53 protein-coding genes and 1 other RNA gene (1 of these 54 running past the window's edge) are annotated in these 57671 nt (G+C 59.5%); 36 read left to right on the forward strand and 18 right to left on the reverse strand.

What is annotated here, in order from left to right; all coding sequences use genetic code 11:
• A partial coding sequence (locus AACY49_RS23970; RefSeq protein ID WP_339526833.1) for a M10 family metallopeptidase C-terminal domain-containing protein occupies window positions 1–1410 on the reverse strand: 1410 nt, incomplete at its 3' end.
• Between the two features lie 78 nt (window positions 1411–1488).
• On the opposite strand from AACY49_RS23970, the gene AACY49_RS23975 reads away from it, so the two are divergent.
• Both AACY49_RS23975 and AACY49_RS23980 read left to right on the forward strand, forming a co-directional pair.
• Window positions 1489–2133: an MBL fold metallo-hydrolase gene (locus tag AACY49_RS23975; RefSeq protein WP_339526835.1), complete on the forward strand. Its 645-nt coding sequence runs from the start codon at window positions 1489–1491 to the stop codon at window positions 2131–2133.
• A gap of 117 nt (window positions 2134–2250) precedes the next feature.
• Entirely contained in the window at window positions 2251–2976 is a 726-nt protein-coding gene (locus tag AACY49_RS23980; protein WP_258699131.1) for an OmpA family protein, read from the forward strand.
• Between the two features lie 252 nt (window positions 2977–3228).
• Here the strand turns inward: AACY49_RS23980 and AACY49_RS23985 are convergent, their stop codons facing one another.
• The gene (locus AACY49_RS23985) at window positions 3229–3663 is read right to left on the reverse strand and encodes a YhcB family protein (protein ID WP_258699132.1); all 435 of its coding nucleotides are present in this window, start codon (window positions 3661–3663) and stop codon (window positions 3229–3231) included.
• 144 nt (window positions 3664–3807) lie between these two features.
• Between AACY49_RS23985 and AACY49_RS23990 the strand changes: the two genes are divergently transcribed.
• The 3 genes from AACY49_RS23990 (at window position 3808) to zapE (ending at window position 7002) form a co-directional block, all read left to right on the forward strand.
• The gene (locus tag AACY49_RS23990) at window positions 3808–4437 is read left to right on the forward strand and encodes an alpha/beta hydrolase (protein ID WP_339526839.1); all 630 of its coding nucleotides are present in this window, start codon (window positions 3808–3810) and stop codon (window positions 4435–4437) included.
• 24 nt (window positions 4438–4461) lie between these two features.
• Window positions 4462–5817 carry a tryptophan--tRNA ligase gene (locus AACY49_RS23995; protein WP_339526841.1) on the forward strand — a complete coding sequence of 452 codons (1356 nt, stop codon included), beginning with the start codon at window positions 4462–4464 and terminating at the stop codon, window positions 5815–5817.
• 90 nt (window positions 5818–5907) lie between these two features.
• Window positions 5908–7002: a cell division protein ZapE gene (gene zapE, locus AACY49_RS24000; protein WP_258699135.1), complete on the forward strand. Its 1095-nt coding sequence runs from the start codon at window positions 5908–5910 to the stop codon at window positions 7000–7002.
• 193 nt (window positions 7003–7195) lie between these two features.
• On the opposite strand, the gene AACY49_RS24005 is transcribed toward zapE, so the two are convergent.
• Window positions 7196–8092 (reverse strand): GlxA family transcriptional regulator, encoded by an 897-nt coding sequence (locus AACY49_RS24005; RefSeq protein WP_339526889.1) that lies wholly within the window; start codon window positions 8090–8092, stop codon window positions 7196–7198.
• A gap of 243 nt (window positions 8093–8335) precedes the next feature.
• Here AACY49_RS24005 and AACY49_RS24010 point away from each other — a divergent pair, with 243 nt between their 5' ends.
• On the forward strand, window positions 8336–9472 hold the full coding sequence (locus tag AACY49_RS24010) for an acyl-CoA dehydrogenase family protein (RefSeq protein ID WP_339526843.1): 1137 nt from the start codon (window positions 8336–8338) through the stop codon (window positions 9470–9472).
• Between the two features lie 103 nt (window positions 9473–9575).
• Here the strand turns inward: AACY49_RS24010 and AACY49_RS24015 are convergent, their stop codons facing one another.
• Window positions 9576–10616: an NADP(H)-dependent aldo-keto reductase gene (locus AACY49_RS24015; RefSeq protein WP_320393349.1), complete on the reverse strand. Its 1041-nt coding sequence runs from the start codon at window positions 10614–10616 to the stop codon at window positions 9576–9578.
• 245 nt (window positions 10617–10861) lie between these two features.
• Here AACY49_RS24015 and rplM point away from each other — a divergent pair, with 245 nt between their 5' ends.
• The 7 genes from rplM (at window position 10862) to AACY49_RS24050 (ending at window position 15745) form a co-directional block, all read left to right on the forward strand.
• Window positions 10862–11290, forward strand: a complete 429-nt coding sequence (rplM, locus tag AACY49_RS24020) for a 50S ribosomal protein L13 (RefSeq protein WP_007905295.1) — start codon at window positions 10862–10864, stop codon at window positions 11288–11290.
• 14 nt (window positions 11291–11304) lie between these two features.
• Entirely contained in the window at window positions 11305–11697 is a 393-nt protein-coding gene (gene rpsI / locus AACY49_RS24025; protein WP_003205364.1) for a 30S ribosomal protein S9, read from the forward strand.
• Between the two features lie 267 nt (window positions 11698–11964).
• Window positions 11965–12558 (forward strand): ubiquinol-cytochrome c reductase iron-sulfur subunit, encoded by a 594-nt coding sequence (petA, locus tag AACY49_RS24030; protein WP_258699138.1) that lies wholly within the window; start codon window positions 11965–11967, stop codon window positions 12556–12558.
• Window positions 12558–13769: a cytochrome b gene (locus tag AACY49_RS24035; RefSeq protein WP_258699139.1), complete on the forward strand. Its 1212-nt coding sequence runs from the start codon at window positions 12558–12560 to the stop codon at window positions 13767–13769. The genes petA and AACY49_RS24035 overlap by 1 nt, the downstream gene beginning before the upstream one ends.
• Window positions 13769–14551 carry a cytochrome c1 gene (locus AACY49_RS24040; RefSeq protein ID WP_258699140.1) on the forward strand — a complete coding sequence of 261 codons (783 nt, stop codon included), beginning with the start codon at window positions 13769–13771 and terminating at the stop codon, window positions 14549–14551. The genes AACY49_RS24035 and AACY49_RS24040 overlap by 1 nt, the downstream gene beginning before the upstream one ends.
• A gap of 149 nt (window positions 14552–14700) precedes the next feature.
• Window positions 14701–15318: a glutathione S-transferase N-terminal domain-containing protein gene (locus tag AACY49_RS24045; protein WP_007905304.1), complete on the forward strand. Its 618-nt coding sequence runs from the start codon at window positions 14701–14703 to the stop codon at window positions 15316–15318.
• A 16-nt stretch (window positions 15319–15334) separates the two neighbouring features.
• Window positions 15335–15745, forward strand: a complete 411-nt coding sequence (locus tag AACY49_RS24050; RefSeq protein WP_258699141.1) for a ClpXP protease specificity-enhancing factor — start codon at window positions 15335–15337, stop codon at window positions 15743–15745.
• Between the two features lie 108 nt (window positions 15746–15853).
• On the opposite strand, the gene AACY49_RS24055 is transcribed toward AACY49_RS24050, so the two are convergent.
• The 4 genes from AACY49_RS24055 to AACY49_RS24070 form a co-directional block, all read right to left on the reverse strand.
• Window positions 15854–16432, reverse strand: coding sequence for a BON domain-containing protein (locus AACY49_RS24055; RefSeq protein WP_007904376.1), 579 nt, complete (start codon window positions 16430–16432; stop codon window positions 15854–15856).
• Window positions 16429–17022 carry a phosphoheptose isomerase gene (locus AACY49_RS24060; RefSeq protein ID WP_007904374.1) on the reverse strand — a complete coding sequence of 198 codons (594 nt, stop codon included), beginning with the start codon at window positions 17020–17022 and terminating at the stop codon, window positions 16429–16431. Before AACY49_RS24060 ends, AACY49_RS24055 begins: the two co-directional genes overlap by 4 nt.
• A gap of 104 nt (window positions 17023–17126) precedes the next feature.
• Complete coding sequence (locus AACY49_RS24065; RefSeq protein WP_258699142.1) at window positions 17127–17489, reverse strand: YraN family protein; 363 nt, start codon at window positions 17487–17489, stop codon at window positions 17127–17129.
• Window positions 17489–19321, reverse strand: a complete 1833-nt coding sequence (locus tag AACY49_RS24070) for a penicillin-binding protein activator (protein WP_339526848.1) — start codon at window positions 19319–19321, stop codon at window positions 17489–17491. The genes AACY49_RS24065 and AACY49_RS24070 overlap by 1 nt, the downstream gene beginning before the upstream one ends.
• 210 nt (window positions 19322–19531) lie before the next feature.
• On the opposite strand from AACY49_RS24070, the gene rsmI reads away from it, so the two are divergent.
• The 18 genes from rsmI (at window position 19532) to lpxC (ending at window position 38986) form a co-directional block, all read left to right on the forward strand.
• Window positions 19532–20404: a 16S rRNA (cytidine(1402)-2'-O)-methyltransferase gene (gene rsmI, locus AACY49_RS24075; protein WP_339526850.1), complete on the forward strand. Its 873-nt coding sequence runs from the start codon at window positions 19532–19534 to the stop codon at window positions 20402–20404.
• A gap of 74 nt (window positions 20405–20478) precedes the next feature.
• Window positions 20479–20832, forward strand: an RNA gene (gene rnpB / locus AACY49_RS24080) — RNase P RNA component class A.
• Between the two features lie 354 nt (window positions 20833–21186).
• Window positions 21187–21642 (forward strand): division/cell wall cluster transcriptional repressor MraZ, encoded by a 456-nt coding sequence (gene mraZ, locus AACY49_RS24085; protein WP_003205355.1) that lies wholly within the window; start codon window positions 21187–21189, stop codon window positions 21640–21642.
• Complete coding sequence (gene rsmH / locus AACY49_RS24090) at window positions 21639–22586, forward strand: 16S rRNA (cytosine(1402)-N(4))-methyltransferase RsmH (RefSeq protein WP_408980562.1); 948 nt, start codon at window positions 21639–21641, stop codon at window positions 22584–22586. Before mraZ ends, rsmH begins: the two co-directional genes overlap by 4 nt.
• A complete protein-coding gene (gene ftsL, locus AACY49_RS24095; RefSeq protein WP_003205353.1) occupies window positions 22583–22876 on the forward strand; it encodes a cell division protein FtsL in 294 nt (97 codons plus the stop codon). Before rsmH ends, ftsL begins: the two co-directional genes overlap by 4 nt.
• Window positions 22876–24615: a peptidoglycan D,D-transpeptidase FtsI family protein gene (locus tag AACY49_RS24100; RefSeq protein WP_187326384.1), complete on the forward strand. Its 1740-nt coding sequence runs from the start codon at window positions 22876–22878 to the stop codon at window positions 24613–24615. Before ftsL ends, AACY49_RS24100 begins: the two co-directional genes overlap by 1 nt.
• Window positions 24615–26078 (forward strand): UDP-N-acetylmuramoyl-L-alanyl-D-glutamate--2,6-diaminopimelate ligase, encoded by a 1464-nt coding sequence (locus tag AACY49_RS24105; protein ID WP_339526853.1) that lies wholly within the window; start codon window positions 24615–24617, stop codon window positions 26076–26078. Before AACY49_RS24100 ends, AACY49_RS24105 begins: the two co-directional genes overlap by 1 nt.
• Window positions 26071–27438, forward strand: a complete 1368-nt coding sequence (locus AACY49_RS24110) for a UDP-N-acetylmuramoyl-tripeptide--D-alanyl-D-alanine ligase (protein WP_258699145.1) — start codon at window positions 26071–26073, stop codon at window positions 27436–27438. The genes AACY49_RS24105 and AACY49_RS24110 overlap by 8 nt, the downstream gene beginning before the upstream one ends.
• Window positions 27438–28520: a phospho-N-acetylmuramoyl-pentapeptide-transferase gene (mraY, locus tag AACY49_RS24115; protein ID WP_007939841.1), complete on the forward strand. Its 1083-nt coding sequence runs from the start codon at window positions 27438–27440 to the stop codon at window positions 28518–28520. The genes AACY49_RS24110 and mraY overlap by 1 nt, the downstream gene beginning before the upstream one ends.
• Window positions 28521–28525: 5 nt before the next feature.
• Window positions 28526–29872: a UDP-N-acetylmuramoyl-L-alanine--D-glutamate ligase gene (gene murD / locus AACY49_RS24120; protein WP_339526856.1), complete on the forward strand. Its 1347-nt coding sequence runs from the start codon at window positions 28526–28528 to the stop codon at window positions 29870–29872.
• Window positions 29869–31086: a putative lipid II flippase FtsW gene (ftsW, locus tag AACY49_RS24125; protein WP_408980563.1), complete on the forward strand. Its 1218-nt coding sequence runs from the start codon at window positions 29869–29871 to the stop codon at window positions 31084–31086. Before murD ends, ftsW begins: the two co-directional genes overlap by 4 nt.
• On the forward strand, window positions 31076–32146 hold the full coding sequence (murG, locus tag AACY49_RS24130) for an undecaprenyldiphospho-muramoylpentapeptide beta-N-acetylglucosaminyltransferase (RefSeq protein ID WP_320393355.1): 1071 nt from the start codon (window positions 31076–31078) through the stop codon (window positions 32144–32146). Before ftsW ends, murG begins: the two co-directional genes overlap by 11 nt.
• A complete protein-coding gene (murC, locus tag AACY49_RS24135) occupies window positions 32139–33599 on the forward strand; it encodes a UDP-N-acetylmuramate--L-alanine ligase (protein WP_258699148.1) in 1461 nt (486 codons plus the stop codon). The genes murG and murC overlap by 8 nt, the downstream gene beginning before the upstream one ends.
• The gene (locus AACY49_RS24140; protein WP_258699149.1) at window positions 33596–34552 is read left to right on the forward strand and encodes a D-alanine--D-alanine ligase; all 957 of its coding nucleotides are present in this window, start codon (window positions 33596–33598) and stop codon (window positions 34550–34552) included. Before murC ends, AACY49_RS24140 begins: the two co-directional genes overlap by 4 nt.
• Before the next feature lie 4 nt (window positions 34553–34556).
• On the forward strand, window positions 34557–35426 hold the full coding sequence (locus AACY49_RS24145; protein WP_258699150.1) for a cell division protein FtsQ/DivIB: 870 nt from the start codon (window positions 34557–34559) through the stop codon (window positions 35424–35426).
• Window positions 35427–35441: 15 nt separating this feature from the next.
• Window positions 35442–36701, forward strand: a complete 1260-nt coding sequence (ftsA, locus tag AACY49_RS24150) for a cell division protein FtsA (RefSeq protein ID WP_258699151.1) — start codon at window positions 35442–35444, stop codon at window positions 36699–36701.
• A 67-nt stretch (window positions 36702–36768) separates the two neighbouring features.
• A complete protein-coding gene (gene ftsZ / locus AACY49_RS24155; protein WP_007904318.1) occupies window positions 36769–37962 on the forward strand; it encodes a cell division protein FtsZ in 1194 nt (397 codons plus the stop codon).
• 112 nt (window positions 37963–38074) lie between these two features.
• On the forward strand, window positions 38075–38986 hold the full coding sequence (lpxC, locus tag AACY49_RS24160) for a UDP-3-O-acyl-N-acetylglucosamine deacetylase (protein ID WP_007939852.1): 912 nt from the start codon (window positions 38075–38077) through the stop codon (window positions 38984–38986).
• Between the two features lie 105 nt (window positions 38987–39091).
• On the opposite strand, the gene AACY49_RS24165 is transcribed toward lpxC, so the two are convergent.
• The 5 genes from AACY49_RS24165 to AACY49_RS24185 form a co-directional block, all read right to left on the reverse strand.
• The gene (locus AACY49_RS24165) at window positions 39092–40594 is read right to left on the reverse strand and encodes a diguanylate cyclase (protein ID WP_339526860.1); all 1503 of its coding nucleotides are present in this window, start codon (window positions 40592–40594) and stop codon (window positions 39092–39094) included.
• Window positions 40595–40842: 248 nt separating this feature from the next.
• Window positions 40843–42207 carry a heavy metal sensor histidine kinase gene (locus AACY49_RS24170; RefSeq protein ID WP_339526862.1) on the reverse strand — a complete coding sequence of 455 codons (1365 nt, stop codon included), beginning with the start codon at window positions 42205–42207 and terminating at the stop codon, window positions 40843–40845.
• Complete coding sequence (locus AACY49_RS24175) at window positions 42197–42874, reverse strand: heavy metal response regulator transcription factor (protein ID WP_007943491.1); 678 nt, start codon at window positions 42872–42874, stop codon at window positions 42197–42199. Before AACY49_RS24175 ends, AACY49_RS24170 begins: the two co-directional genes overlap by 11 nt.
• A 9-nt stretch (window positions 42875–42883) precedes the next feature.
• Window positions 42884–45991, reverse strand: coding sequence for a multidrug efflux RND transporter permease subunit (locus AACY49_RS24180; protein ID WP_339526864.1), 3108 nt, complete (start codon window positions 45989–45991; stop codon window positions 42884–42886).
• Complete coding sequence (locus tag AACY49_RS24185) at window positions 45988–47148, reverse strand: efflux RND transporter periplasmic adaptor subunit (protein ID WP_320393360.1); 1161 nt, start codon at window positions 47146–47148, stop codon at window positions 45988–45990. The genes AACY49_RS24180 and AACY49_RS24185 overlap by 4 nt, the downstream gene beginning before the upstream one ends.
• A 315-nt stretch (window positions 47149–47463) precedes the next feature.
• Here AACY49_RS24185 and AACY49_RS24190 point away from each other — a divergent pair, with 315 nt between their 5' ends.
• Window positions 47464–47721 carry a hypothetical protein gene (locus AACY49_RS24190; protein WP_258699157.1) on the forward strand — a complete coding sequence of 86 codons (258 nt, stop codon included), beginning with the start codon at window positions 47464–47466 and terminating at the stop codon, window positions 47719–47721.
• Window positions 47722–47875: 154 nt separating this feature from the next.
• Here the strand turns inward: AACY49_RS24190 and AACY49_RS24195 are convergent, their stop codons facing one another.
• From AACY49_RS24195 to norR, 5 genes are all read right to left on the reverse strand, one after another.
• The gene (locus AACY49_RS24195) at window positions 47876–48625 is read right to left on the reverse strand and encodes a YkgJ family cysteine cluster protein (RefSeq protein WP_339526866.1); all 750 of its coding nucleotides are present in this window, start codon (window positions 48623–48625) and stop codon (window positions 47876–47878) included.
• A gap of 83 nt (window positions 48626–48708) precedes the next feature.
• Window positions 48709–49035: a hypothetical protein gene (locus tag AACY49_RS24200; protein ID WP_339526867.1), complete on the reverse strand. Its 327-nt coding sequence runs from the start codon at window positions 49033–49035 to the stop codon at window positions 48709–48711.
• A gap of 176 nt (window positions 49036–49211) precedes the next feature.
• Window positions 49212–49670 carry a GNAT family N-acetyltransferase gene (locus AACY49_RS24205; RefSeq protein WP_320394481.1) on the reverse strand — a complete coding sequence of 153 codons (459 nt, stop codon included), beginning with the start codon at window positions 49668–49670 and terminating at the stop codon, window positions 49212–49214.
• A 27-nt stretch (window positions 49671–49697) separates the two neighbouring features.
• Window positions 49698–50600: a chemotaxis protein CheV gene (locus AACY49_RS24210; protein WP_258699160.1), complete on the reverse strand. Its 903-nt coding sequence runs from the start codon at window positions 50598–50600 to the stop codon at window positions 49698–49700.
• A 192-nt stretch (window positions 50601–50792) separates the two neighbouring features.
• Complete coding sequence (norR, locus tag AACY49_RS24215; protein WP_339526869.1) at window positions 50793–52346, reverse strand: nitric oxide reductase transcriptional regulator NorR; 1554 nt, start codon at window positions 52344–52346, stop codon at window positions 50793–50795.
• Window positions 52347–52493: 147 nt separating this feature from the next.
• Between norR and hmpA the strand changes: the two genes are divergently transcribed.
• From hmpA to cyoB, 4 genes are all read left to right on the forward strand, one after another.
• The gene (hmpA, locus tag AACY49_RS24220; protein WP_339526871.1) at window positions 52494–53675 is read left to right on the forward strand and encodes an NO-inducible flavohemoprotein; all 1182 of its coding nucleotides are present in this window, start codon (window positions 52494–52496) and stop codon (window positions 53673–53675) included.
• A 270-nt stretch (window positions 53676–53945) separates the two neighbouring features.
• Complete coding sequence (locus AACY49_RS24225) at window positions 53946–54455, forward strand: disulfide bond formation protein B (RefSeq protein ID WP_258699163.1); 510 nt, start codon at window positions 53946–53948, stop codon at window positions 54453–54455.
• A gap of 830 nt (window positions 54456–55285) precedes the next feature.
• Window positions 55286–56230 (forward strand): ubiquinol oxidase subunit II, encoded by a 945-nt coding sequence (gene cyoA / locus AACY49_RS24230; protein WP_258699164.1) that lies wholly within the window; start codon window positions 55286–55288, stop codon window positions 56228–56230.
• Between the two features lie 3 nt (window positions 56231–56233).
• On the forward strand, window positions 56234–57671 hold the 5' portion of the coding sequence (cyoB, locus tag AACY49_RS24235) for a cytochrome o ubiquinol oxidase subunit I (protein ID WP_339526873.1). 593 nt of this gene lie beyond the right edge of the window; the window shows 1438 of its 2031 coding nt (coding positions 1–1438); it begins with the start codon at window positions 56234–56236; its stop codon lies off the right edge, out of view.

The following is a 57671-nucleotide window of genomic DNA, read 5'->3' on the forward strand; positions in this document are numbered from 1 at the left end:
GTCGACGATGTAGGTGTCGTTGCCGCTGCCACCGATCATCAGGTCGGCACCGGTTCCGCCATCCAGAACGTTGCTGCCGCTGTTGCCGATCAGACGGTTGCCCAGGGCGTTACCGGTGGCGTCGAGGCTGTCGCTGCCGGTGAGGGTCAGGTTCTCCAGATTGCTAGTGCTGCCCAGGGTGTAGCTGATCGACGACATGACTGTGTCGATTTCGCTCAGCGAGGTGCTGGTTTCCACCACCACGTCACCCACGTTATCCACAACGTAAACGTCGTTGCCTGCACCGCCAATCATGAGGTCTTGGCCGGCACCGCCATTGAGAACGTTACCCAGTGCATTACCTGTCAGGTCATCGTCAAAAACCGAACCAGTGGCATTTTCGATTTTGGTGCCATAGGCGATCGCCAGCCCGTCATTGATCAGTTCCAGGTTTGCTAAGTCGACGAATGCCTTGCCGATATTGCTGAACGTGCCCTCATTCAGGTTCAGGCTGACGGCCGCCAGCTGGTTGCTGGCATCGATCGTATCGTTTCCGCCGGCATCCCAGATGGTTTCGAACACTGATTGATCTGGTGCCCAGCGATAGACGTTATTGCCGGTTTGCCAAAGCATGTTGGCGCCGTACATCTTCTGGATAGCGAGAATATCCAGCAGCATCGGTGTCGTCGGCTGATAGGAATACGCATTGTTGTAACTCATGACCGTGAAATGCAAATCGTCGAGCGCAGGATTGATCACCGTGCTGTTGGATGGGCTTGCCTCGAATGGATGCTTGAGGCCCAGGGCATGACCGATTTCATGCACAAACGTCATAAAGTCGTAGGTGCCTTTGACGGGCGTCGGATCATCCGTGTTCGGTCCGATCCAGACATCTCCGCCCAGTGGTGTGTCATCTGGGGAGTAGGCCCAGGCAGCGGCGTCGTCGTCCAAATCCCAATAGCCGCCGAAACGCAAGTCGCCGGCGCTGCTGATATTGTCACTGACCTGGGTGAATTTGACATTGGCCACGGCGCTCCACGCGCCAAGCGCCCCAGTCACGGCGTTTTGTTGGGCTGATGTCAGGGCGAAACTGTTCAGGAACTCTTTTTCGGTGCTGTACTTGGCGGAGAAGTACGATTGGCCTGGATTGACGAAACTATAGGTCAAGCGCGTTGCGAAGAAGTCGCCGCCCCAGTCAGGACTCAGCCATTGGGTGCCATAGATCAGACTGTCGATCTTTGAGTCACCAGTCAGAAAAGAAGGCCGAGTTAATACGTAACCAAGAGGAGACGACATCTGAATATCCTGAATGGGTTTGCGACCGTCCTGAATGTGGCCGCTACAAGGAGGCGATTTTGTATCAGAAATAGCGCCAATTGATATCACCTGGCCATTATTTTTTGTAATTGGCGTCAAATAACTGGCATGCAAGCTGTATCGGCGTCTCACGTTGAACCTGAAGAAAAAGTTGACTGGTATTCTGCTCAAATCGACTCGTCAGGACTCTCTATGAATGCCTCAATTCCCGCGCTGATCCGCGAAACCTTCCCCGTCGGCCCTTTGCAGTGCAACTGCACAATCATCGGCGACCCCATTACCAAAAAGGCCATCGTCGTCGACCCTGGCGGCAATCACGAACTGATCCTCGCTCGCCTCGACGCGTTGGGCTTGAAGGTGGTCAGCATCATCCACACCCACGCGCACCTCGATCATTTCCTGGCCTCCGGTCAGTTGAAGGAGAAAACTGGCGCAACGCTGCACCTGCATAAGGAAGATCAATTCCTCTGGGACAATCTGGAGATGCAGTGCCAGATGTTCGGCGTGCCCTACACCCCGGTGCCATCGCCGGATCGCTGGTTGGCCGACGATGAAGAGCTGGCTTGCGGTTGTGGCGTGGCGTTGCACACACCGGGTCATACGCCCGGTTCCATGAGCTTCTGGTTTTCAGAGGCTAAGCTGCTGATTGCCGGTGACACGTTGTTTCGTCGCGGGGTAGGGCGTACGGATTTGTGGGGTGGCGATCAGGCGACCCTCGTGCGTTCGATCAAGCAACGGTTGTATACCCTCGACGAAGAGGCAACCGTGGTGGCCGGGCATGGCCCGGACACCTGTCTGGGCGATGAAATGCGCGGCAACCCCTTTGTGCGAGCCTGATGCTGCAGTTGTGAAAGGCACGACGGAATTTTTGGCGTTGCCCATGATCCAACGCCCGCATAGGTTCATTGCTTAAGTCCGTTGCACCACAGAATGCAAAAAAGTAGGAGCTCCTCCATGTTCACCTCGCGTCGTTTGATTGTTGTCGCTACTGCGGTGGCTCTGTTGTCTGGTTGTGCATCGCCGAACCCTTATGACAACCAGGGTCAGGCTGATGGTGGCTCCACGGGCATGAGCAAAACCGCCAAATACGGTGGCCTCGGCGCCCTGGCCGGTGCGCTGGCCGGTGCTGCCATCAGTCACGATAACCGTGGCAAGGGTGCGCTGATTGGTGCCGCCGTGGTGGGGGCTTCCGCCGCCGGTTACGGTTACTACGCCGACCAGCAGGAGAAAAAACTGCGGGCCAGCATGGCCAACACTGGGGTTGAAGTGCAGCGTCAGGGCGATCAGATCAAGCTGATCATGCCGGGCAACATCACGTTCGCCACCGATTCGGCGAACATCGCGTCGAGCTTCTACCAGCCGCTGAATAATCTGGCGGGCTCGCTCAAGGAGTTCAACCAGAACCAGATCGAGATCGTCGGCTACACCGACAGCACCGGCAGCCGTCAGCACAACATGGACTTGTCCCAGCGTCGCGCCCAGAGCGTGGCGACGTACCTGACCTCCCAGGGTGTCAGCGGCACCAACCTGTCGGCGCGTGGTGCCGGGCCGGATAATCCGATTGCCAGTAACGGCGATGTCAATGGCCGGGCACAGAACCGCCGCGTCGAGGTCAACCTGAAGGCGATTCCAGGTCAGGAATATCAGCAGCAGGGCCAGCCTGTTCAGCAGTATCAGTAACAGCCTGACTGAATCCCAGGCGTACAAAAAACCGCCCGATCCTCAACAGATCGAGCGGTTTTTTGTTGTCTGCTCAGGCCCTATCGCGAGCAGGCTCGCTCCCACATTAGACCGAGTTGCTGGATCGGTACGCGGTCATATGTGGGAGCGAGCCTGCTCGCGATGAGGCCCGCGCTGGCAAAAGCCATCAGAAACAAAAAAGCCCTCGGACAATCGCTTGTCCGAGGGCTTTTTGTGTCGCGCGAAACCTGATTACTTCTTCAGGCCGTAATGCTCATCGAGCATGCCCGGCGCGTTCGGGGCTTTGGGGGCGTAGTCGCGAGGCGGCTCCTGATCGCGCGGTGGCGTCAGGCGCTCCCGTGGAGCCTGCGCCGCGTCGGCGTGCAGGGCAGCCAGCAAGCGTTGGCGAGTCTGCTCGTCCAGGGCCAGACGGTTGGCACCCTCGGTGAGATGATCCTGCACTTCCTGATAGCTTTGAGTCAGTTTCTTGACCAGTGTTGCAGTGCTGTTGAAGTGGGTGACCACTTCGTTCTGGTAACTGTCAAAACGTTCCTGAATATCATCCAGCTGACGTTGCGTGCGGTTAGGCGCGGCATTCGGCACCAGGCGAGCGATCAGGAATCCAATGGCGACACCCACAACCAGGGCAAGAGTCGGCAACAACCAAACTAAGAGCGAGTGTTCCACGAGTCCTTCCTCTATAAACGGCTTTGCTTTACGTTAACGGCTCGAACCTGCGCTGTATACCGCGATTCACTCGCAATAGATTGGCACAGACAATTGGCTAGACGAGTCGACCCGATTCGAGGTCACGGAGTTCCTTCCTTGCTTATGCGCGAAACCCCTGTAGTGATTGATGGCCCGGTCGGCCAACTCGAAGCACTTTACCTGGACAACGACCAGGCCCGCGGCCTGGCGCTGATCTGCCACCCGAACCCGGTGCAGGGCGGCACCATGCTCAACAAGGTCGTCTCGACCTTGCAGCGCACCGCGCGCGACGCCGGTTTGATTACCTTGCGTTTCAACTACCGTGGCGTCGGCGCCAGTGAAGGCGCACACGACATGGGCACCGGCGAAGTCGACGATGCCCAGTCGGTGGCCGAGTGGCTGCGGGCCAAACATCCAGAAATACCTTTGACCCTGTTCGGTTTCTCCTTCGGCGGTTTTGTGGCAGCAAGTCTCGGCGGGCGTCTGGAAGCCGGGGGCGAGCAGCTCAAGCATCTGTTCATGGTCGCGCCTGCCGTCATGCGCCTGGGCGATCAGGATCAACTGCCGCACCAAGGTGCATTGACCCTGATCCAGCCGGAAACCGACGAAGTCATCGATCCGCAGCTCGTTTACGACTGGTCCGACGCACTCGATCGCCCCCATGAGCTGCTGAAAGTGGCAGAATGCGGACACTTTTTTCATGGCAAGCTGACCGATCTCAAGGATCTGATCCTGCCGCGTCTTTCGAATTGATTGCAGTCTGACAAGCGATTACCCATGACGACTCGTACCCGTATCCTCACCGGCATCACCACCACCGGCACGCCGCATCTGGGCAACTACGCCGGCGCCATCCGTCCGGCGATCGTTGCCAGCCGTGACAGCAATGCCGATTCGTTCTACTTCCTGGCCGACTACCACGCCCTGATCAAATGCGATGACCCGCTGCGCATCCAGCGCTCGCGTCTGGAAATCGCCGCGACCTGGCTGGCCGGTGGCCTGGACGTGGACCGCGTGACCTTCTATCGCCAGTCCGACATCCCGGAAATCCCTGAACTGACCTGGCTGCTGACCTGCGTGGCCGCCAAGGGCCTGCTCAACCGCGCCCACGCCTACAAGGCGTCGGTGGACAAGAACGTCGAGACCGGCGAAGACCCGGATGCGGGCATCACCATGGGCTTGTACAGCTACCCGGTGTTGATGGCTGCGGACATCCTGATGTTCAACGCTCACAAGGTGCCGGTCGGCCGTGACCAGATCCAGCACGTGGAAATGGCCCGGGACATCGGCCAGCGCTTCAACCACTTGTTCGGTCAGGGCAAAGAGTTCTTCACCATGCCTGAAGCGTTGATCGAGGAGAGCGTGGCCACCTTGCCGGGCCTCGACGGTCGCAAGATGTCGAAGAGCTACGACAACACCATTCCGTTGTTCAGCAGCGCCAAAGAAATGAAGGACGCGATTTCGCGGATCGTGACCGACTCCCGGGCTCCGGGCGAAGCGAAGGATCCGGATAACTCGCACCTGTTCACCCTGTTCCAGGCGTTCGCCACCCCGGCGCAGGCCGACGAATTCCGCAGCGAACTGTTGCAGGGCCTGGGTTGGGGCGAGGCGAAGAATCGCCTGTTCCAGCTGCTGGACAACGAATTGGGCGAGTCTCGTGATCGCTATTACAAGCTGATCGAGCGTCCGGCGGACCTGGAAGACATTCTGCAGATCGGCGCCAAAAAGGCCCGTGCCGTGGCCACGCCGTTCCTCAACGAACTGCGTGAAGCGGTCGGCCTGCGTTCTTTCGTTGCCCAGACCCAAGTCGCGACTGCCACCAAGAAGAAAGCCGCCAAAGCCGCGCGTTTTGTCAGCTTCCGTGAAGACGATGGCAGTTTCCGCTTCCGTCTGCTGGCGGCCGATGGTGAGCAACTGCTGTTGTCGCGCCACTTCGCCGACGGCAAAACCGCAGGGCAAGTGACCAAGCAGCTGCAATCCGGTCAGCCGCTGGACGTGCGCAGCGAAGACCTGAACTTCAGTGTCTGGCTGGAAGGCGAGTGTGTTGCCGACAGCCCGGCCTTCGCCGACAGCGCTGTTCGCGATGCTGCCATCGACGCGTTGCGGGTTGCGCTGACCCCGGTTCAGGAATAATCAACGGCCCGGTCCGACCAAGGGCCGATTGCCATTCCCACGGGCCGTCGCTACAGTGACGGCCCGTTTTTGTTGCCTTGCTAACGAATTATGACGCCCCTAGAACGATATCAAGCTGATCTGAAACGCCCGGAATTCTTCCATGACGCCGCGCAGGAAACCGCCGTGCGCCATTTGCAGCGTCTGTACGACGATCTGGTCGCGGCCTCGCAGAACAAACCGGGCCTGCTCGGCAAACTGTTTGGCAAGAAAGACCAGATGCCGGTCAAGGGCCTGTACTTCTGGGGCGGCGTTGGTCGCGGCAAGACTTACCTGGTCGACACCTTTTTCGAAGCCTTGCCGTTCAAGGAAAAGACTCGCACTCACTTCCACCGCTTCATGAAGCGCGTGCACGAAGAGATGAAGACCCTGGGCGGCGAGAAAAACCCGCTGACTATCATCGCCAAGCGCTTCTCCGACGAGTCGCGAGTGATTTGTTTCGATGAGTTCTTCGTCTCCGACATCACCGACGCCATGATCCTTGGCACGTTGATGGAAGAACTGTTCAAGAACGGCGTGACCCTGGTCGCGACCTCGAACATTGTGCCGGATGGTCTGTACAAGGACGGCTTGCAACGTGCGCGCTTCCTGCCGGCCATTGCGCTGATCAAGCAGAACACCGAGATCGTCAACGTCGACAGTGGCGTCGATTACCGTCTGCGTCACCTCGAGCAAGCGGAGCTGTTCCACTTCCCGCTGGATGCAGCCGCCCAGGAAAGTCTGCGCAAGAGCTTCCGCGCTTTGACGCCGGAATGTACCGCAGCCATCGAGAACGATGTGCTGGTGATCGAGAACCGTGAAATCCGTGCCGTGCGCACCTGCGATGACGTGGCCTGGTTCGACTTCCGCGAACTCTGTGACGGCCCGCGCAGCCAGAACGATTACATCGAGCTGGGCAAGATTTTCCACGCCGTGTTGCTCAGTGATGTCGAGCAGATGAGCGTCACCACCGACGACATCGCCCGACGCTTTATCAACATGGTCGACGAGTTCTACGACCGCAACGTGAAGCTGATCATTTCTGCCGAAGTCGAGCTCAAAGACCTCTATACCGGCGGTCGTTTGAACTTCGAGTTCCAGCGCACCCTCAGCCGCCTGCTGGAAATGCAGTCGCATGAGTTTCTGTCCAGGGCGCACAAGCCGTAGGGCGGTTCGGCAAATAAAAAAGAGCCTGCATATGCAGGCTCTTTTTTGTGCGCTGTAGAAACTGTCTGGCTCACCAAGCCCCCTGTGGGAGCGAGCCTGCTCGCGATTGCGGTCTGTCAGTCACCTCTTTTTTGGATGTGAGGCCGTCATCGCGAGCAGGCTCGCTCCCACAGTTGATTGTTGTTCTCTAGGGCTATGCCGCCTGCTGAAACTGCTGCCGATACTGGTTCGGCGACAACTCCGTGTGCTGGCGGAACAGCCGGGCGAAGAAGCTCGCGTCGTCGTAACCGACTTCATAACTGATGGTCTTGATGCTCTTGCGGCTGGCGGACAACAAGCCCTTGGCGGTTTCGATGCGCAGGCGTTGCAGGTAATGCAATGGTTTGTCGCCGGTGGCGGTCTGGAAGCGGCGCATGAAGTTGCGGATGCTCATGCCGTGTTCGCGGGCCACGTCTTCGAAGCGGAATTTGTCGGCGAAGTGTTCTTCGAGCCAATGCTGGATCTGCAGGATGATCACGTCCTGGTGCAGTTTCTGCCCGCCGAAACCGATCCGTCCCGGCGCGTAGCTGCGCTGCACTTCATAAAGAATGTCACGGGCAACGGCCTGGGCCACGTTGGCACCGCAAAAGCGCTCGATCAGGTAAATGTAGAGGTCGCAGGCCGAAGTGGTGCCGCCGGCGCAATACAGGTTGTCGGCGTCGGTCAGGTGCTTGTCCTGATTGAGTTGAACCTGTGGGAAGCGTTCGGCGAAGGCATTGAAGAATCGCCAGTACGTGGTCGCTTCCTTGCCATTGAGCAGCCCGGCTTCGGCGAGCCAGAACACCCCCGTGGCTTCGCCGCACAGCACTGCCCCGCGGGCGTGTTGTTCGCGCAGCCACGGCAGCACCTGTGGATAACGTTTGCAGAGCGTGTCGAAATCGTCCCAGAAGGCGGGAAGGATAATGACGTCAGTATTTTCCAGGCCGCCGTCCACCGGCATGATCACATCGCTGAAGCTGTTCACCGGTTTGCCGTCGGGGCTGACCAGCCGGGTTTCAAACGCCGGTGTCAGGCCGTGGCCCAGTTGTTTGCCATAGCGCAGGCTGGCCAGATGGAAGAAATCCTTGGCTTGCATGAGGGTGGAGGCGAAAACCCGATCGATGGCCAGGATACTGACACGCCGCAAGGGCTTGGAGACTTGGTTAGACATAATTCAACTTTATTCTTATAGGGGAAAGTGGTCACCAGACGGCTGGATCGTCTTATTTTTTGTCGGGTGTGTCCAGTGTCCTGTATCGGAAGCGAGGCATAGTCTCTGAAGGTCAATTCCGTCTAACAAAACGACAGGTGCCCCATGATCCCCAGAACCTTGTTCAGTCCCGAGCACGAACTTTTTCGCGACAGCGTGCGAACGTTCCTCGAAAAAGAGGCCGTGCCGTTCCATGGGCACTGGGAAAAACAAGGCTATATCGAGCGCAATCTCTGGAATAAGGCAGGGGAGGCGGGGATGCTTTGCTCCCATCTGCCGGAAGAATACGGCGGGCTGGGGGTGGACTTTCTCTACAGCGCGGTGGTGATCGAGGAGGTCGGCCGTCTGGGGTTGACCGGGATCGGCTTTTCTCTTCATTCGGACATTGTTGCGCCTTACATCCTGCATTACGGCAGTGAAGCGCTGAAACACAAATACCTGCCCAAACTGGTGTCTGGCGAGATGGTGACGGCCATTGCCATGACCGAGCCCGGTGCGGGTTCCGACCTGCAAGGGGTGAAAACCACTGCGGTGCTGGACGGCGACGAATATGTGATCAACGGTTCGAAGACCTTCATCACCAACGGCTTTCTGGCTGACCTGGTAATCGTCGTGGCCAAGACCGATCCGAAGGCTGGGGCGAAGGGCACCAGTTTATTTCTGGTGGAGGCCAACACTCCGGGCTTCGCCAAAGGCAAACGTCTGGAAAAAGTCGGCATGAAGGCTCAGGACACCTCGGAGCTGTTTTTTCAGGATGTGCGTGTGCCGAAGGAAAACCTGCTGGGCCAGGCCGGGATGGGCTTCGCTTACCTGATGCAGGAATTGCCCCAGGAGCGTCTGACAGTCGCGGTGGGCGGCTTGGCGTCAGCCGAAGCGGCGTTGCAATGGACGCTGGATTACACCCGTGAGCGCAAGGCCTTCGGCAAGGCCATCGCCGATTTCCAGAACACCCGCTTCAAACTGGCTGAAATGGCGACCGAGATCCAGATCGGCCGGGTCTTCGTCGATCGCTGTCTGGAACTGCATCTGCAAGGCAAGCTCGACGTGCCGACAGCGGCGATGGCCAAGTACTGGGGCACCGACCTGCAATGCAAGGTGCTCGACGAGTGCGTGCAATTGCATGGCGGTTACGGGTTCATGTGGGAATACCCGATCGCCCGGGCGTGGGCGGATGCGCGGGTGCAGCGGATTTATGCCGGGACCAACGAAATCATGAAGGAGATTATTGCGCGGTCGCTGTAATTTGCGGTGACTGGGCGGACGCCATCGCGGGCAAGCCACGCTCCCACAGGTTTGTGATTTCCTGTGGGAGCGTGGCTTGCCCGCGATTGGATCTAAAGATCAATCAAGGCGCAGGATTCGGCTGATCCTGGTGAATCGCCTCGATCCCCTCAATCACTTCATCGGACAGTTTCAGATCGAAGCTGGCAATGTTGCTGTCCAGTTGCTCAAGCGTGGTGGCGCCAATGATGTTGCTGGTCACGAACGGCTGCTGCGTGACGAACGCCAGCGCCATCTGCGCCGGATCCAGGCCGTGTTCACGGGCCAGCGCCACATAACGGCTGCACGCTGCCTCCGATTGCGGGTTGAAGTAGCGACTGAAGCGGCTGTAGAGGCTCAGGCGACCTTTGGGTGGGCGCGCGCCACCTTCGTACTTGCCCGACAGGAAGCCGAACGCCAGCGGCGAGTAGGCGAGCAAGCCGCACTGTTCGCGGATGGCGATTTCCGCCAGGCCGACTTCGAAGCTGCGATTGAGCAGGTTGTAGGGGTTCTGGATCGATACGGCGCGCGGCCAGCCACGGGCTTCGGCGAGGGCGAGGAAACGCATGGTTCCCCACGGGGTTTCGTTGGACAGGCCGATGTGGCGGATCTTGCCGGCCTTGACCTGCTCGTCCAGCGCTTCGAGCGTGTCTTCGAGCGGGGTGAGGTTGACTTCGCTCTTGTGCTTGTAGCCCAGTTGCCCGAAGAAATTGGTGCTGCGTTCCGGCCAGTGCAACTGATAGAGGTCGATGTAATCGGTCTGCAAGCGCTTGAGGCTGGCGTCCACGGCTTCGACGATATGCTCGCGATTGTGCTTGAGGTTTTTGTCGCGGATGTAGTCGATGGTGTTGCCGGGGCCGGCGATCTTGCTCGCCAGGATCCAGTCGGCCCGATCGCCGCGACTTTTGAAGTAGTTGCCGATGTAGCGCTCGGTGGTGGCGTAGGTTTCGGCTTTGGGCGGCACCGGGTACATCTCGGCGGTGTCGATGAAATTGATCCCGGCGCCCTTGGCGCGTTCGATCTGGGCGAAGGCTTCAGCCTCGCTGTTTTGCTCGCCCCAGGTCATGGTGCCGAGGCAGATTGCACTCACGTTCAGATCGGTACGTCCTAGCTGGCGATAGTCCATCGGGTGCTCCTTGGGCAAAACAATCATAAAAGCAGGTTGAAATATTTTTCGCAATCTGCATAATTGCGCACCTCTTTCTGCAGTGGAAGTGATGCGCCGCCGCCGAAGAATCTTGCCGTTGAACGGACGCGCCGACCCGAGCCCCCGAAAGCGTCTGTATCCGGCTGCCTTTGACTTGTCAAAGTACGCACTATTCAGTAAGATCCGCCGTCTAATTTACAGGGCGGCCCCTGAGGCTATAAAGAATGAAAACTTTTACTGCTAAACCGGAAACAGTACAGCGCGACTGGTTTGTCGTCGACGCTGCAGGTCAGACCCTGGGTCGTCTGGCCACCGAAATCGCGAGCCGTCTGCGTGGCAAGCATAAAGCTGAGTACACTCCTCACGTTGACACCGGCGATTACATCGTCGTTATCAATGCCGAGCAGATTCGTGTAACCGGTGCTAAAACCACCGACAAAATCTACTACTCCCACTCCGGTTTCCCGGGCGGCATCAAGTCGATCAACTTCGAAAAGCTGATCGCTAAAGCCCCTGAGCGCGTGATCGAGACCGCGGTCAAAGGCATGCTGCCTAAGAACCCGCTGGGTCGCGACATGTATCGTAAGCTGAAAGTCTATGCGGGCGCTGTACACCCTCATACTGCTCAGCAGCCCCAAGAACTGAAGTTTTAACGGAATAGTTCATTATGTCGGCGACTCAAAATTACGGCACTGGCCGTCGCAAGACCGCAACCGCACGCGTTTTCCTGCGTCCGGGCACTGGTAACATCTCCATCAACAACCGTTCGCTGGATAATTTCTTCGGCCGCGAAACTGCCCGCATGGTAGTTCGTCAGCCGCTGGAATTGACTGAGACTGTCGAGAAGTTCGACATCTACGTCACCGTGATCGGCGGTGGTGTAAGTGGTCAAGCTGGCGCGATCCGCCACGGTATCACTCGCGCTCTGATGGACTACGACGAAACTCTGCGCGGTGCTCTGCGCAAAGCCGGCTTCGTAACCCGCGATGCACGTGAAGTTGAACGTAAGAAAGTCGGTCTGCGTAAAGCGCGTAAGCGTCCGCAGTACTCGAAGCGTTAATTCGCTTTCACGTTCAAAAAGAACGCCCAGTTTCCTTGCGAAGCTGGGCGTTTTTTTATGGGTGCGATTTATCAGAGAATTGCGCTGTGACAACTTGCCACATCCGCAGAGGCCCTATACTGCAAGGCTTGGCAGTGGAGCCTCTGGGTAATTACCTTGTCAGAATTGGGGCTTTTCATTACCATTCGGCAAAATTTTTATAAGTTCAGATTTTTACTTAGTAGACGCCTGATTTAACAGGCCACAAAGCTGATGGGAGAGGACTGAATGAGCAATGACGGCGTGAATGCAGGCCGGCGTCGCTTCTTGGTAGCAGCCACATCCGTGGTGGGTGCTGCAGGAGCGGTGGGGGCTGCGGTCCCGTTCGTGGGGTCATGGTTTCCCAGTGCCAAGGCGAAAGCCGCAGGTGCACCGGTGAAAGTGAATGTCAGCAAAATTGAGCCAGGTCAGCAAATGATTGCTGAGTGGCGCGGTCAGCCGGTGTTCATCGTCCGCCGTACCGAGGAAATCCTGGGGAATCTGAAAAAGATCGAGGGCCAGTTGTCTGACCCCGCCTCCAAGAACTCTACGCAACCGACCTATGTTGACCCGCAGACGCGTTCGATCAAGCCAGAAGTCCTGCTGCTGATCGGTATCTGCACACACCTGGGTTGCTCACCGACCTTCCGTCCGGAAGTGGCTCCTGCGGACCTGGGCAAGGATTGGGTCGGGGGTTATTTCTGCCCTTGCCACGGTTCTCACTACGATCTGGCTGGCCGCGTCTACAAGTCGCAACCCGCGCCTTTGAATCTGCCAGTTCCCCCGCATTCCTATGAGACCGATGACATCATTGTCATTGGCGTCGATACGGAGAAAGCGTGATGAGCAAGTTCATGGATTGGGTTGATGCGCGCTTCCCCGCGACCAAAATGTGGGAAGACCATCTCAGCAAGTACTACGCCCCGAAGAACTTCAACTTCTTCTACTTCTTTGGCTCCCTGGCACTGCTCGTTCTGGTCAACCAGATCGTTACCGGTGTCTGGCTGACCATGAGCTACACCCCGTCGGCGGAAGAAGCGTTTGCCTCCGTCGAATACATCATGCGCGACGTCGAGTACGGCTCGATCCTGCGCCTGCTGCACTCCACCGGCGCTTCGGCGTTCTTCATCGTGGTTTACCTGCACATGTTCCGTGGCCTGCTCTACGGTTCGTACCAGAAACCACGTGAGCTGGTGTGGGTGTTCGGCATGCTGATTTACCTGGCGCTGATGGCTGAAGCCTTCATGGGTTACCTGCTGCCATGGGGTCAGATGTCCTACTGGGGCGCCCAGGTGATCATCTCGCTGTTCGGTGCGATTCCAGTCATCGGTAACGACCTGACCCAGTGGATCCGTGGTGACTACCTGATTTCCGGTATTACCCTGAACCGCTTCTTCGCCCTGCATGTGGTTGCCCTGCCGATCGTGATCCTCGGTCTGGTGGTGCTGCACGTTCTGGCGCTGCACGAAGTCGGTTCGAACAACCCTGACGGCGTGGACATCAAGAAACACAAAGACGAAAACGGCGTACCGCTGGACGGCATTGCCTTCCACCCGTATTACACCGTGAAAGATATCGTCGGCGTGGTGGTGTTCCTGTTCATCTTCTGCGCCATCGTGTTTTTCTTCCCGGAAATGGGCGGGTACTTCCTCGAGAAGCCGAACTTTGAAGTGGCGAACGCCTTCAAGACCCCTGAGCACATCGCTCCGGTCTGGTACTTCACGCCGTTCTACGCGATTCTGCGGGCGGTTCCGGACAAGCTCCTGGGTGTTGTTGCCATGGGTGCTTCGATTGCCTTGCTGTTCGTCCTGCCCTGGCTTGACCGTAGCCCGGTCAAGTCCATGCGCTACAAGGGTTGGCTGAGCAAGATCTGGCTCTGGGTGTTCTGCATCTCCTTCGTGATTCTTGGCTGGCTGGGCGTCATGGCGCCTACCCCGGAACGTACGTTGCTGTCGCAGGTTTGTACCTTCCTGTACTTCGCCTACTTCATTCTGATGCCGTTCTACACCAGGCTCGAGAAGACCAAACCGGTTCCGGAAAGGGTGACTGGCTGATGAAAAAGCTATTTGCTGTACTGATTCTTGCGGCGATGCCTGCACTGTCTTTTGCGGCCGAGCACGGTGGTCCAGAGCTGGAAAAGGTCGACATCGACGTTTCCGACAAGGCTGCCATGCAGGACGGCGCGCGTACGTTCGCCAACTACTGCATGGGTTGCCACAGCGCCAAGTTCCAGCGTTACGAGCGTGTCGCCGATGACCTGGGCATTCCTCATGAGCTGATGCTCGAGAAGCTGGTGTTCACCGGCGCCAAGATCGGCGACCACATGAACATCGGCATGCAGCCAGCTGACGCCAAGACCTGGTTCGGTGCAGCGCCGCCGGACCTGACGCTGGTGGCTCGCGTTCGTGGCACGGACTGGCTCTATGGCTACCTGCGTTCGTTCTATGAAGACCCGTCGCGTCCATGGGGCGTGAACAACAAAGTGTTCCCGAACGTCGGCATGCCTAACGTTCTGGTCGGCCTGCAGGGTCGTCAGGTGGTAGGCTGTAAACAAGTTCAAATCGTCGAAGACGGCAAGAAGCAATACGATCCGCTGACCGGCACCGCTTTGACTCATGAAGCTTGCGATCAACTGACGGTATTGCCGAAAACCGGCGCGCTGAACGAAGAGCAGTTCGATGAGAAGGTCAAGAATCTGGTGACTTTCCTGGCCTACTCGGCCAACCCGGTGAAGCTGCAGCATCAGCGCATCGGTACCTATGTGTTGCTGTACCTGGCGTTCTTCTTCGTATTCGCTTACTTGCTCAAGCGTGAATACTGGAAAGACGTCCATTGATAAAGCTGTAAGCCATTGCTGTTAATCGCGCGCGCCCAAGGGCGTCTCCAAGGTGTAACGAGTCTGGTGAGCCAGGCGTTACGGGAGGCGCCCTCTGGGCGCGTGTGTTTTTCCGTTTTCGATAATTTCAACAAGCGAGGAGGACCGCCATGGGCGTGACCAATCGGTTGGCCTGTTACTCCGACCCCGCCGACCACTATTCCCACCGAGTGCGCATCGTACTTGCAGAGAAGGGTGTCAGCGCCGAGATCATTTACGTGGAAGCTGGTCGCCAGCCGCCTAAACTGATCGAAGTGAACCCTTACGGAAGCCTGCCCACCCTGGTCGATCGTGACCTGGCATTGTGGGAGTCGACCGTGGTGATGGAGTATCTGGATGAGCGTTACCCGCACCCGCCGTTACTGCCGGTTTATCCCGTGGCGCGTGCCAACAGCCGTCTGCTGATTCATCGTATTCAGCGTGACTGGTGTGGCCTGGTGGATCTGATTCTGGATTCGCGGACCAAGGAGGCAGCCCGTGTCGTGGCTCGTAAAGAGCTGCGCGAAAGCCTGACAGGCGTGTCGCCGTTGTTCGCCGACAAGCCGTTTTTCCTCAGTGAGGAACAAAGTCTGGTGGATTGCTGCCTATTGCCAATACTCTGGCGATTGCCGATTTTGGGTATAGAACTGCCGCGGCCTGCCAAGCCGCTGCTTGATTACATGGAGCGCTCGTTTGCGCGTGAGGCATTCCAGGCGAGTCTGTCTGGTGTCGAGCGCGATATGCGCTAAGGCTTAAGGAGCCGCTATGAACTCCAGTCGACCTTATCTGGTCCGCGCGCTCTACGAGTGGATTGTGGACAACGATTGCACCCCGCACATGCTGGTCAATTCCGAGTATCCGTCGGTGCAGGTGCCTCAAGGGTTTGCCAGTGAGGGGCAGATTGTCCTGAACGTATCCCCGGCGGCCGTGCGTCATTTGCACATGGACAACGAGGCGGTCAGCTTCGAAGGGCGCTTCGGTGGCGTGCCACACACCCTGTACGTGCCTATCGCGTCGATCCTGGGCATTTATGCTCGGGAGAACGGTCAGGGCATGGTGTTCGATCTGGAATCGCCTCTGGAAGACGAGGAAGAGATCGAGCCGGATGATGTTCCGCCACCCGACAGTGAGCCGCCGCGTCCCAGCGGTCGACCGAGTTTGAAGGTGGTGAAGTAATAAAAAAGGCGATCCGAATGGATCGCCTTTTTTATTACGTAGGAGCTGCCGAAGGTTGCTCCTACAGGGGGCGATGGCGATCTCGAGGATGCCATCGCCGGGCAAGTATCAGTCGATGTACTCAAACAACTTCACAATCTTCTGCACGCCGGAAACGCCTTGTACCAGATTGGTCGCCTGCGCCGCTTCCTGCTTGGTCAGCAGGCCCAGCAGGTAGACGATACCGTTTTCAGTCACGACCTTGATGCGCGAGCCGGGGATAGAGGCATCGGTGAGCATCTGGGTCTTGATCTTGGTGGTCAGCCAGGTGTCGTTCTGACGTGCCAGCAGTGAGGACGGTTGCAGCACTTGCAGTTCGTTGTGCACTTTCTTTACACGCTGAACGGAGGCGGCAACCTGTTCGGCCTTGGCCTTGAGGTCGGCGCGAGGGGTTTGCCCGGCCAGCAGCACCACACCGTTGAAGCTGGTGACGACGATGTGCGAGTCGTTGTCCAGGGCTGGATCAGCCTTGGCGATGTTCACACCGACCTTGGTGTCGATCAGGGAGTCGTCGATTTTGCTGCCGAAGGTGCGGGTGCCGCGGTCATCGTCGATTGGCGCTTCACGGCTGGCGTTAACCACCGAGGTGCAGCCACTGATGCCGAGGCACAGGGTCAAGGCCAGAAGGCCTAGGCGATTAGGGGTCATTCTTCACTCCCGAACAGTTGGCTGTCGATCAAGTCGCAAAGGCAATGGATCGCCAGCAGGTGGACTTCCTGAATACGTGCAGTGACGTTGGCCGGTACGCGAATCTCGACGTCCTCGGGCAATAGCAATGACGCCATGCCGCCGCCATCACGACCCGTCAATGCTACGACAATCATTTCACGATCATGTGCGGCCTGGATCGCTTGAATTATGTTTGCCGAGTTGCCGCTGGTGGAAATCGCCAGCAATACGTCACCCGGCTGGCCGAGGGCGCGAATCTGTTTGGAGAAGATTTCGTTGTAGCTGTAGTCGTTGGCGATCGAGGTGATCGTCGAGCTGTCGGTGGTCAGCGCGATGGCCGGCAGGCTCGGGCGCTCGCGTTCGAAGCGGTTGAGCAATTCGGACGAGAAGTGCTGTGCGTCACCGGCAGAACCGCCGTTGCCGCAGGAGAGCATTTTGCCCTCGTTGAGCAGGGCGTTGACCATGACCTGGCTGGCTTGCTCGATGTGCGGTGCAAGTACGTCCATCGCCTGTTGCTTGGTGTCGATACTGGCCTGAAAAAGCTGGCGAATTCGCGATTGCATGTCCATCTGTGTGACCTTAATTAGCGCGGCTACTCGGCACATGAATGTGCAGCCCGCAAAGCAAAGAGCAAAAGTGTTGGGTAAAGGTGTCCGGTTCGGGGCGCAAGCGATCAGCTGTCGAAGGCATTCTGCAACCAGTTCAATTGATCAAGGCTGCTGTCGATGGCAACCACGTCGAAACGGCAGGGGGAATTGGCCCAACGCGACTCGCGCTGAAGAAAATACTGCGCGGCGAAAATCAGTTTCTGCCGTTTGCGCCCATCGATGCTATCGAGTGCGCCACCCCATTGGGTGTTTTTTCTGTAGCGGACTTCGACGAATACTACTGTATCGCCATCAAGCATGACCAGATCAAGCTCGCCGCGTTTACACAACCAGTTCTGCGCCAGCAGGCGCAGACCCTGTTGCTGAAGATGCTCGAGCGCATGACGCTCGGCATCTTTACCGCTTTGCTGGCGTGACCTGTCGGGCATTAGCGCGAGGTGTCCGGCAGGCGTTGAACCTGACCGTTGACGAACTCTGCCCATGGCAACTGGCGCTCGACCCGTTGATTCTGAGTCATGCCCAGGCTACCCGATTGGCCTTCGATGCGACTGTCCGGCAAGGCCTTGAGTTGCCCCAGACGCGGTGCCAGGCGATAAGCGTCGACGCCCATCGCGTACAGACGACCCAGGCTGCCGCCGGCTTGTGGCCATTGTGCGGTGACCTGTTTACGCAGCGGGTCGTTGGCATCCAGCAGCCATGGGGTTTCGCAGAAGCGAATACCGTTCATGTCGTTGTACTGGTTCTGGTCGCCGCTGGCGCTGAACACGTGGGAGGTGGCGTAAACCGGCACATCGCCCGCGTACTGGAAGTTCAGGGTCGGTTTGATCTGTTGAGCCTGTTGCGGTGTCGCGGCCAGGAAGATGAACTCGATGTCCTGACGACGCGAAGGCTGGGCGGCTACCTGCGAGCCAACGGTGCTTTGCAGGCTCTTGGCGCGGCCTTCGCTCTGGCGCAGCTGGAACATGTCGGCAATCTGCTGTGCCAGTTGCACCGGTTGGTCGACACGCTCGGTAGCGACGATGCTGCCACCGTTGGCTTGCCAATCCTGGCTGAATGCCCTGAGTACGCGATTGCCCCATTCGCCTTTCGGCACCATGATGGCGGCGCGATGCAGGCCATCGGCGCGCGCACGGCGAGATACTTCGCGGGCTTCGTCTTCAGCGGCAAGACCGAACTGGAACAGTTGGGCCGGACCTTGTTCGCCCTCGCTGTAGTTCAGCGCCAGGGTGGTGATCGGCAATTGCGGGCGAGTGCTGAGCTGTTTGACCAGCGGCTTCTCCAGTGGGCCGATGACCAGTTGCACGCCATCGGCCTGGGCTTTGCGATAGAAATCGTCCAGCGACATCCGCGGCGGCACAGTGGTCATTATCGAACTGTCATAAAATACGATGGCTGGCGGATTCTGCCCGGCTTGTTGCGCCTGGTAGTGAGCAGCCACGATACCTTCACGCAGTGCCTTGCTGGCAGCCGCCAGCGGGCCATCTGCTTGAGGCAGCAGCACGGCAATTTTGCTCAAAGGCTGGCTAGCCAGTTCCTTGAGCTTGGTCAGTGGCAGCGGCAGTTGGAGAGCGGCCGGGTGCTTTGGATTCTGTTCGCGCCAGTTGTCGATCGCGGCTTGCTGCTGTTCCAGGGTGCCAGCCGTTTTCACCGCCTGCGCCAGGCTCATCCAGCCGCCGAGGTCGTCATCGGTGGTCGGCTGCAATTGATCGGTCGGCAGCGAAGCGATCAGGGTCCAGATCGCTTCGTGGTTCTTGCTGGCGGCTTCACCTTCAAGCATTGGGGCAATGAAGATGCGCTCCCGTGCGGCGGGGAGGGTCTGGCCGTCGGCTTCAAGGGCGCGGGCATGCACGGTGCCGGTGCGAACCTGTTGTTCGACCGGCAGTTCGCCCAGGCGTTGCAGGCTCGGATGGCTCAGGAAGGTCAGCGCCGCTTTGGGCTGATTGCGGACCATGGCCAGTTCAGCCGCCAGGGTACTGGCGAAGACCTGTTGGCCAGGCTTGAGTTGTTCCATCGGTACTTGTTGCAGGATTTGCGCGGATCGGCCGGCATTGCCCTGACGATAAGCCAGGTCTGCCGCACTCAAGCGCAGCAAGGCTGCCTTGTCCGGCGTTTTGCTTTGAGCAGCCTGTTCGAGCAGTTGCTCGATACTGGCATCCGGGGTCCGTGGAAGTTCGCCAAGGCTGGAGGAGGGCGAGCTGGCGCAAGCCGCCAGCAAGGCAGCGAGGCAGAGGGCAGAGAACAGCCGCAGGCAAGCGATCATGTAAGTGTTCCTGATACTCGATCAAATTAGCGTGGAATTGTACCCAAGCGCTGGCCGGGACGCGATGTTACTGGCGTGAATCGATCAATTTAGCTCGTGCAAATGTTGCTGCACTGCACAAAAGGCTGGAAAACCGAGGGTTGCTCGCAGGTATCACGAATGTCGCTACGCGCTACAATAGCGGCTTTTACCGATCATGAGGTGTGCGCTTTGACTGCTCCAGGTGCTTTGAATTCCGCTGCTGGCTCGCTTTATGTGGTGGCGACGCCCATCGGCAACCTGGATGACATCAGTGCGCGTGCGCTGAAGATCCTGCGCGAGGTCGCCTTGATTGCTGCCGAAGACACTCGCCACTCCCAGCGATTGATGCAGCATTTCGGCATACCCACGCCGCTGGCGGCCTGTCATGAACACAACGAGCGGGATGAAGGTAGCCGTTTTATCACCCGTCTGCTGGCGGGCGATGATGTGGCGTTGATCTCCGACGCCGGGACGCCGCTGATTTCCGATCCGGGTTATCACCTGGTGCGTCAGGCCCGTGCCGCGGGGATCAATGTGGTGCCGGTTCCGGGCGCCTGTGCGCTGATCGCGGCACTCTCGGCGGCGGGGCTGCCGTCCGACCGTTTCATCTTCGAAGGGTTTCTGCCGGCCAAGGCTGTCGGTCGGCGCGCTCGTCTGGAACTCATAAAAGAAGAGCCGCGCACGCTGATTTTCTATGAAGCCCCGCACCGGATCCTTGAATGCCTGCAAGACATGGAGCTGGTATTTGGCGCCGAGCGTCCGGCGTTGCTGGCGCGCGAACTGACCAAGACCTTCGAAACCCTTAAAGGTTTGCCGCTGGCCGAGTTGCGTGAGTTCGTCGAGTCGGACAGCAACCAGCAGCGCGGAGAGTGCGTAGTGCTGGTCGCCGGCTGGTCTGCACCCGAAACCGAGGACGCTGTCAGCAGTGAAGCAATGCGTATTCTCAACTTGCTGCTCGAAGAGATGCCGCTCAAGCGTGCCGCGGCATTGGCGGCGCAAATTACCGGCGAACGCAAGAATGTGCTCTATCAGGTCGCGCTGGATAAGCAAAAGGGCGAGTAAAACCGATGCGCAGCGCCGGGCAGAGGCTTTTAGCGCTTGTTCTTCGGCCGCTCTGCCGTTAACCTTCGCGGTGGAGAGTCGATCGGACAGTCGCTGCCCTCTATGAAAATTAGGGGGGGGAGGAAAGTCCGGGCTCCATAGGGCGAAGTGCCAGGTAATGCCTGGGAGGCGTGAGCCTACGGAAAGTGCCACAGAAAATAACCGCCTAAGCGCTTCGGCGCCGGTAAGGGTGAAAAGGTGCGGTAAGAGCGCACCGCACGTCTGGCAACAGTTCGTGGCTAGGTAAACCCCACTTGGAGCAAGACCAAATAGGGTCCCAAGGCGTGGCCCGCGCTGGGACCGGGTAGGTTGCTAAAGATGTCCAGTGATGGCCATCGTAGACGAATGACTGTTCAAGACAGAACCCGGCTTACAGATCGACTCTCCACCTTTTTTCTTCTCTGCTTCAATCATTGGCAACGATGTGCGTAATGGCAATTTCCCTCCCTGCTGAATCAATGGCAGAAGCGCTTTTGTAATACCGAAAAAATCTTACTCTTAACAAACCACTTTAACTTCTGAACGCAGCCTTCTGTGCTGATTCAAGTTATTGAGCGAATTCATCCGTCAGATTCTCGTTATCTCTCCTTTTGCGCACCTAAATCTCCGTTCTGTAAGGCTTTTCCTTCTATCCGCGCCTTGACGGTGTGGTGGGCGCATTCCTATAGTGTGCGCAAGTGGCGGAAAGTGGCATGAAGTGGGTTTTTTGAGCGCAAAACGCTAATATTTGGAGAAACGCTGACGTGTTTCGCGGAGCTAACGCTATCAGTCTCGATGCAAAGGGCCGTCTCGCCATGCCGAGCCGGTACCGTGACGAGCTCGTTTCGCGTAGTTCCGGTCAATTAATCGTCACCATTGATGCCGTTGATCCGTGTTTGTGTGTTTATCCCCTCGATGAGTGGGAAATTATTGAAACCAAACTGCGCGCACTGCCTTCGCTTCGCGAAGAAAACCGCCGCCTGCAACGTTTACTGATTGGTAACGCCGTCGACCTCGAGCTCGATGGCAGTGGTCGTTTTCTGGTTCCGCCGCGTCTTCGCGAATATGCCAAGTTGGATAAGCGCGCGATGTTGGTAGGCCAACTGAACAAGTTCCAATTGTGGGACGAGGATGCCTGGAACGCGGTTTCTGCCGCTGACCTGGCTGCTATTCAACAACCGGGCGCCATGCCTGATGAACTGCGTGATTTGATCCTGTGACTATTGATAGCGGCTTTAACCACATCACCGTACTGCTTGACGAAGCTGTCGAGGCTCTCGCCGTACGTCCTGATGGCTGCTATCTGGACGGTACGTTCGGTCGCGGTGGGCACAGCCGGTTGATCCTCAGCAAGCTCGGTCCCGATGGTCGGTTGCTCGGATTCGACAAAGATCCTCAAGCGATTGCCACCGGGCAAACGCTAGCGGCCGAAGACGGCCGCTTTGTCGTTGTGCAGCGCAGCTTTGCCGAGCTCGGTTCGGAAGTCGCCGAACGCGGTCTGGCCGGCAAGGTCAGCGGCATTCTGCTTGACCTCGGCGTGTCTTCGCCGCAGCTCGACGACCCGGAGCGCGGCTTCAGTTTCCTCAACGACGGTCCGTTGGACATGCGCATGGACCCGTCACGCGGGATCAGCGCCGCCGAGTTCGTCAATACCGCGCCGGTGGAAGAAATCGCCCGGGTATTCAAGGAATACGGCGAAGAGCGTTTCTCCGGCCGCATGGCGCGTGCCGTGGCCGAGCGTCGCGACATCAAGCCGTTCGAGCGCACCGCCGACCTGGCTGAAGTTTTGAAAGTCGCCAACCCTGCCTGGGAAAAGGGCAAGAACCCGGCCACCCGTGCGTTCCAGGGACTGCGTATTCACGTCAACAACGAACTGGGCGATCTGGAAACCGGCCTCGAAGCCGCGCTGGAGTGCCTGGAAGTGGGCGGCCGTCTGGTTGTCATCAGCTTCCACTCGCTGGAAGACCGCATCGTCAAACTGTTCATGCGCAAGCTGGTGAAAGGCGAAGCCGACAACCTGCCGCGCAACCTGCCGGTCCGTCACGTCGCTTTCGAACCGATCATCAAAATTCATGGCAAAGCGCAGTCCGCCTCCGAGGCCGAACTCAAAGCCAACCCACGTTCCCGTAGCGCCGTCATGCGCGTCGCGGAGAAACTGCGGTGAGCAAGCTTTTCGCCAAACCACTTCCCGGCGGAAGCTTTTTCATGCTGCTGCTATTTATCGGCGTGCTCGTGTCGGCCATCGGCGTGTCCTATAGCGCGCACTGGAACCGTCAGCTGTTGAATTCGCTGTACAACGAATTGAGCGTGCGCGACAAGGCGCAGGCCGAGTGGGGCCGGCTGATTCTTGAGCAGAGCACCTGGACCGCCCATAGCCGTATCGAAGTCCTGGCCACCGAGCAACTGAAGATGCGCATTCCCGGCGCCGCTGAAGTGCAGATGGTGGCGCCATGATGAAACTCGAAGGCGCGCTCTTCCCATGGCGGTTCCGTCTGGTGGTGGGGTTGCTCGGCATCATGGTGGCGGCGATTGCCTGGCGCATCATCGATCTGCAAGTGGTTGACCGTGCCTTCCTTAAAGGTCAGGGCGATGCGCGCAGTGTTCGTCATATTCCGATTCCGGCTCACCGTGGTCTGATCACCGACCGTAACGGCGAGCCGTTGGCCGTGAGTACCCCGGTCACCACCCTGTGGGCCAACGCCAAGGAAATGCAAACGGCCAAAGAGAAGTGGCCGGCACTGGCGGCTGCCTTGGGGCAGGACCCGAAAGCCCTGGCCGAACGTCTCGAAGCCCAGGCCAACAAAGAATTCATTTATCTGGTGCGCGGGCTGACCCCCGAGCAAGGCCAGGCTGTGCTCGATCTGAAAGTGCCGGGCGTTTATGGCATCGAAGAGTTTCGGCGTTTCTACCCGGCCGGCGAAGTCACTGCCCACATGGTCGGCTTTACCGACATCGATGACCACGGACGCGAAGGCGTCGAGCTGGCCTACGACGAATGGCTGGCCGGCGTGCCCGGCAAGCGACAGGTGATCAAGGACCGGCGCGGCCGGCTGATCAAAGATGTCCAGGTCACCAAAAACGCCAAGGCCGGCAAGCCCTTGGCGTTGTCCATTGACCTGCGTCTGCAATACCTGGCCAACCGTGAACTGCGCAACGCGATCATCGAGAATGGCGCCAAGGCCGGCAGCCTGGTGATCATGGACGTGAAGACCGGCGAGATCCTGGCCATGGTCAACCAGCCGACCTACAACCCGAACAACCGTCGCAACCTGCAGCCGGCGATGATGCGTAACCGCGCGATGATCGACGTGTTCGAGCCGGGTTCGACCATGAAAGCGATTTCCATGAGCGCCGCGATTGAAACCGGGCGCTGGAAGCCGACCGATACTGTCGAGGTGTATCCAGGCACCTTGCAGATTGGTAAGTACACCATCAAGGACGTATCCAAGAGTGAAGGCCCGGTACTCGACCTGACCGGTATCCTGATCAATTCCAGTAACGTCGGCATGAGTAAGGTCGCGTTCGATATCGGCGGCGAAACGATTTTCCGCCTGGCGCAGAAAGTCGGCCTCGGTCAGGACACCGGCCTGGGCTTCCCGGGCGAGCGCGTCGGCAACCTGCCGAACTACCGCGAATGGCGCAAGGCTGAAACCGCGACGCTGTCCTATGGCTACGGTATTTCCGTGACCGCGATTCAGTTGGTCCACGCCTTCTCGGCCCTGGCCAACAACGGTCGTCTCGCGCCGCTGACCCTGATCAAAACCGACAAGGCGCCGCAAACCACTCAGGTGTTGCCGGAAGCGGTCGCGAAAACCATGCAAACCATGCTGCAACAAGTGATCGAAGCCCCGCGCGGTGTATTCCGTGCGCAGGTGCCGGCGTATCACGTGGGTGGCAAGTCGGGTACTGCGCGTAAAACGTCGGTCGGAACCAAAGGCTACGCCGAGAACTCCTACCGCTCGCTGTTCGCCGGTTTTGGCCCGATGAGCGATCCGCGTTACGCGATCGTGGTGGTGATCGATGAGCCGACCAAGGCCGGTTACTTCGGTGGTCTGGTATCGGCGCCGGTGTTCAGCAAAGTGATGTCCGGGACTCTGCGCCTGATGAACGTCACCCCGGACAACCTGCCAGCCACTCAACAAGCGAACGCCGCACCGGTTGTTCCGCTGAAAGCTAATGGAGGGCGCGGCTGATGTCGCTGAGCCTGAACAAGATTTTTGCCCATGCCGGCCATGATCTATTGATCCGCGAATTGGCGCTGGACAGCCGCAACGTGCGGGCAGGCGATTTGTTCCTTGCGGTCCCTGGCGGCAAGTTTGACGGGCGTACGCACATTGCCGACGCCTTGCAGCGTGGCGCTGCCGCCGTGGCTTATGAAGTCGAAGGCGCGACCGTGCTGCCGATTACCGACGTGCCGTTGATTCCGGTCAAAGGCCTGGCGGCGCAACTGTCGGATATCGCCGGGCGCTTTTATGGCGACCCGAGCCGTCATTTGAACCTGATCGGCGTGACCGGCACCAACGGTAAAACCAGCGTGACCCAATTGGTCGCGCAAGCGCTCGACCTGCTCGGTCAACACTGCGGCATTGTCGGTACCCTGGGCTCCGGTTTCTACGGCGCACTGGAAAGCGGCCTGCACACCACGCCGAACCCGATTGCGATGCAAGCGACCCTCGCTGACCTGAAAAAGGCCGGCGCCAAAGCCGTGGCCATGGAAGTTTCTTCTCATGGGCTGGATCAGGGCCGCGTGACGGCGTTGGCCTTCGATGTGGCGGTAATGACCAACCTGTCGCGCGATCATCTGGATTACCACGGCACCATGCAGGCCTATGGCGAAACCAAGGCCAAATTGTTTGCCTGGGATGATCTGAAGTGCCGGGTGGTCAACCTCGACGACGATTTCGGTCGGCAACTGGCTGCCGATAAAGGCGAGTCGCGGCTGATCACCTACAGCCTGGAGGACTCCAGCGCCTACCTGTATTGCCGCGAAGCGCAGTTCGACGATGAAGGCGTGCGCGCCACGTTGGTCACGCCGCAAGGTGAGCACCATTTGCGCAGCACCTTGCTCGGTCGTTTCAACCTGAGCAACGTGTTGGCCGCAGTCGGCGCCTTGCTCGGTCTGGATTATGCGCTGGACGAAATCCTCAAAGTGCTGCCGAAGCTCGAAGGTCCGGCCGGGCGCATGCAGCGTCTGGGTGGCGGTACTCAGCCATTGGTGGTGGTCGATTACGCCCACACGCCGGATGCGCTGGAAAAAGTCTTGACGGCCCTGCGTCCTCACGCCAAAGGCCGGTTGCTGTGCCTGTTCGGTTGCGGCGGCGATCGCGATCGCGGCAAGCGTCCGTTGATGGCGGAAGTGGTCGAGCGTCTGGCCGATGGCGTACTGGTCACCGATGACAATCCGCGCACCGAAGACCCCTCCGTGATTTTCGACGACATCCGCGCCGGTTTCACCGCTGTGGATAAAGTCACCTTCGTCGCCGGCCGTGGCCAGGCGATTGCCCAGTTGATCGCCAGCGCTTCGGCGGATGACGTGATTGTCCTGGCCGGTAAAGGTCATGAGGATTATCAGGAAATCAACGGCGAGCGCCACGCTTTCTCCGATCTGGTCGAGGCCGATCATGCCCTGACCGCGTGGGAGGTGGCCCATGCTTAAAGCCTTGAAACTGAGCGAACTGACTGGCGCGCTGAATGCCCGCCTGATCTCCAGCGACGCCAGCTTCGACGGCGTCAGCATCGACAGCCGCGCGATCAAGCCGGGACAACTGTTTGTTGCTCTGGCCGGGCCGCGTTTCGATGGTCATGACTACCTGAATGACGTCGCCGCCAAAGGCGCCGTGGGGGCCTTGGTCGAGCGCGAAGTTGCCGACAGCGCGCTGCCGCAACTGCTGGTCAAGGACACCCGCCAGGCCCTCGGCCAATTGGGCGCGATCAACCGTGCTGCGTTCACTCAACCGGTCGCGGCCATTACCGGTTCCAGCGGCAAGACCACGGTCAAGGAAATGCTGGCGAGCATCCTGCGCACGCGCGGTCCGGTGCTGGCGACCCGTGGCAACCTGAACAATGACCTCGGCGCTCCGCTGACCTTGCTCGAACTGGCGCCTGAGCACACCGCGGCAGTGATCGAACTCGGCGCTTCGCGCATCGGCGAAATCGCTTACACCGTCGCCATGACCAAGCCCCACGTGGCCATCATCAACAACGCCGGGACCGCCCATGTTGGCGAGTTCGGCGGGCCGGAAAAAATCGTTGAAGCCAAGGGCGAGATTCTCGAAGGGCTGGATGCCGATGGCGTCGCCGTGCTGAATCTCGACGACAAGGCCTTCGATATCTGGAAGACCCGTGCCGCCGGTCGCAAAGTGCTGACCTTTGCCTTGAGCAACGTCAACGCCGACTTCCATGCCAGCGATCTGGACCGCGACGCCCGCGGTTGCCCGGCGTTCAACCTGCACAGCCCTGAAGGTGTGGAACGGGTTCAACTGAACCTGCTCGGCACCCACAACGTCGCCAATGCCATGGCCGCCGCTGCCGCCGCCCATGCCTTGGGCGTATCGCTGTTCGGCATCGCCACCGGCCTTGGCGCGGTGCAACCGGTCAAGGGGCGCACTGTCGCGCAACTGGCGACCAACGGCATGCGTGTTATCGACGATACGTACAACGCAAACCCCACCTCAATGTGTGCCGCCGTTGATATACTCGCCGGCTTTTCCGGTCGCACCGTTTTGGTGCTTGGAGATATTGGCGAGTTGGGCGCGTGGGCGGAGCAGGGTCACCACGATGTGGGCGAGTACGCCCGCGGCAAGGTTTGCGCGCTTTACGCCGTCGGGCCAATGATGGCTCACGCCGTGAACGCTTTCGGCGAGCAGGCCTTTCACTTCAGCACACAGGCTGAACTGATCAAGGCCCTGGAAGCCGAGCAGGACACAAACACCACCTTTTTGATCAAGGGCTCGCGCAGCGCGGCGATGGAAAACATCGTTGCCGCTTTGTGCGGGACCAGTCTGGAGAAACATTAATGCTGCTGCTGCTAGCGGAGTATCTGCAACAGTTCTACAAAGGCTTCGCGGTCTTTCAGTACCTGACCCTGCGCGGGATCCTCGGTGTGCTGACCGCGCTGGTCTTGTCGCTGTGCTATGGCCCGTGGATGATCCGCACTCTGCAGAACCGTCAGATCGGTCAATCCGTTCGCAACGATGGCCCGCAATCGCACCTGTCGAAGTCGGGCACCCCGACCATGGGCGGCGCGTTGATTCTTTCCTCCATTGGCGTCAGCACCTTGCTCTGGGCCGACCTGGCCAATCGTTACGTTTGGGTCGTGTTGTTGGTGACTCTGCTGTTCGGCGCCATCGGCTGGGTTGACGATTACCGCAAAGTCATCGAGAAAAACTCCCGTGGCCTGCCGAGCCGCTGGAAGTATTTCTGGCAGTCGGTGTTCGGCCTGGGCGCGGCGATCTTCCTTTACATGACTGCCGCGACGCCGGTGGAAACCACCCTGATCCTGCCGATGCTCAAGGACTACAGCATTCCGCTGGGCGCAGGCTTCATCGTCCTGACCTATTTCGTGATTGTCGGTTCGAGCAACGCGGTCAACCTGACCGACGGCCTCGACGGTCTGGCGATCATGCCCACCGTGATGGTTGGCGGTGGCCTGGGGATCTTCTGCTACCTGTCGGGTAACGTGAAGTTCGCCGAATACTTGCTGATTCCTTACGTACCGGGCGCGGGTGAGCTGATTGTGTTCTGCGGTGCGTTGATCGGTGCGGGCCTGGGGTTCCTCTGGTTCAACACCTATCCGGCACAAGTCTTCATGGGCGACGTCGGCGCGCTGGCGCTGGGCGCGGCCCTTGGCACCATCGCGGTGATCGTCCGTCAGGAAATCGTCCTGTTCATCATGGGCGGTGTGTTCGTGATGGAAACCCTGTCAGTCGTCATTCAGGTTGCCTCCTTTAAGCTGACCGGTCGCCGTGTGTTCCGCATGGCGCCGATTCACCACCACTTTGAACTCAAGGGCTGGCCCGAGCCGCGCGTGATCGTCCGTTTCTGGATCATCACCGTGATTCTCGTGTTGATCGGCCTTGCCACCCTGAAGCTGAGGTAGAACGAGTGTCTCTGATCGCTTCTGACCACTTCCGCATCGTTGTCGGCCTCGGCAAGAGCGGCATGTCCCTGGTTCGCTTCCTGGCGAACCGGGGCGTGTCGTTTGCTGTCGCCGATACGCGGGAAAATCCACCGGAACTGGCCACGCTCAAGCGTGACTATCCGCACGTGGAAGTGCGTTGTGGCGAGCTGGACGTCGAATTCCTGTGCCGTGCCGACGAGCTCTACGTGAGCCCCGGCCTGGCGCTGGCGACCCCGGCCCTGCAGGCTGCCGCCGCCCGTGGCGTGAAATTGTCCGGCGACATCGAGCTGTTCGCGCGCAACGCGAAAGCGCCGATTGTCGCCATCAGCGGTTCCAATGCGAAAAGCACTGTTACCACCCTGGTCGGCGAGATGGCCGCTGCGGCCGGCAAGCGTGTCGCTGTCGGCGGTAATCTCGGTACGCCAGCGCTGGACTTGCTCAGCGATGACGTCGAGTTGTACGTGATGGAACTGTCGAGCTTCCAGCTCGAAACCACCGATCAACTCAACGCCGAAGTGGCGACCGTGCTCAACATCAGCGAAGACCACATGGACCGCTACAGCGGTCTGCCGGCCTATCACCTGGCCAAGCACCGGATCTTCCGGGGCGCCAGGCAGTTTGTGGTCAACCGTCAAGACGCCCTGAGCCGTCCGTTGATGGGTGAAGGCCAACCGTGCTGGACCTTCGGTCTGAACAAGCCCGATTTCAAAGCCTTTGGTATCCGGGAAGAGGGCGGCGAGAAATACCTGGCCTTCGAATTCCAGAACCTGATGCCGGTGCGCGAGTTGAAAGTTCGTGGCGCGCATAACCAGTCCAACGCGCTGGCGGCATTGGCGCTCGGCCACGCCGTCGGCCTGCCGTTCGAGGCCATGCTTTCGGCCCTGCGCAATTTCGCCGGGCTCGAGCATCGCTGCCAATGGGTGCGTGACCTGGACGGCGTAGGCTATTACAACGATTCCAAAGCCACCAACGTCGGCGCCGCTCTAGCCGCTATCGAAGGCCTGGGCGCGGACATTGGCGGCAAGCTCGTACTGATCGCCGGTGGCGATGGCAAGGGTGCCGAGTTCAAGGATATGCGTGACCCGGTGGCGGCCAACTGCCGCGCCGTCATTTTGATGGGGCGTGATTCCGACAAGATCGGTGAGGCCATTGGCGATGCCGTACCACTGATTCGCGTGGGTTCGCTGGTTGAAGCCGTCGAGCAATGCCGCGCCGTCGCAGAAAAGGGCGACGCGGTGCTGCTGTCGCCGGCCTGCGCCAGTTTCGACATGTTCAAGAACTACGAAGATCGTGGTCACCAGTTCGTCCGCGCCGTGGAGGATCTGGCATGAGCTTGAGAAACATCATCAAGCCGTACCCGTCGCCGATCATCACCGGGCGCGGTATCGACCTCGACTTCCCGATGCTCGCCGGCTGCCTGGCATTGATCGGCCTCGGGCTGGTCATGATTGCATCGGCCTCGACCGAAGTGGCGGCGGTGCAGTCGGGCAGTGCCCTGTATTACATGATTCGCCACCTTATCTACATTGTGCTGGGCCTGGGTGCCTGCATCGTCACGATGATGATTCCGATCGCCACCTGGCAACGCCTGGGCTGGCTGATGCTGATTGGTGCGTTCGGTTTGCTGGTGATGGTGATCATCCCGGGGATCGGCCGTGAAGTGAACGGTTCGATGCGCTGGATCGGCTTCAGTTTCTTCAACGTTCAGCCTTCCGAGATCGCCAAGGTGTTCGTGGTGATCTACCTCGCCGGTTATTTGGTGCGTCGCCAGAAAGAAGTGCGTGAAAGCTGGATGGGCTTCTTCAAGCCGTTCATCGTTCTGCTGCCGATGGCGGGGCTGTTGCTGATGGAGCCGGACTTCGGTGCCACCGTCGTGATGATGGGGGCCGCAGCGGCGATGCTGTTCCTCGGCGGGGTCGGGCTGTTCCGTTTTTCCTTGATGGTTGTCCTGGCGGTCGCGGCGGTGGTGCTGTTGATTCAAGTGCAGCCGTATCGAATGGCGCGCCTGACCAACTTTGCGGATCCGTGGGCCGACCAGTTCGGTGCTGGCTATCAGTTGTCTCAGGCGTTGATCGCGTTTGGTCGCGGCGAATGGCTGGGCGTTGGCCTGGGCAACAGCGTGCAGAAACAGTTCTACCTGCCGGAAGCCCACACCGACTTCGTGTTCTCGGTCCTGGCCGAAGAGCTGGGTGCCGTGGGTTCTTTGTGCACGGTAGCGTTGTTCGTCTTTGTTTGTATTCGTGGCATGTACATCGGTTATTGGGCAGAGAAGGCCAAGCAATTCTTCGCCGCCTACATCGCGTACGGCCTGTCGTTCCTGTGGATCGGCCAGTTCCTGATCAACATCGGGGTGAACGTCGGCCTGTTGCCAACCAAAGGTCTGACCCTGCCGTTCCTCAGTTATGGCGGCAGTTCGTTGGTGATCTGCGGTGCGTGTCTCGGCTTGTTATTGCGCATCGAGTGGGAGAGTCGAACCCACCTGGGCAGCGAAGAGATGGAATTCCATGAGAGCGACTTCGCCGAGGAGCCGAGCCATGGGCGCTAATGTATTGATCATGGCCGGCGGTACCGGAGGGCACGTGTTCCCGGCACTGGCCTGTGCTCGCGAATTCCAGGCCCGTGGTTATACCGTGCACTGGCTCGGCACGCCCCGCGGGATCGAAAACGATCTGGTGCCAGCGGCCGGTCTTGAGCTGCATCGGATCAACGCCAGCGGTTTGCGCGGCAAGGGCAAATTGTCCCTGCTCAAGGCGCCGTTCATGTTGTTCAAGTCGATCTGGCAGGCCCGGGCGATCATTCGCCAGCTACGGCCCGTCTGTGCGGTCGGCTTTGGTGGTTATGTGACCGGCCCCGGTGGCGTTGCAGCCAGACTGGCCGGCGTGCCGGTCATCGTTCACGAGCAGAACGCCGTGGCCGGTACCGCCAATCGGTTGCTGGTGCCGTTGGCCGCCCGAGTCTGTGAAGCGTTCCCCGACACCTTTACCCTGTCGGACAGCCGTCGGACCACCGGTAACCCGGTGCGCACCGAGCTGTTCCTCGAAACACCGCGACCTGCCCTGGCCGGTCGCAAGGCACGTTTGCTGATCCTGGGTGGAAGCCTGGGCGCAGAGCCGTTGAACAAGTTGCTGCCTGAAGCCTTGTCGCAAGTCGCCCCCGACCTGCGCCCGGACGTGTTTCATCAGGCCGGCAAAAACCACGATGAAGTGACTGCAGAGCGCTATCGCGCGGCTGGCGTCGAGGCGCAAGTGCAGCCTTTCATCAAAGACATGGCCCACGCCTATGGCTGGGCCGACCTGGTGGTGTGCCGCGCAGGCGCGCTGACCATCAGTGAACTGGCGGCCGCCGGTCTGCCCTCGATGCTGGTGCCTTTGCCCCACGCGATCGACGATCACCAGACCCGCAACGCCGATTATTTGGCCCGTGAAGGCGCTGCCTTCCTGATGCCGCAAAGAACGACTGGCGCAGCGGACCTTGCCGCTCGCCTGACAGAGGTCTTGATGCAACCGCAACGACTCAACGACATGGCCACCGCGGCACGCCGCCTGGCCAAACCCGATGCCACCCGTAACGTGGTCGATACCTGCCTGGAGGTGGCCCATGGTTGAGAACAAGAAAGCCATGCCCCAACCGGAAATGCGCCGCATCCGTCGCATCCACTTCGTCGGTATCGGCGGCGTGGGCATGTGCGGGATCGCCGAAGTGTTGTTGAACCTGGGCTATGAAGTGTCCGGTTCCGACCTGAAAGCTTCGCCGGTGACCGAGCGTCTCGAATCCTTCGGTGCCCACATCTATATCGGCCACCGTGCCGAGAACGCCGCGAACGCCGATGTGCTGGTCACCTCCAGCGCCGTGAACACCTCCAACCCGGAAGTCGCCACGGCCCTGGAACGCCGGATTCCGGTGGTGCCGCGTGCCGAGATGCTGGCCGAGCTGATGCGCTACCGCCACGGCATTGCCGTCGCCGGTACCCATGGCAAAACTACCACCACCAGCCTGATCGCTTCGGTGTTCGCCGCCGGTGGCCTGGACCCGACGTTCGTGATCGGTGGCCGTCTGAATGCGGCGGGCACCAATGCCCAGCTCGGCACCAGCCGTTACCTGATCGCCGAAGCCGACGAAAGCGACGCCAGTTTCCTGCACTTGCAGCCGCTGGTGGCCGTGGTCACCAACATCGACGCCGACCACATGGCGACCTACGACGGTGACTTCAACAAACTGAAGAAAACCTTCGTCGAGTTCCTGCACAACCTGCCGTTCTACGGTCTGGCGGTGGTGTGCCTCGATGATCCGGTGGTGCGTGAAATTCTGCCATTGGTGAAGCGCCCGACGGTCACTTACGGTTTCGGCGAAGACGCCGACGTGCGTGCCATCAATGTGCGTCAGCAGGGCATGCAGACCTTCTTCACCGTGCTGCGCCCAGACCGCGAGCCGCTGGATGTCTCGGTGAACATGCCGGGTAACCACAACGTGCTGAACGCGTTGGCGACCATTTGCATCGCCACCGACGAAGGCGTCAGCGATGAAGCCATCGTCCAGGGCCTGTCCGGGTTCCAGGGTGTTGGCCGGCGCTTCCAGGTGTACGGCGAACTGCCGGTCGAAGGTGGCAACGTGATGCTGGTGGACGACTACGGTCACCACCCGACCGAAGTCGCGGCCGTGATCAAGGCCGTGCGCGGCGGCTGGCCGGAGCGCCGTCTGGTGATGGTCTACCAGCCGCACCGTTACAGCCGCACCCGAGACCTGTACGACGATTTCGTCAATGTGCTGGCCGACGCCAACGTGCTGCTGCTGATGGAAGTCTATCCGGCCGGTGAAGAGCCGATTCCGGGCGCCGACAGCCGCAAGCTGTGCAACAGCATTCGCCAGCGCGGTCAGCTCGACCCGATCTACATCGAGCGCGGCATCGACCTCGCGCCGATCGTCAAGCCGCTGCTGCGTGCCGGCGACATTCTGCTGTGCCAGGGCGCCGGTGATATCGGCGGCCTTGCACCCAAACTGTTGAACAGTCCGTTGTTCGCCGGGGCCGTTGCTGCGCCGGTAGAGGGGAAGTTGAAATGACTGCTGCTTACGCCAACCTCGTCTCCACTGTCGCGCCGAAAGATTTCGGTCGCGTTGCCGTGCTGTTTGGCGGCAAGAGTGCCGAGCGTGAAGTGTCCCTGAAATCGGGTAACGCGGTGCTCGAAGCACTGCAAAGCGCCGGCGTGGACGCGTTCGGTATTGACGTGGGCGATGACCTGCTGCAGCGCCTGCTGAACGAAAAAATCGACCGCGCCTTCATCATCCTCCACGGTCGTGGCGGTGAAGACGGCAGCATGCAGGGCCTGCTCGAATGCGCAGGGATTCCGTACACCGGCAGCGGCATTCTGGCCTCGGCCCTGGCCATGGACAAACTGCGCACCAAGCAAGTCTGGCACAGCCTCGGCATTCCGACGCCACGCCACGCGGTGCTGAGCTGCGAGGCCGATTGTATTTCGGCGGCCAAGGAACTGGGCTTCCCGTTGATCGTCAAACCGGCCCATGAAGGTTCCAGTATCGGGATGGCCAAAGTGACGTCCGCGCCCGAGTTGATCGAGGCGTGGAAAGCGGCCAGTACCTACGATTCGCAAGTGTTGGTCGAGCAATGGATTCACGGTCCGGAGTTCACCATCGCCACCCTGCGTGACCAGGTGCTGCCACCGATTGCCCTGGGCACGACGCACAGTTTCTACGACTACGACGCCAAGTACGTGGCCTCCGATACCCAGTACCGGATTCCGTGTGGCCTGGACAGCGACAAAGAAAAAGAACTCATGGACCTCACGGCCAAAGCCTGTGAGGCGCTGGGTATCGCCGGTTGGGGCAGGGCAGACGTGATGCAGGACGCCGACGGGCAGTTCTGGTTCCTGGAAGTCAACACCGCACCGGGCATGACCGATCACAGTCTGGTGCCGATGGCGGCCCGGGCTGCCGGCCTGGATTTCCAGCAACTGGTTCTGGCGATTCTGGCCGCAAGCATTGAGCCGCGAGGGTAAGACCATGCAAGGCGCACAGCTGAGACATCAGCCCTCCGCACCGCCCGGCCGCAAGCCGGTGCCGCGGGGTGCCAGCCGAATGGTGGCCAAAGAGCCGATGTCCGCGCGCCTGCCGAAAGCCAACTTTGGTTTTCTGAAAAGTCTGTTCTGGCCCGTGCTGCTGGTGGCGTTGGGGTTCGGTACTTACGAAGGCGCGCAGCGTTTGCTGCCGTACGCCGACCGGCCGATCACCAAGATCGCGGTGCAGGGCGACCTGAGTTACATCAGCCAGCAAGCGGTGCAGCAGCGGATCGCCCCCTACGTGGCGTCGAGCTTCTTCACCATTGACCTGGAGAGCATGCGTACCGAGCTTGAACAGATGCCATGGATTGCCCACGCCGAAGTGCGCAGGGTATGGCCGGATCAAGTAGTGATTCGCCTGGAAGAACAACTGCCGGTGGCCCGCTGGGGCGATGAGTCGCTGTTGAACAACCAGGGGCAGGCGTTCACCCCGCGCGAGCTGGCGAACTACGAACACTTGCCACAGTTGTTCGGCCCGCAGCGGGCCCAGCAGCAAGTGATGCAGCAATACCAGGTGCTGAGCCAGATGCTCAGGCCATTGGGTTTCTCGATTGCACGCCTGGAGTTGCGTGAACGAGGCAGCTGGTTCCTGACCACCGGTGCCGGAAGCGCGGGTCCGGGAATCGAACTGCTGCTGGGACGCGGCAACCTGGTGGAAAAGATGCGCCGCTTCATTGCCATCTATGACAAGACGCTCAAAGAACAGATTACGAACATTGCGCGCATCGATCTGCGCTACGCCAACGGCCTCGCCGTTGGCTGGCGGGAACCTGTAGCGCCCACGACAGCCCAACCCGCTGTCGCGAAGAATTAAGAAGAGGCAGGACCCATGGCAAACGTGCAAAGCGGCAAAATGATCGTCGGTCTCGATATCGGTACCTCCAAGGTGGTGGCGCTGGTAGGCGAGGTCGCGGACGATGGCACGCTCGAAATCGTCGGGATCGGTACCCATCCGTCCCGCGGCCTGAAAAAAGGCGTAGTGGTGAACATCGAGTCCACCGTCCAGTCGATCCAGCGCGCTATCGAAGAAGCGCAGCTGATGGCCGGTTGCCGGATCCACTCGGCGTTCGTCGGCGTGGCCGGCAATCACATCCGCAGCCTGAACTCCCACGGTATCGTGGCGATCCGTGATCGCGAAGTCAGCTCCGCCGACCTTGAGCGCGTCCTCGACGCCGCGCAGGCCGTGGCAATCCCTGCTGACCAGCGCGTGCTGCACACCCTGCCGCAGGATTATGTGATCGATAACCAGGAAGGCGTTCGCGAGCCACTGGGCATGTCCGGCGTGCGTCTGGAAGCCAAGGTTCACGTGGTCACCTGTGCCGTCAACGCCGCGCAGAACATTGAAAAATGCGTGCGTCGCTGCGGCCTGGAAATCGACGACATCATTCTCGAACAGCTGGCGTCCGCGTATTCGGTCCTGACCGACGACGAGAAAGAGCTGGGCGTGTGCCTGGTGGACATCGGCGGCGGCACCACCGACATCGCGATCTTCACCGAAGGCGCGATCCGTCACACCGCGGTGATCCCGATTGCCGGCGATCAGGTGACCAACGACATCGCCATGGCGTTGCGCACCCCGACCCAATACGCCGAAGAAATCAAGATTCGCTACGCCTGCGCCCTGGCCAAACTGGCCGGCGCCGGTGAAACCATCAAGGTGCCGAGTGTTGGCGACCGTCCACCGCGCGAGCTGTCCCGTCAGGCCCTGGCCGAAGTGGTCGAGCCGCGTTACGACGAGCTGTTCACCCTGATCCAGGCTGAATTGCGTCGCAGCGGCTACGAAGACCTGATCCCGGCCGGCATCGTGCTGACCGGCGGTACGTCGAAGATGGAAGGCGCGGTTGAACTGGCCGAGGAGATCTTCCACATGCCGGTTCGCCTGGGCGTGCCCCATGGCGTCAAGGGCCTGGACGACGTGGTCCGCAACCCGATCTATTCCACCGGCGTTGGCCTGTTGATGTACGGCCTGCAGAAGCAGTCCGACGGGATTTCGTTCTCGGGCATCGGCAGCCGCGACAGCTACAGCAATGAAGAACCGAAAGCCGCTCTGCTCGATCGCATCAAGAGCTGGGTGCAAGGCAATTTCTAAAGCTTTACCGCAACACCGCTTCAAACAGCAGTAGGCGAAAAAACTAGAGAATGTAAGGAGAGGGAAAATGTTCGAACTCGTAGACAACATCCCCGCAAGCCCGGTAATTAAAGTTATCGGTGTTGGCGGTGGCGGCGGCAATGCTGTCAATCACATGGTCAAGAGCAACATTGAAGGCGTTGAGTTCATCTGCGCCAACACTGATGCCCAGGCGCTGAAAAGTATCGGCGCGCGGACCATCCTGCAACTGGGTACCGGCGTGACCAAAGGTCTGGGCGCTGGCGCCAACCCTGAAGTGGGTCGTCAGGCCGCTCTGGAAGACCGTGAGCGCATTGCCGAAGTCCTGCAGGGCACCAACATGGTGTTCATCACCACTGGCATGGGCGGTGGTACCGGTACCGGTGCTGCGCCAATCATTGCTGAAGTGGCCAAGGAAATGGGGATTCTCACCGTTGCGGTGGTGACCCGTCCGTTCCCGTTCGAAGGTCGCAAGCGCATGCAGATCGCCGACGAAGGTATTCGTCTGCTGTCCGAAAGCGTTGACTCGTTGATCACCATTCCCAACGAGAAGTTGCTGACCATCCTGGGTAAAGACGCAAGCCTCTTGTCGGCTTTCGCCAAGGCCGACGATGTATTGGCCGGTGCCGTTCGCGGTATCTCCGACATCATCAAGCGTCCGGGCATGATCAACGTCGACTTTGCCGACGTGCGTACCGTGATGAGCGAAATGGGCATGGCAATGATGGGCACTGGCTGCGCCAGCGGTCCGAACCGTGCACGCGAAGCCACCGAAGCGGCCATTCGCAACCCGTTGCTCGAAGACGTGAACCTGCAAGGTGCACGCGGCATCCTGGTGAACATCACCGCCGGTCCTGACCTGTCCCTGGGTGAGTACTCCGACGTGGGTAGCATCATCGAAGCCTTCGCTTCCGAGCACGCGATGGTCAAGGTCGGTACCGTTATCGATCCGGACATGCGCGACGAGTTGCATGTGACTGTTGTTGCCACGGGTCTTGGCGCTAAAATCGAGAAGCCTGTGAAGGTCATCGACAATACCGTTCACACCTCGATGGCTTCCCAGCCACAACAACAAGCCCCTGTTCGTCAGGAACAGCCTGCGGTGAACTACCGTGACCTGGACCGTCCGACCGTCATGCGCAACCAGGCTCAGGCCGGTGCTGCGACTGCCGCGAAGATGAACCCGCAAGATGACCTGGACTACCTGGACATCCCGGCTTTCCTGCGTCGTCAGGCCGATTGATGAAATGTATCAGGGGTATTCGGGTGATTGGTGTTCAGCAAAGGTCTGGTCTGCTATCATCGCCAGCCTTTGTTGATACCAGTTCGCAATTTGCGCTGAAGCGGCCCATGCCATGATTAAACAACGCACCCTGAAGAATATTATCCGTGCCACAGGTGTCGGCCTGCACTCCGGGGAGAAGGTCTACCTGACCCTCAAGCCAGCGCCTGTCGACACCGGCATTGTGTTTTGTCGTGCTGACCTCGACCCTGTGGTGCAGATTCCTGCCCGCGCGGAAAACGTTGGCGAAACCACTATGTCGACCACGCTTGTTAACGGTGACGTCAAAGTGGACACGGTGGAGCACCTGCTCTCGGCCATGGCTGGCCTGGGCATCGATAACGCCTACGTCGAGCTCTCCGCGTCCGAAGTCCCGATCATGGATGGTAGCGCTGGACCCTTCGTATTCCTGATTCAATCGGCCGGCCTGGAAGAACAGGACGCTGCCAAGAAGTTCATCCGGATCCTGCGGGAAGTGACAGTGGAAGACGGCGACAAACGCGCCACTTTCGTCCCTTTCGAAGGTTTCAAAGTGAGCTTCGAGATCGATTTCGATCACCCGGTTTTCCGTGACCGCACACAAAGTGCAAGCGTGGATTTTTCCAGCACTTCGTTCGTAAAAGAAGTCAGCCGCGCCCGTACCTTTGGTTTCATGAGTGACATCGAGTACCTGCGCAAGCACAACCTCGCACTCGGCGGCAGCGTTGAAAACGCTATTGTGGTCGACGCGGATGGTGTACTGAACGAAGACGGTCTTCGCTATGAAGACGAATTCGTGAAGCACAAGATCCTCGATGCAATTGGTGACCTCTACCTGCTGGGCAATAGCCTGATTGGTGAGTTCAAGGGCTTCAAGTCCGGACATGCATTGAACAACCAGCTGCTGCGCAAGTTGATTGAGCAGACAGATGCTTGGGAAGTCGTGACTTTCGAAGACGCCAGCACTGCACCGATCTCTTACATGCGTCCCGTTGCGGCCGTGTAAGCAAAAAACCTCTCTAGTTTTTAAAGGCTACCTTCGGGTGGCCTTTTTTTATTCCCCGGTTTTTTGTGGTGTCTGGGCTTGCTCGCGAAGAGGCCAGTCGATCCACTACAAATGGTCGCCGGCAACCACCCGATTCCGCCCGCCTTCCTTGGCCTGATACAGCGCCTTGTCCGCCGCAAACAGCAACTGCTCCAGGCTGATATCGGTCGCCGTGGTCCAGGTGCTGATACCGATACTGATAGTAATCGGCGACTCATCACCCCCCACCAATGGCAACTGCTCCACCGCCGCACGGATGTTTTCGGCAATCTGTTGCGCTCCGGTGCTGTCGGTTTCAGCCAGGATCACCGAAAACTCCTCGCCACCGTAGCGGGCCACCAGGTCCGCGGGCCGTCGAGCATGGGGGCTGATCACCTTGGCCACCGAGCGCAAGGCATCGTCGCCGCCCTGATGGCCATGGCGATCGTTGAACGCCTTGAAGTGATCGACATCGATCATCAGCACCGATAACGGCCGGCCGGAGCGTTGGGCACGAAACCATTCATGGCGCAGGGCCTGATCCAGGGCTCGGCGGTTGGCCAGACCGGTCAAGGGGTCGGTGGCGGCCAGTTGTGCCAGTTCCAGCTCGGCACTGTGGCGCCGGCGCAGTTCGCGGCAGAGCAACCCGGTCAGCCACAGCAGGCTGATGCACAGAGCAATGGTCGCAGCGCTGACCACCACTGCGGTGCGATTCCAGGCCGCAAAGACTTCATCACTGGACAGCGCAACAATGACGATCAACGGCAAGTTCCCAACCTTGGAGAAGGTATACAAGCGCTTGTCCTTGTGTCGATCGGACATGCTGGTGAAGCTGCCGTTGCCTTCCTTGACGATGCGCTGGAAATTGGGACGATTACTGAAGTCCTTGCCGATCAGCTCTTCGGCCAGGCGTGGTTGCTGGGCCAGAAGAATCCCGTCCTTGCTGATCAGGTTGACCGTACTGTCGTGACCGACGCTCAAACTGTTGAACAACTGATCGAAGTAACTCAAACGCATGGCGGCTTCGGCTACGCCCAGGAACTCACCCAGGGAGCCATTCACCCGGCGGCTGAAACTGATACGCCAATCCTGTTCTGGTGACCTGCCCCTGAACGGGCGGCTGATGAACATGCCTGGGTCCGGGTTGTTCACGTGGGACTGGAAGTATTCGCGATCGGCATAGTTTCCCTGTCTGGGCTCCACCGCGGCCGAGTCGGCGATCACATCGCCCTTGTTGTCGAGCAACAAAATGTTGCCCTTGTACGGCGCGGCAGTGGCGCGGTCGAAATAGGCCAGATGGCGAATGACAGGGGAAACGCTCTTGAGGTCTTCACGCCGGGAGGCAGCGATCAAGCCCAGCAGGGTAATGTCATAGAGTTCGACATTGCGCAGCACATCGGCGTCGATCAATTGCACGATATTATTGGCGGCGCGAGCGGCGGACAATTCGGCGTTTGCGCGTTCACGGATTAGCAGGAACGCGACGATGCTCAGTATTGCAATCACCAACAACACACTACTGAGAACCAGAAGCCGCTCCGACCGTGTCGAACGGATCGGATCACGGGATTTCGCACTGATCACACTCATGGTTCTGACTTCTGCAAATAAGGCGTTATGAAAGTGCTTTTACAAGAATCGGGCAGAGTCCCAGAAACCGGTCGCGTCCAGCGCGTCTGTATAAATCCCGGATAAAAAAAAGGCCAGCAAAACATGCTGGCCTTTTGCTAATTGAAGCTTAGAAGACATTCAGCGGGTAGTCGACAATTACCCGGTATTCATCCGTGTCGACATCCCGTGGCGAGGGGGCAAGCCCCTCGCCACAGGGTTCTGTGTGATTAGACCGGTAAATGAATGCCGAACGTATTCATCCCATGATCACTGCGCACAAACACATCCCCGCCATGCATCAGTGCAATCGCCTTGACGATTGCCAGCCCCAGGCCATGATTGTTGCCGCTGTTGCTGCGCGACGCATCGACCCGGTAAAAACGCTCGAACAGCCGCGGTAAATGCTCGCTGGCAATCGGCGACCCCGGGTTGGCGACGCCGATGCTGACTTGATGCTCTTCGACTTCGATCCGTACCTGAATCACTTGCCCAGGCCCTGTGTGCTGCACCGCATTGCTCAGCAAGTTGATCAACGCCCGGCGCAGATGAGCGATCTCGATTCGCACTTGCGCATCGCCACTGACCTCAACCTGAACCTGCGCATCCTCAAGGATGAAATCCAGGTACTCCAACGTTGTCGCCACTTCATCGGCCAGTGAAGTGGACGTCAGTTTGGTGGCCTTGCTGCCCTGGTCGGCGCTGGCGAGAAACAGCATGTCGTTGATGATCGAGCGCAGCCGTTCGAGCTCTTCGAGGTTCGATTGCAGCACTTCGAAATAATGCTCGGCTGAACGCCCGCGTGTCAGCGCAACCTGGGTCTGGCCGATCAAGTTGGTCAGCGGCGAGCGCAGTTCATGGGCCACGTCGGCGTTGAACGATTCCAGGCGCGAGTAAGCCTGTTCGACCCGCTCCAGGGTGGCGTTGAACGAATTGACGAACTGGTTCAATTCCGGTGGCAATGGCGACAATTGCAGGCGCCCGGACAGCCGTGGTGGCGTCAGGCGCTGGGCTTCCTGCGACAACTTGATCAGCGGCTTGAGGCCGATCCGGGCCACCCAATAACCAAGTGCCGAGGCCAACAGCACGCCGATGATCGCCAGGCTGATCAGGGCGATCAGCAAATGGTGCTGCGTCTCGTAAAAGGTTTCGGTATCGATACCGATCATGAAGCGCAGCGGCGGGCGCTGGTCCTTGGCCGGCAGCTCAGTGACCAGCACTTTCAGCGGGTACGGATGGTCAGGCAATGCCATGTCGCGCATGCCCAACGGGCCTTGGGCGAAAGCGCGGATCGGCGCGTCGGGTTGGCCGTATTCATAACCGGGATTGCCACTGACCACCCAAAAGCGAATGCGCTTGTCTTCTTCGCTCAGCAGCTTGAGCTTGGCCTTGATCTTCACCCAATGCTCGGGCGTGCCGTAACGGTTGAGGGCCGATTCGAGCACGCTATAACGGGCATCGAGCTCGGCTTCGGGCAACAGGCCCAAGCCCTTGTCGACCTGTTGATACAGCGCACCGCCGATCAACAGGAATACCAACAGCGCCACCAGCGTGAACATGCCGCTCAGGCGCAGCGCGATCGAATTACTGGACACCACGGCTCTCCAGCACATAACCCATGCCACGAATGGTGTGCAGCAGTTTCTCGTCGAACGGCCCGTCGAGCTTGGCCCGCAGGCGTTTGATCGCGACTTCGACCACGTTGGCGTCGCTGTCGAAATTGATGTCCCAGACCATCTCGGCGATGGCGGTTTTCGAGAGGATTTCCCCTTGCCGCCGCGCCAGCACGCTGAGCAGCGAAAACTCCTTGGCGGTCAGGTCAAGACGCGTGCCGGCGCGGGTGGCCTTGCGGCTGATCAAATCTATCCACAGGTCGGCGATGCTCACTTGCACCGGTTCATGGCCACCGCTGCGACGGGTCAGCGCTTGCAGGCGCGCCACCAGTTCGAGAAAGGAAAACGGTTTGCCGAGGTAATCGTCGGCGCCATCGCGCAGGCCTTTGATGCGGTCTTCAACCCGCTCGCGGGCGGTGAGCATGATCACCGGGGTTTGCTTGCGCGCCCGTAAGGCCCGCAACACGCCGAAACCGTCGAGGCCCGGCAGCATGACGTCGAGGACAATCACGGCGTAGTCGCTTTCCAGCGCCAGGTGCAGGCCTTCGACGCCATCGCGGGCCACGTCCACGGTGTAGCCCTGTTCCGTCAGGCCACGGTGCAGATAGTCCGCGGTTTTTTCTTCGTCTTCGATAATCAGAACGCGCATGACCCCGCCTCAGTCTGTTGTCGCCTGCACCGACATCGGTGCTGGGGCTGGTTTAGGCCGATGGAATAGCCGCTCAAGCCACAAGTATATGACCGGCGTAGTGAACAGCGTCAGAGCCTGGCTCACCAGCAAGCCGCCGACCACCGCGATGCCCAATGGCTGGCGCAGTTCGGCGCCGGTGCCATAGCCGAGCATCAGCGGCAGGGCGCCGAGCAGGGCCGCGAGGGTGGTCATGATGATTGGCCGGAACCGCGTCATGCACGCCTCATAAATCGCCTCTTGGGGAGGCAGGCCACGGTTGCGCTGGGCTTCCAGCGCGAAGTCGATCATCAGAATGCCGTTCTTCTTGACGATGCCGATCAGCAGCACCAGCCCGATCAGCGCCATGATCGAAAAGTCCTGGCCGCAGATCCACAGCATGATCACCGCCCCGAGCCCCGCCGAGGGCAGGGTCGAAATGATCGTCAGCGGGTGCACGAAGCTTTCGTACAGCACGCCAAGAATGATGTACACCGCCACCAGTGCCGCCAGAATCAGCCACGGCTGGCTGGCCAGCGAACTCTGGAATGCCTGGGCCGCGCCCTGGAAATTACCGCTGATGGCCGCCGGCATGCCGATGTCGGTCTTGGCCTGATTGAGCATGATCACCGCATCGCCCAATGCGACGCCGGGCGCCAGGTTGAACGACAGGTTGGCCGCCGGGAACATCCCGTCATGGGCGATGGACAGCGGGCCGATGGATGGCGCACCGAATTTCGCCAGGGCCGACAGCGGCACCATTTCCCCGCTCAGCGGCGAGCGCAGGTAGAAATAGTTGAGGCTTTCGGCCTTGCCACGTTGCTTTGTGTCGAGTTCCAGAATCACGTTGTACTGGTTGGTCTGGGTCTGGAATTCGTTGATCTGCCGCTGGCCGAAGGCGTCGTACAGCGCTTCGTCGACATCGCTGGCGGTCAGGCTGAAACGCGCCGCCGCGCTGCGATCGATGCTGATGTGGGTGATGCTGCCGCCCAGTTGCAGGTCGTTGGAGATGTCGCGGAACGCCGGGTTGCTGCGCAGTTTTTCCGTCAGGCGCTGGGTCCAGGTGCTCAGGATGGCGCCGTCGTTGCTCTTGAGCACGTATTGGTATTGGGCGCGGCTCGGGCCGGAGCTGAGGTTGATGTCTTGCCCGGCGCGCAGATACAGCACGATGCCCGGGACTTTCATCAATTGCGGGCGAATCCGATCGATGAACTGGCTGGCGGATACGTCACGGTCGCCGCGTTTTTTCAGCGAAATCCAGAAGCGTCCGTTGGCGATGGTCTGGTTACTGCCCGAAACGCCGACCGAGTGGGAGAACGTCTCGACGGCGGGATCGGCGGCGACGATCTCGGCCATCGCCAAGTGTTTTTTCACCATGTCGCCGTAGGAAATATCAGCCGCCGCTTCGGTGGTGCCGAGGACGAAACCGGTGTCCTGCACCGGGAAGAAACCCTTCGGAATGAAAATATATCCCGCGACCGCCAGGCTGAGGGACAAGCCAAACACACCGAGCATCAATTTCTGATGGGCGAGGGCGTGGCGCAGGCCTTTCTCGTACCACGCCAGCAAACGCTCGCCGAAACCCGGCTTGCCATGGGCGTGATGCACCGGTGCTCGCATAAATAGCGCGGCCAGGGTCGGCGCCAGCGTCAGGGACACCACCACCGAAATCATGATGGTCGAGGTGGCAGTCAGGGCGAATTCCTTGAACAGTCGCCCGACCACGCCGCCCATGAACAGCAACGGAATGAACGCCGCCACCAGCGAGAAGCTTATGGAAACCACGGTAAAGCCGATCTCGCCGGCGCCCTTGATCGCCGCCTCGCGCATGCCTTCGCCGGCCTCCAGATGACGGTGAATGTTCTCCACCACCACAATCGCATCGTCCACCACAAACCCGACGGACACCACAATCGCCACCAGCGTCAGGTTATTCAGGCTGAAACCCATGAGGTACATCAGGGCAATACTGGCGGTCAGCGACACACCGAGCACCGCCGACACGATCAGTGTCGCCGACAATTGCCGCAGGAACAGCGCCATCACCGCCACCACCAGCAGGATCGCGATCAGCAGGGTGACTTCCACTTCATGCAACGAGGCACGGATGGTTTGGGTGCGGTCGATCAACACTTTGACCTGCATCGAGGCCGGCAGCATGGCCTCCAGCGTTGGCAAGGCCGCTTGAATACGGTCGACGGTCGCGACGATGTTGGCGCCCGGTTGGCGGAAAATCACCAGGTTCACCCCCGGCTTACCATCGGCCCAGGCCTGAACGTAGGCGTCTTCTGAACCGTTGATGACTTTGGCCACATCCTTGAGATGAACCGGTGCACCGTTCTTGTAGGAAACGATGAGTTGGCTGTATTCCTCGGGATGGAACAACTGATCGTTGGTGGACAAGGTCGAAATGCTCGACTCGCCGTACAACGCACCCTTGGCCAGGTTGAGGCTGGATTGCTGGATCGCCAGACGAATGTCCGCCAGGGTCAGGCCGATGGCGGCGAGTTTGTCCGCCGACGCTTGCACGCGGATCGCCGGACGTTGCTGACCGCTAACGTTGATTTGGCCTACGCCGTCGATCTGGCTGATCTGACGGGCGAGCAGGGTTTCCACCAGGTCACTGACTTCGGTGCCGGGCATTTGCGGCGAGTTGATGCTGAGGATCAGCACCGGGCTGTCGGCCGGGTTGACCTTCCTCCACGTCGGCAGGTTCGGCATGTCTTTGGGCAGTTTGCCGGCGGCGGTGTTGATCGCGGCCTGGACTTCCTGGGCGGCGGTGTCGATGCTTTTGTCGAGGGTGAATTGCAGGGTCAGGATGGTCGAGCCCAGGGCGCTGCTCGAGGTCATCTGGGTCACGCCGGGGATGGCGCTGAATTGCACTTCAAGCGGCGTGGCCACCGACGAAGCCATGGTCTCCGGGTTGGCGCCGGGCAGTTGCGCAGCCACCTGGATGGTCGGGAATTCCGCTTCCGGCAGCGGTGCAATCGACAGCCGTGGAAAGGCGATCACCCCCAGCAGCACCAGGGCAAAGGTCAACAGAACCGTCGCCACCGGATAATCGATGCACCATGCGGAAATCGAACCATGGCCCTTCATGGTTTCGGCTCCGACCGGACCACTTGCGGTGGCTCAGTCAGTACCTGAACCGTCGAGCCGGGTTTGAGCCTCGATTGGCCGTCGCTGACCAGCACGTCGCCCGGCTTCACGCCTTTGATGATGTCCTGGCCGCTGCCTTGGTAAATCATCTGTACCTGAACGACTTCGACCTTGTCGCCGTTGACCCGGTACACGAAGTGTTGATCGAGGCCACGTTGTACGACGGTGGGCGGCACCACCAGTGCATCTTTATCCAGCGCTGTCTGAATCTTTACCGTCACTAGCAGGCCCGGCCAGAGTTTCTGACCGGGGTTGTCGAATTCGGCCTTGGCGCGGATGGTGCCGGTGTTGGCATTGATCTGGTTGTCGATCAGGGTCAGGTGGCCTTCGCCCAGCAGGTTGCCGGTTTCGCCGTCGGTGTCGGCACCGATGTAAGCCTTGACCGGCGTGTGCTGTGGATCGTTGATCAGGCCCTGCAGGATTGGCAGCATTTGCTGCGGCAGGGAAAACTCCACGGCGATCGGGTCGATCTGGGTCACCGTGAACAAGCCTTGGGTGTCGGTCATGCGCAGGAAGTTGCCTTCATCCACCGTGCGAATACCGACGCGACCGGTGACGGGCGAGCGAATCTGTGTGTAGGAAAGCTGCACCAGAGCGGCATCGATCGAGGCCTGATTGCCTTGGGCAGTGGCTTTGAGTTGATTGACCAGGGCTTGTTGCTGGTCGTAGGTCTGTTTGGACACGCCGTCGTCGACGCTCAGCAGTTTGTAACGTTTGAGGTTGACCTGCGCCACTTGCAGTTGCGCCTGACTTTCGCCCAGTTGCGCTCGGGCCTGGTCGAGGCTGGCGCGGATCGAACGGTCGTCGATGGTGGCCAGCAGGTCACCTTTGTTCACCCGTTGGCCTTCCTTGACCAGCAGTTGGGTGAGGATGCCGTCGATTTGTGGACGCACCACCACGCTGTGCAAGGACAGCACCGAGCCGATGCCGCTGACGTAGCGGGGTACATCTTTTTCGACGACGCTGACCACCCGCACGGGAATGGCGGTGGAGGTGGTCAGTTTGGTCGTGGCGGGTTTGGCGGCGTACCACACGCCCAGCACTGCCAGGACGATCAGAAGGGCGGCGAACAGGGCGATTTTTTTCTGAATTCGCATGCGAGTGGGGCGCCGGGCAGAGTGGTCGGAGTTATGTCAGGTTCATACCCTCCTTTATAAACCTGTTAGCCCGTCAGGAGAGTGACGGGTAACTGACGGCGCTGTCAGTTTGGACCTCTTTGGATTGATGCTGATTCCCCGTGATCTCGCTCCACTGTAGGCGCGAGGCTTGCCCGCGAAGGCGGCAGGTCGGTCAGCACAAAACCCGACGGACTCGCTTGCTGCGTGAAGCTTGCGGCTCCCGACACAGGTATACTGCCGTCTTTCGCGGCTCGCCTACCGGGCCCGACTCTTTGAGCATCACCCGGAGCTTTCATGACTTCCCCGACACAACCGCCGGCTGCCGACGCTTTGAGCGACGACCAGGCAGATCTGCCAGACAGCGTCGACTCCAGCGCAGACAGCGAAACCAAAGCGGCGATTCCTGCGTTCAAGTTTCCGTTCAAGCCGGGCGAACTGGCCGCGGCGAAGAATGCCAGCCAGCCTTGGTACAAGAATGGCGCCAAGAACGGCCACACCAAGACACCGGGTGCAGCGCCTCCTGGTACCCGTCGTTCGATGGGTAAGCGCTGAGTTCTTACCTCTGCGGTGCCTGATCTATCGTCATCGCGAGCAGGCTCGCTCCCACAGTTGATCTTCATGAGACACAGCTATTGTGTACGACGAAATCCACTGTGGGAGCGAGCCTGCTCGCGATGAGGCCATTAAATACAACATACGCTCTGGCTCACGCCGCCCGCAGCGAAATAAACGCATAGTTCAGCGGCGCTTCAGTCGCCACCAGCGCCCCGGCCGCCTGCACTTGCCCGGCAATATCATCGCCCGATACGTGAAATACCCATTCACCGCCAGCTCCCGCCAGTGATTGCTGCGCCACCTGATCAATGACCATGGCAAACGCCGTCATGTCCGGCAGATAAGCGGTAAAGCCATCACCCTTCAGCGCTGTCGTCCGAATCCCCAATAGCGCGCAAATCGCATCCTTGGTCTGAATCTCATCGCGATCCGCCTGCCGGGAGCGCTGGATCAATCCCGCCAGTTCCTGATCCACCAGCTCACCACCGATGATCAAATCCGGCCCTGTTTCCCACGACTCGGGCGGGCATTCCTTAACCGTCGGGTTGAGCGGGATGTGCGGATTGATTTCCATCGGGTAGATGCGGCACACCAACGGTCGACGTTCGTAGATGCGACAGAGGTTGTCTTCGTCAAGATTCCGGCAAGGGCCGACGTTATAGGCGGCAAAGGTGATCGCCACATGCGCCTCGCAGGCGCCGCTTCGAACCACCACCGAACGGCGCTCGGCATGTTCGCGTTGTTGCGCTGGCAGGCCCAGGCCATTGGTGAGGAAGGCTTCCACCAGCACGATCACCTGACCGCCATCGGCCGCCCACATACGGGCTTCGGCCAGTGTCAGGGGCACATGGTGGTCGGTGCAGCATTTGCCACAACCTACGCAGGAAAACGGTGTATTCATTGAACGGCCAGTGACCTGTGAGGATATGAAATGGCGACAAAAAGCCACCGTAAAGGCCTGTGTCGAAGCAAGTTATGCGCCAGTCACTGCGCTTTTGCCGTTGGGCGGATCGAGTCCCATTCGGTCACGTAGGCGGTTTTGCTCTTCTTGTTGTAGAGGCACAGTTCGGTGCCTTGCTGGCCTTTCATGTGTTTTTGCGGGTACTGGCCTTGCAGCAGGAGCGCGGTGTAACCGACCCGGTCATCGAACTGCGCGGCGTTGCCGACGGGTTTGGTGTTCTTCAGGCCGCTGGCCTGTGTGCAACTGGCGAGTACGGCTTTGTCGTAGGCGGCCCAGGCGTCGGGGCTGGAGGCGTGGGCCTGGGTGGCGAGAGTGGTGAGGCAGAGGACGGTCAGGGTGGTGGTTTTCATGATCAGGCATCCTTGGCGTGTAGTGGTCGGGGTCGGAGTATGCCTGATGGTTTGATGTTGGTTGTGCGGGGCTCTTCGCGAGCAAGCCCGCTCCCACAGTGGATTTTCGTTGTACACAAAATGTGTGTTTCATGAAGATCAACTGTGGGAGCGGGCTTGCTCGCGAAGGCGGTGTGTCAGACAGGCACGGGCTCCCGGCGGACTACATACATCCCGGCACTTTCATACAAACGCTGCGCCCGAAGGTTGTTTTCAAGCACCTTCAGATCCACAAAACCTTCGCGGCGCTGCTGAAACACCTTGAAAGCATGCAGCAGCAGTGCGCGGCCAAGTCCAAGGCCTTGAGCGCGCGGATGCACCACCAGGTTTTTGATATAGGCACTGGTCCAGCACTGGGCGACGCCGACGATACCTTCGGCATCCAGGGCGATGAAGCACAGTGTCGGGTCGTATTCGGGATCGGTTTCGAAACGTTGTTGCCAGACTTCCAGCGCCGGCACTTGACCGCCGCCGTCGAGATGGCCCAGCGCCATCAAACGGTGGGCGGACTCGGCGAGTTCCGGGCGGTACTCGGTCAGTTCAACCCCGTCTGGCCAGTTGATGGCTGGCACAACCTCTGTCAGGTTGCGCCGCATCAGCCAGCAAAACGCCTCGGCCAACACTCAGTGACCTTGTTCGGCGACGGCCCTGGCCGCCTCGATCAGGCACCTGGTCAGTTCCGGCGAGGAGAACTTGGTCAGCACCCCGTTGGCCCCGGCCAGTCGAGCCTTCTCACTGTTCATCGCGCTGTCCAGCGACGTGTGCAGCAGTACATAGAGGTGTGAGAAGTCCGGAGTTTCCCGCAATGTGCGAGTGAAGGCGTAACCGTCCATCTCCGACATTTCGATGTCCGAGACGATCAGGTTGATCTGCTGGGCGGTGCCTTGCAGGTCCAGCAGGCAATCGATGGCTTCCTTGGCACTGCGGGCAGTGTGGCATTGCAGGCCGAGGTTGCGCAGGGTGTGCACCGATTGTTGCAGGGCGACCTGGCTGTCATCGACCACCAGAATCCGCGCATTGCCCAGGACTTCAGCCTCTTCCATGCTCAGTTCGGTCGGGGTCATTTCGATCTGCGCCGGCGCGATGCCGTGGATGACCTTTTCGATGTCCAGCACTTGCACCAGAGTGCCATCCACCGAAGTCACGCCGGTGATGTACGAGCGCACACCGCCGGAGCCGAAGGGTGGCGGGCGGATGTCGGTGGTCAGACAGTGGACGATTTTGCTCACCGCCTGAACGTGCAGGCCCTGCTTGGAGCGGCTGACGTCGGTGACGATCAGGCAGCCACCGTTGGGGTCTTCCAGGGGGCGCTCGCCGATGGCGCGGCTCAGGTCGATCACCGACAGCGACGCGCCGCGCAGGGTGGCGATGCCTTTGACGTGGGGGTGCGACTCCGGCAGCTTGGTCAGCGGCGGGCAGGGGATGATTTCGCTGACTTTCAGCAGGTTGATCGCCATCAGCTTGCCGCTGCGCAAGGTAAACAGCAGAAGCGAAAGTGAGTCTGCGCGGGCTTTATTGGAAGACATAAAAACCTTCTGTGGAGAAAGGTGATGGGCGATTACGAGCATCGCCAACAGCTATCGATGCCGGGTTATCGACTTGTCGGGGGCAGGCTTTAGTGCCAATAAATGTTGAGTAGATCAAAAGATCGCAGCCTTCGGCAGCTCCTACAGGGGATTGCGGTCAATGTAGGCGCTGCCGAAGGCTGCGATCTTGGCTTATTTCATGCCCAACCGCTTGGCCATCCGCCCCAGATTCGCCCGATCCAGACCCAGCTCCCGCGCCGTGCTGGCCCAGTTGTGCTGGTGCCGTTCCAGGCAAGCGCTGATCAGTTGGCGCTGATAATGCTCGGTGGCCGCACGCAAATCCCCTGAAACCAGCTCAGCCGCCGGCGCGGCAACCACCGGCTCCGGCGCGTGCTCAACGCTGCCATTGGGCAAGTCCAGATCCGCCGCGCTCAAACTGAGAATCTTCGGCCGTTCCTTGCAGTTACCCAAGGCTTTCAATGCACTGCGGCCAATCAAATGCTCCAGCTCCCGCACGTTCCCTGGCCAGCCATACGCCAGCAGGGCCGCTTGGGCATCGCTGGTCAGGCGCAGGCTATTGAGGCCCATGCGTGAGCGGTTTTGCTCCAGGAAGTAGCCGCTGAGCAACAGCACATCCCGACCGCGATCCCGCAGGGCGGGCACCAGCAGCGGGTAAACGCTGAGGCGATGATAGAAGTCGGCACGGTAGCGACCGCTGCGAACTTCCTCGGCCAGATCGCGGTTGGTCGCTGCGATCAGTCGCACGTCGACCTGATGTTCCTTGTCCGATCCCAGTCGCTGCAATTGCCCGCTCTGCAACACCCTCAGCAATTTAGCCTGCACCGTCAGTGACAGTTCGCCCACTTCATCGAGAAACAATGTGCCGCCATTGGCCAGTTCGAACTTGCCGCGACGATCACTCGTCGCCCCGGTGAAGGCTCCGCGCACATGGCCGAACAGTTCGCTCTCCACCAGGGTGTCCGGCAGGGCGGCGCAGTTGAGGCTGATGATCGGTTTGGCGGCCCGTGGCGACGCCGCGTGGATGGCTTGGGCCACCAGCTCTTTGCCGACCCCGGTTTCCCCGGTGATCAGCACCGTCAGGTCGCTGCCGCCCACCAGGTTGATCTCTTCCACCAAGCGTTTGTGAGCCTTGCTCTGGCCGATCATTTCGCGGTTTTGCTGGCCGCTGGCCTGACGGTAAACCTCGGCGCGCTGGTGTTCGTCTTCGGCGCGATTGGCCAGCCGTTCGATGCGCTCGGCGGCGTTGACCGTGGCGGCGGCGAGGCTGGCGAAGGCTTGCAGGGCATCTAGCTCGATCGGTTCGAAGCGTTCAGGGGCGAGGGCGTCGAGGGTCAGCAGACCCCACGGGCGCTCGTCGATAAACAACGGGCAGCCCATGCAGTCGTGGACTTCCAGGTGATCGTGCAGGCCGTCGACCAGGCCGTCATAAGGATCGGGCAAGTCGCTGTCGGCGGCGAAGCGAGTCGGGCCGGAACTGCTGAGCAGCGCTTCGAACCGCGGGTGTTCGCTGACCTTGAAACGTCGGCCGAGGGTGTCGGTGCTCAACCCGTCCACGGCCAGCGGCACCAGCCATTCGCCGTCGAGTCGCAGCAGGGCGGCGGCGTCGCAAGGGAGTAGGGCGCGCATGGCTTCGAGCAGGCGTCGGTAGCGCTCGCCTTCGGGCAGTTCGCGGGACAGGTCGGAAACCAGGGGCAGCAGAGTGGTGAGCAGTAATTTTGCAGTCATAATGACTCCGTGTAGTCGGTGTGACTATAAAGCGTCGTGTGTCCATATGACTACTTTGTTCTTAACTAGTTGATTTATAGCGTTTTAATTGTTGGCATGGAAACTGATACGTAAGGGTTATTCATATAAAGCCCAGGAGTCGCTCTTATGCTTAGCGTTCAAGACCGTGCCATCGTCAAGTCCACCGTGCCGCTGCTGGAAAGCGGCGGCGAAGCGTTGATCACTCACTTCTACCGCATGATGCTCTCCGAATACCCGGAGGTCCGCCCGCTGTTCAACCAGGCCCACCAGGCCAGCGGCGATCAGCCTCGCGCCCTGGCCAATGGTGTCTTGATGTACGCGCGGCACATCGACCAGCTCGATCAGTTGGGCGACCTGGTGGCCAAGATCATCAACAAGCACGTGGCTTTGCAAATCCTCCCGGAACATTACCCGATTGTGGGTAGCTGCCTGTTGCGGGCGATCTCCGAAGTGCTGGGCGAAGAGATTGCCACGCCTGAAGTGATGAGCGCGTGGGGTGCGGCTTACGGTCAATTGGCCGAGATTCTGATCGGCGCCGAAGCCAGCATCTACGACCAGAAAGAGCAGGCGCCGGGCGGCTGGCGTGGCGCGCGGGAATTCATCGTGGCGGCCAAGGTCGAGGAAAGCGCGGAAATCACCTCGTTCTACTTCGAACCGGCCGACAAAGGCCCGATTCTCGCGGCAGAGCCCGGCCAGTACATCGGCATGAAACTGATCCTCGATGGCGAAGAAATTCGGCGTAACTATTCGTTGTCGGCGCTGGCCAACAAGGGCCAGTACCGCATCAGCGTCAAGCGCGAAACCGGCGGCCGCGCTTCCAACCATTTGCACGATCAACTGCACGTCGGCGCGAGCATCATGCTGTTCCCGCCAGCGGGCGACTTCACCCTGACCGCCAGCGACAAACCGCTGGTGCTGATCAGTGGCGGCGTGGGCATCACCCCGACGCTGGCGATGCTCGAAGCGGCGCTGGCGACCGAGCGGCCAGTGCATTTTATCCACTGCGCACGCAACGGTAGCGTTCATGCCTTCCGCGACTGGATCGATGGCCTGGCCGAGCGTCATCCGCAGCTCACGCGTTTCTATTGCTACGCCGAAGATGATGGCGTCAGCCCGGCGGCGGACAAGGTTGGCCTGTTGAGCCAGGAGCAACTGGGCGAATGGTTGCCGCAGCAGCGCGATGTGGATGCTTACTTCCTGGGGCCTAAAGGCTTCATGGCGGCGATCAAGCGTCACCTCAAGGCCTTGGGGGTGCCGGAGAAGCAAAGCCGTTATGAGTTCTTCGGGCCGGCCGCGACGTTGGAATAAACCTGTAGGCGACCGGGAAACCGAGTTGCCTTCATCGCGAGCAGGCTCGCTCCCACATTTGATCAGCGTACGACGCGGTCACCTGTGGGAGCGAGCCTGCTCGCGAATGGCCACGCCACGGTCCTGATTCGTAAAAATCACTTAAAAGTTAATCCCTTCTTAACCGGCTTATCGTTCATTCCTCCAATCTCCGCCAGCCAGTTCAAGGCTCTCAAAGGTCAGGGACAGCGTGTAGACTTGCGGGCAATTGATATTTAGAAGGGAAACGCGATGAGCGAGGAAACAATGCGGTTGGGACGTGAACGGCGCTATCTGGTGTTGCTGGGCATCATCTGCCTGGCGCTGATCGGCGGTGCGCTGTACATGCAAGTGGTGCTGGGCGAAGCGCCATGCCCGCTGTGCATCTTGCAGCGCTACGCGTTGTTGCTGATCGCACTGTTCGCGTTTATCGGTGCGGCGATGCGCACCCGTCGCAGCATTACGCTGTTCGAAGTGTTGGTGGTGATCTGCGCCATCGCGGGTGCCGGAGTGGCCGGGCATCACGTTTATACCCAGTTTTACCCGACGGTCAGCTGCGGCATCGATGTGCTGCAACCGATCGTCGACGGCCTGCCGCTGGCGAAGATCTTCCCGCTGGGCTTCCAGGTCGACGGTTTCTGCTCCACGCCGTACCCGCCGATCCTCGGCTTGTCCCTGGCACAGTGGGCGCTGCTGGCGTTCGTGCTGGTCGTGGTGCTGGTGCCGCTGCTCACGTCGCGTAACCGTAAAGCGCTGCGCTGAGGCTGCCCGCCGCACCGTTACATGAAACAAAAAAACGCCCCGATTCTCGTTGAGAGGCCGGGGCTTTTTGCATGTTCGCAGGTCAGGTAAAAGGACCGTGATGTGCGGCAACGAAGGGTGCGACATGTGTGCGACATGTTGTCACAGCTTGATTGTCGCAGGGCATTTCAAGACGCTGAATCGGGGCACCTCCATGCACCCAAAACAGGGTTTTCAAGCCACTGCCGGTTTCAGCGCTCATCAGCCGAAGCAGGCAGTTTTAACAGGGGCTGGCAAATGGCCAAAGCCCTTGTCACGTAGGGGGTAGAGCAGGGTCGAAGGCGAGCGCAGAACCCTGGAAGCTGTCTGAACTTCGCGGGGTAGACCTACATTTTTTGGTGTTTTTGTTGAGAATGTATTTCGATACCATGGCGCACTTTTGCAAAAGCCGTGAATGATTGTTGTTGAATCGGATAAAAATTATTTCGGGATGAGACGTGGTTTATGAATCGTCATCTATCTACAATCGCCCGCACTGAATTCCCGGCACTGCTCACCCCTTACTCAGGTGTATGAGCACAAACAGGGTGTCGAGAGGCCTGATGGCTTCATGCGACCCCAGATGTCGGTGCCTTCCGACGATCCGCACCAAATGGAATTGGTCTGTAACAAGGCCCTTGACCACGAATTCGAATAAGAACACACCGCAGGCTCAGCAATTGTCGAACAGCGTCTGACGCGCGACGGGGCAGGCCCTTATTCAATCCAAGAAAAATGCCAACCCTTGGCAGGGTGAAGTGTTGGCGATCAAAACCCAACTGCATTGCGCAAGCTGCTTTAGAGGTCGTGAGATGAGTAAAAACAGGTACCCCAGACTACTAGGCTTATTGCCGCTGCTCGGCACGTTGTTGCTGGGAGGCTGCAACATGACCTTGCTCGATCCCAAGGGCCAGGTCGGCCTGGATGAGCGAAACCTGATCATCACCGCAACGCTGCTGATGCTGTTGGTCGTCGTGCCGGTCATCGTCATGACGTTCCTGTTCGCCTGGAAATACCGCGCTTCCAACAAGGACGCCGTCTATACGCCAAAATGGTCCCACTCCACCAAGATCGAAATCGCGGTGTGGACTATTCCGGTACTGATCATCATTGCCCTGGGTTACGTCACCTACAAGTCGACCCACGCCCTGGATCCTTACAAGCCGCTGGAATCCGACGTCAAGCCGATCACCATTGAAGTGGTCGCGCTGGACTGGAAGTGGCTGTTCATCTACCCGGAACAAGGCATCGCCACGGTCAACAAGATCGTGTTCCCGGCCCACACGCCGATCAACTTCAAGGTGACGTCCGACTCCGTGATGAACTCGTTCTTCATCCCGGCTCTGGGCGGCCAGATCTACGCGATGGCGGGCATGCAGACCAAACTGCACCTGATCGCCAACCAGAACGCTGAAATGGACGGTATCTCCGCCAACTACAGCGGCGCGGGTTTCACCGGCATGAAGTTCAAAGCAATCGCCACTTCCCAGGAAGATTTCGACGCCTGGGTAAGCGAAGTCAAAAAGGCACCTAAACAGCTTGAACAAGCTGAATACGCAGCCCTGTCCAAGCAGAGCCAGAACAACCCAGTCGAGCTCTACTCCTCGGTCACGCCGAACCTGTTCCAGATCATCGTCGACAAGTACGAAGGTATGAAACCGGGCAAGCCGATGCACCACGAGAAGAAAGAGCACGAAGTGGCCGCGATGGAAGGGATGGACATGAGTTCGCATTCAGCTGCCGGGGCAGAGGAGTAAACGATGTTTGGTAAATTAAGTTGGGAAGCGGTCCCGTTCCACGAACCGATCGTGATGGTGACCATCGCCATGATCGCGCTCGGCGGTCTGGCACTGTTCGCTGCAATCACCTACTTCAAGAAGTGGACCTATTTGTGGACCGAGTGGTTGACCTCGGTCGACCACAAGAAAATCGGCGTGATGTACATCATCGTCGCCATGGTCATGCTGCTGCGTGGTTTTGCCGACGCCATCATGATGCGTACCCAGTTGGCCATGGCCACCGAGGGTTCGCCTGGCTACCTGCCACCTGAACACTATGACCAGATCTTCACCGCTCACGGTGTGATCATGATCATCTTCATGGCGATGCCATTCTTCACCGGCCTGATGAACCTTGCAGTGCCGCTGCAGATCGGCGCCCGTGACGTTGCCTACCCGTTCCTGAACTCCCTGAGCTTCTGGCTGCTGGTTTCCGGCGTGGTGCTGATCAACCTGTCCCTGGGCGTTGGCGAATTCGCCAAGACCGGTTGGGTTGCCTATCCGCCGTTGTCGGGCCTGCAATACAGCCCGGGCGTGGGGATGGATTACTACATCTGGGCGCTGCAGCTATCCGGGCTGGGTACGACGCTGACGGGGGTCAACTTCCTGGCCACCGTGCTGAAAATGCGTACCCCTGGCATGAAACTGATGGACATGCCGATCTTCACCTGGACCTGCACCTGGGCCAACGTCCTGATCGTGGCTTCGTTCCCGATCCTGACCGCTACCCTGGCTTTGCTGACGCTTGACCGTTACATGGATTTCCACATTTTCACCAATGAACTTGGTGGCAATCCGATGATGTACGTCAACCTGTTCTGGGCCTGGGGTCACCCCGAGGTTTACATCCTGATTCTGCCGGCGTTCGGGATCTTCTCCGAAGTCATCTCGACCTTCACCGGCAAGCGTCTGTTCGGCCACCATTCGATGATCTACGCCAGCGGCGCGATCTCGATCCTGGGCTTCATGGTTTGGCTGCACCACTTCTTCACCATGGGTTCGGGTGCCAGCGTCAACGCCTTCTTCGGTCTGGCGACGATGCTGATTTCCATCCCGACGGGTGTGAAGCTGTTCAACTGGCTGTTCACCATCTATCAAGGCCGTCTGCGTTTCACCAGCCAGGTTCTGTGGACCCTGGGCTTCATGGTGACTTTCGCCATCGGCGGCATGACCGGCGTACTGCTGGCCATTCCGGGTGCTGACTTCGTGCTGCACAACAGCTTGTTCGTGATCGCGCACTTCCATAACGTGATCATCGGCGGCGCGGTATTCGGTTACATCGCAGGTTTCGCCTTCTACTTCCCGAAAGCGTTCGGCTTCAAGCTGCACGAAGGTTGGGGCAAGGCAGCATTCTGGTTCTGGATCACCGGCTTCTTCGTCGCGTTCATGCCGCTCTATGTACTGGGCTTCATGGGCATGA

Source organism: Pseudomonas sp. EL_65y_Pfl2_R96, assembly GCF_963970905.1.
Classification (GTDB): domain Bacteria; phylum Pseudomonadota; class Gammaproteobacteria; order Pseudomonadales; family Pseudomonadaceae; genus Aquipseudomonas.

Coding starts and splice junctions, on each gene's coding strand:
- AACY49_RS24145 (WP_258699150.1), top strand. CDS start 34,557: ATGCAAGGCGCACAGCTGAGACATCAGCCCTCCGCACCGCCCGGCCGC.
- AACY49_RS24060 (WP_007904374.1), bottom strand. CDS start 17,022: ATGGACATGCAATCGCGAATTCGCCAGCTTTTTCAGGCCAGTATCGAC.
- AACY49_RS24015 (WP_320393349.1), bottom strand. CDS start 10,616: ATGGACTATCGCCAGCTAGGACGTACCGATCTGAACGTGAGTGCAATC.
- AACY49_RS24210 (WP_258699160.1), bottom strand. CDS start 50,600: ATGTCTTCCAATAAAGCCCGCGCAGACTCACTTTCGCTTCTGCTGTTT.
- AACY49_RS24070 (WP_339526848.1), bottom strand. CDS start 19,321: ATGATCGCTTGCCTGCGGCTGTTCTCTGCCCTCTGCCTCGCTGCCTTG.
- cyoA (WP_258699164.1), top strand. CDS start 55,286: ATGAGTAAAAACAGGTACCCCAGACTACTAGGCTTATTGCCGCTGCTC.
- AACY49_RS24010 (WP_339526843.1), top strand. CDS start 8,336: ATGATCCCCAGAACCTTGTTCAGTCCCGAGCACGAACTTTTTCGCGAC.
- rpsI (WP_003205364.1), top strand. CDS start 11,305: ATGTCGGCGACTCAAAATTACGGCACTGGCCGTCGCAAGACCGCAACC.
- AACY49_RS24110 (WP_258699145.1), top strand. CDS start 26,071: ATGCTTAAAGCCTTGAAACTGAGCGAACTGACTGGCGCGCTGAATGCC.
- murC (WP_258699148.1), top strand. CDS start 32,139: ATGGTTGAGAACAAGAAAGCCATGCCCCAACCGGAAATGCGCCGCATC.
- rplM (WP_007905295.1), top strand. CDS start 10,862: ATGAAAACTTTTACTGCTAAACCGGAAACAGTACAGCGCGACTGGTTT.
- AACY49_RS23980 (WP_258699131.1), top strand. CDS start 2,251: ATGTTCACCTCGCGTCGTTTGATTGTTGTCGCTACTGCGGTGGCTCTG.
- AACY49_RS24225 (WP_258699163.1), top strand. CDS start 53,946: ATGAGCGAGGAAACAATGCGGTTGGGACGTGAACGGCGCTATCTGGTG.
- AACY49_RS24200 (WP_339526867.1), bottom strand. CDS start 49,035: ATGAAAACCACCACCCTGACCGTCCTCTGCCTCACCACTCTCGCCACC.
- AACY49_RS24040 (WP_258699140.1), top strand. CDS start 13,769: ATGAAAAAGCTATTTGCTGTACTGATTCTTGCGGCGATGCCTGCACTG.
- AACY49_RS24185 (WP_320393360.1), bottom strand. CDS start 47,148: ATGCGAATTCAGAAAAAAATCGCCCTGTTCGCCGCCCTTCTGATCGTC.
- AACY49_RS24175 (WP_007943491.1), bottom strand. CDS start 42,874: ATGCGCGTTCTGATTATCGAAGACGAAGAAAAAACCGCGGACTATCTG.
- zapE (WP_258699135.1), top strand. CDS start 5,908: ATGACGCCCCTAGAACGATATCAAGCTGATCTGAAACGCCCGGAATTC.
- ftsA (WP_258699151.1), top strand. CDS start 35,442: ATGGCAAACGTGCAAAGCGGCAAAATGATCGTCGGTCTCGATATCGGT.
- AACY49_RS24035 (WP_258699139.1), top strand. CDS start 12,558: ATGAGCAAGTTCATGGATTGGGTTGATGCGCGCTTCCCCGCGACCAAA.
- AACY49_RS24055 (WP_007904376.1), bottom strand. CDS start 16,432: ATGACCCCTAATCGCCTAGGCCTTCTGGCCTTGACCCTGTGCCTCGGC.
- mraY (WP_007939841.1), top strand. CDS start 27,438: ATGCTGCTGCTGCTAGCGGAGTATCTGCAACAGTTCTACAAAGGCTTC.
- AACY49_RS24050 (WP_258699141.1), top strand. CDS start 15,335: ATGAACTCCAGTCGACCTTATCTGGTCCGCGCGCTCTACGAGTGGATT.
- AACY49_RS24195 (WP_339526866.1), bottom strand. CDS start 48,625: ATGAATACACCGTTTTCCTGCGTAGGTTGTGGCAAATGCTGCACCGAC.
- norR (WP_339526869.1), bottom strand. CDS start 52,346: ATGACTGCAAAATTACTGCTCACCACTCTGCTGCCCCTGGTTTCCGAC.
- lpxC (WP_007939852.1), top strand. CDS start 38,075: ATGATTAAACAACGCACCCTGAAGAATATTATCCGTGCCACAGGTGTC.
- AACY49_RS24205 (WP_320394481.1), bottom strand. CDS start 49,670: ATGCGGCGCAACCTGACAGAGGTTGTGCCAGCCATCAACTGGCCAGAC.
- AACY49_RS24065 (WP_258699142.1), bottom strand. CDS start 17,489: ATGCCCGACAGGTCACGCCAGCAAAGCGGTAAAGATGCCGAGCGTCAT.
- AACY49_RS24105 (WP_339526853.1), top strand. CDS start 24,615: ATGTCGCTGAGCCTGAACAAGATTTTTGCCCATGCCGGCCATGATCTA.
- AACY49_RS23995 (WP_339526841.1), top strand. CDS start 4,462: ATGACGACTCGTACCCGTATCCTCACCGGCATCACCACCACCGGCACG.
- AACY49_RS24165 (WP_339526860.1), bottom strand. CDS start 40,594: ATGAGTGTGATCAGTGCGAAATCCCGTGATCCGATCCGTTCGACACGG.
- AACY49_RS24100 (WP_187326384.1), top strand. CDS start 22,876: ATGAAACTCGAAGGCGCGCTCTTCCCATGGCGGTTCCGTCTGGTGGTG.
- AACY49_RS24140 (WP_258699149.1), top strand. CDS start 33,596: ATGACTGCTGCTTACGCCAACCTCGTCTCCACTGTCGCGCCGAAAGAT.
- murG (WP_320393355.1), top strand. CDS start 31,076: ATGGGCGCTAATGTATTGATCATGGCCGGCGGTACCGGAGGGCACGTG.
- AACY49_RS23990 (WP_339526839.1), top strand. CDS start 3,808: ATGCGCGAAACCCCTGTAGTGATTGATGGCCCGGTCGGCCAACTCGAA.
- AACY49_RS23975 (WP_339526835.1), top strand. CDS start 1,489: ATGAATGCCTCAATTCCCGCGCTGATCCGCGAAACCTTCCCCGTCGGC.
- ftsW (WP_408980563.1), top strand. CDS start 29,869: ATGAGCTTGAGAAACATCATCAAGCCGTACCCGTCGCCGATCATCACC.
- petA (WP_258699138.1), top strand. CDS start 11,965: ATGAGCAATGACGGCGTGAATGCAGGCCGGCGTCGCTTCTTGGTAGCA.
- hmpA (WP_339526871.1), top strand. CDS start 52,494: ATGCTTAGCGTTCAAGACCGTGCCATCGTCAAGTCCACCGTGCCGCTG.
- ftsZ (WP_007904318.1), top strand. CDS start 36,769: ATGTTCGAACTCGTAGACAACATCCCCGCAAGCCCGGTAATTAAAGTT.
- AACY49_RS24190 (WP_258699157.1), top strand. CDS start 47,464: ATGACTTCCCCGACACAACCGCCGGCTGCCGACGCTTTGAGCGACGAC.
- AACY49_RS24180 (WP_339526864.1), bottom strand. CDS start 45,991: ATGAAGGGCCATGGTTCGATTTCCGCATGGTGCATCGATTATCCGGTG.
- AACY49_RS24045 (WP_007905304.1), top strand. CDS start 14,701: ATGGGCGTGACCAATCGGTTGGCCTGTTACTCCGACCCCGCCGACCAC.